Raw genomic sequence first — 40,417 nt, forward strand, 5'->3', positions numbered from 1 at the left:
TGCTTGAAACAGGCACAGCCCGCTGAGCTTCAGACCTGGCCATAGCAATAAGCCCCTCATTGGCATTGAAACTGGCACGGCTATCTATGCTTGATTTAAAGCGTTCTACAAGCTGAGGAAGCCAATCATACTTGTACTCTTTGTCTACATCTACCATCATTGGATACAGATCATAATATTTTTGATAGAAAGTGGACAAACCAGCCAAACCATTGGATGGCCAAGTATTGGGCATGCAGTCCAGGTCGCCTTTGGTTAAATCATAGCCGACTGCCGGGTTACTACCGGCCACTGCGTGTCCGGCACTCTTGAACCTTTCGCCATAGTACCAACGCATATCAATACGATGTATGCCGCCCACAGAGTGGTTATCCGGTAAATCAGGCCCAATTACTTCCCAGCTGAAAGGAGTAACTTTGTCTACTCTGAATGGTTCGCGGTTAAAATATTCATGACCCTGACGGTGTTCCTGGCCCTGCATGGAGAATGCAGATTGGCCCTCATGATAAGAATTCCAGTAACTGCCGGCGGCAGCCACTGATAACCCGGCCGCCCCTACTCCTGCGGCCTTGAGGAAATCTCTACGATTTACTTCTGCCATGATTCCTCTCACTTTTTGTTAATCATTTGTCTTCCCAAATACCACTCAGTCTTTCCCGAGTGTCAACGTTTCATTTCCACCTCTCTTTGGGAATGAACAGCCGTTATATACTTTAGTATCCCTATATCGTATACGAAATACATCGTATACGATACTTATCATGTACGATACACTAAACTATCTGTAAATACATCGTCCAAATGGCGTAGTACTTTATGCTGATTTTTTTGACGATTCAACTACAAGTTGATATTATTTGAGGTATTAAAGAAGTATCGGGAAGAGACTATGGAATTTAGCGACTTTTATAAATGGGATCCAAATGATGCAGCAGGACTGTTACTAATGCGCACCCGCCGGGCTATATATAAAGAACTGGAAAGGGCTTATTACCAAATCGGTATTTCCCCTGAACAGGCGGGAGTTTTTGACCAGATTGCTACTAAAGGCAAGGCTACCATAAATGACATCACCAGGCGTTTACTGAGAGAACCTCATACCATTCTCGGACTTATCAACAGGATGGAAGCCAATGGCCTGATTTATAAAGAAAAAGACCCGGATAACCATAGCATGATAACTATATCCCTGACCGAAAAAGGCTATAATACTTACCGGCAAATGCTGGATATCCGCAAAACTATGGTTAAATCTACGGCGGTTTTGACAGATGATGAACGCGGGCAACTGGAGAAGCTTCTGAAGAAAATACTGGATGCTACCCTGAAACGCTTAGATAAAAAAGGATAGGATAATTTGGCGGCGGATTGTATATAACTGGAACAATGAAACAGCAACAACTTCCCCGGCTAATCTAAATTTCTCTTCTGCGGGTGTATATCCATAATCTTCAAATCAAGTCGGTCCTATTTCCTCAAAATTCAGTGCGTTATTATGAGAAAATAGTTTTAAGCCGCGATACGGACATGTTCTGGTAAAGTCAAAATCCATCTTCTTTTGAAATACGCCCTAGATTCCGGTGATTAATTCTAATCTTCAGAATGGTTTATCCCGATAATCATCTGCTTTAGGAACAGAATATTTGTGCCGCTGGCCAGTGTACATGCAAAGAAGCTTAGCGGTTTTCACATATAGTTATCGTCTTAAATAATAGTATTTTCAAATATCACTCAGAGATTATGGGCAGAGTAAATTTTACAGTTTCTCCCGGGTGATTAGTCGCATCAACCCGGATATTCCTGCCATCAAAAGTTATTATCAATTTGCTAAAGTATAAACCCAACCCAAGGCCATCTGATTTATTCGTATAGTATCAACCTTGAAGGTTTTTTTTAAGTTTTATTGCTTTTTCATGACAGGCGCTTACACAATTACCGCAACCTTCACAGCGTTCCGGGTGTATTAATCTGGCTTGTTTGCTGCCATGAGCAGATACCTTAAGTCTGGATATAAAGGGCAGCTGGTTTTTCTCAAGGGCGGATAATTGGTATATCTCAAATACGCCGTTGGGGCAAACCAAGACGCATTCTCCATCCCCCTCACATTTTGACGTGTTTATTACCGGTGCAAAATCACCGGGAGTGTGTTTATGGGCTTGTTCTTGCTGGTTATTTGACTTCATGTTCTACCTTTTTAAATTAAAATAGATTCATATAAATATCATTAGCCTTACTACATAACTGCAGATATTTGTTATATATCAAGAAAGCATCAAGCATTAGTTATTTTCTATCAGCCCTGATTCAAATTGGCTGTTATATAGCGAAGCGTAAAAACCGTTAGCCTCCAGCAGTTCTTTATGGTTGCCCTGTTCTACAATCGCTCCGTCTTTCATCACCAGTATGATATCTGCATTACGGATGGTGGATAAACGGTGGGCAATTATAAATGCCGTGCGGCCTTGCATCAGGTTTTCCATAGCCTGCTGTATCAGCATTTCGGTTCTGGTATCCACCGAGCTTGTAGCCTCGTCTAAAATCAAAATCTTGGGGTTGGCCAAAACGGCTCTGGCAATGGTCAGCAACTGTTTTTGACCCTGTGAGATGTTGCTGGATTCCTCGTTCATTACCATTTCATAACCATTTGGCAGGGTATGTATAAAATGGTCTATGTAGGCCGTCTTGGCCGCTGTGTAAACCTCATCATCGGTTGCATCCAGCTTGCCAAAGCGGATATTATCCATAATGCTGCCGTTAAACAGCCAGGTATCCTGAAGTACCATACCGAAGGCACTGCGGTACTCCTGTCTCTTGATATCCTGTATATTTACCCCGTCTACCAGAATAGCCCCGCTGTTTACGTCATAAAAGCGCATCAGTAGCTTAACCATAGTGGTTTTTCCGGCACCCGTAGGGCCGACAATGGCTACCCGCTGGCCGGGCTTTATGTCTGCGTTGAAATTTTTGATTATAACTTTGGTCGGGCTATAACCAAAAGACACATCTTTAAAGCTGACAGCCCCTGAAATATCCTTCAGGCTGACAGGATTAGCCGGTTCGGGGACTTCTTCGCCTTCTCCCAGAAATTCAAAAATACGCTCGGCTGCCGCAGCGGTAGACTGGAGTATATTTACAATGTTAGCGGTTTGGGCCAGCGGCTGAGTGAATGACCTGACATACTGGACGAAAGCCAGTATGTCGCCTACCTGAATGGTTTTCTGTATGGCCAGAAAGCCGCCCAGAATACATACAACCACATAGCTCAGGTTGCCTATGAAGTTCATCATGGGCATCATAATGCTGGAGAGGAACTGGGATTTCCATGATGCGCCGTACAGCTCTTCGTTCAACCCTTCAAATTTGGTTATGGATTTTTCCTCGCCGTTGAAAGCTTTCATAACATTGTGGGCGGAATACATTTCTTCAACGTGACCGTTTATATGCCCCAGATAGTCCTGTTGTTTGCGGAAATATTTTTGTGACCGGCCGACTATCAGGGAAATCAGGCCTATAGAAACGGGGACTATTATCAGCGAAGCAAGTGCCATAATCCAGTTGATAGTGAACATCATCACCAGCACACCCAGTATGGTAACTACAGAGGTAACCATCTGGGACATGCTTTGGGTTAGGGTATTGGATATTAAATCAACATCGTTGGTAACATGGCTTAAAACTTCGCCATAGGTCTTGTTGTCAAAGAATTTCATTGGCAGTCGGTTTATTTTTTCTGCTATCTGCTTGCGAAGGTCATAAGTAACCTTGATGGATACGCCGGTCATTATATAACCCATAATATAGCTGCATATGGCACTGACTGCATACAGCCCGACCAGAATCAGTACTATATTGCCTATATAAGTAAAGTCAATTCCGGCCCCCGGAGCGTTCATGACTTTACTTACCAGACCTTCAAAAAGTTTGGTGGTTGCATTACCCAGAAGCTTCGGGCCGATGATGGTAAAGACCGTACCGAAAATGGCTAATACCAGTGCAATGATAAGCGTAAAGCGATAAGGTGTCAGGTATTTTAAAAGGCTGGTCATGGTGTCCTTAAAATTTCTGGCCTTTTCACCTGAGTGTGCCATACGCATTCCGCCCATTGGGCCGCCCATGTGCATGCCGCCACCCATAGGGCCGCCGCTCACCGGCATCCGGGATTGGGGGTTATTTCTGTTCTGGCTCATGCTGATAACTCCTCCCTGGACAGCTGTGACAGGGCCAATTCGCAGTATACTATGCAGTTTTCCATCAGCTCTTTGTGGGTGCCTTTCCCGACAATCATTCCATTTTCCAGCACGATAATCTGCTCGGCATTCATAACCGTATTTATCCTTTGAGCTACAATCAATACCGTAGCATTGTGAGTCTCTTTCTTCAGGGCTTTTCTCAGAGTGGCATCGGTCTTGAAGTCAATGGCGGAAAAGCTGTCATCAAAGATATATATTTCAGGTTGCTTGGCTACTGCTCTGGCAATAGCCATTCTTTGTTTCTGCCCGCCGGAGATATTTGCCCCTCCCTGGGATATGGGTGTATTGAAACCGTTTTCGGTGGTGTCAATATATTCTGTCAGCTGGGCAATCCGGGCGGCTTTCTTTAATGTGTCTGCATCGGCATTTTCGTTTCCATAAGCGATATTGCTCTCTATAGTGCCGGAGAACAAGCTGGTTTTCTGGGGAATATACCCGATTTTATCCCGCAGGTCATGCTGGGTGACATTACGGATATTGGTATTGTCTATCAAAATCTGGCCTTCTGTTATATCGTAAAAACGGGGAATAAGGTTGACCAGAGTTGATTTACCGCTTCCGGTACCGCCTACAATAGCGGTGGTTTGCCCGAGCTTGGTAGCAAACGAAATATCTTTCAGAACATAGTCATCTGCACCGGGGTATTTGAAGCCCACATTTTGAAATTCTACTTTGCCCCTGATATTTGTATCAAAGCTGACAGGTTTCTTTGGGTCTTCAATACCGGGTTCAGTTTCCAGCACTTCGGCAATGCGTTGGGCAGAGACTGTAGCCCTGGGCATCATGACGAATACCATGGAGACCATAAGGAAGGCCATAATAATCTGCATGGAGTATTGCATGAAAGCCATCATATTGCCTACCTGCATGGCACCCGCATCTATCTGATGCGCACCCACCCAGATAATCAGCACCCCGACCCCGTTCATTATCAGCATCATGGCCGGCATCATAAAGACCATAACCCGGTTGATAAACAGAGTGGTTTTGGTCAGGTCTACATTGGCTTTTTCAAATTTATTTTCTTCCAGTTGCTGCTTGTTGAATGCCCTGACTACCATTAGGCCGCTCAGCATTTCGCGGGTAACCAGGTTTAATTTATCAACAAACTTCTGGATTATCCTGAATTTGGGGATTGCCACTACGAAAATCACACCTATCATGGCCAGTATGGCTATTACGGCTGAGGCAATAATCCATGACATGGAGACATCTTGCCCCAGAGCCTTGATTATGCCTCCTACACCCATAATGGGGGCGTAGAACACAATCCGCAGCAGCATTACCAGTATCATTTGTATTTGCTGGATATCATTGGTAGAGCGGGTTATAAGCGAAGCCGTAGAAAATTTGTCAAATTCGCTGTTGGAATAGCTCTCTACCTTGGTAAAAACCTTACGGCGGGTATCCCGTCCGAATCCGGCAGCCACCCGGGCGGCCAGAAAACCTACGGCAACCGAAAAAGTAACACTGACCAGTGTCAGCAGCAGCATCAACCCGCCGATTTTGACCATGTAATTCATCTGCATCTGGTTGAGATCCATGCCGATAGCTTGGTATTCTGTAGCCAGGTAGCTTACATCTGATTGGGCAACCATACTTTCGGGTATGGCGGACAGGTGGCTTGCGGCACTTTGAATAATGGCATCAAGCTGTTCCTGAGGCAAACTTGCCAGTACGGAAAATATATCTGCTCCATCAGGCAGGTCAAACTGGCTGCCCAAAATATCAGTAGCCGCTCCGCTTTCGATATACGATACCATTAGTATGGGAACAGACAGGATGGAGTTTAGGCGGTTTGCGGCATTTTCATCGTTAGTGTTTAGCTTGTATATTGATTCATTTGCCAACCCAGGATAGGATTCTATGTATTGGTTATAATCAGCTGGAGATAGCAAATCTTTATCCAGTAGTGTGTAGTATCCGGTTACCGATGCCTTGTCAGCACTATCCACAAACAGGAGTATCCGGTTCATTTCACTGGAACGTATGGCGCTAGGGGTTGCATTTTCAATGCCCTGCTGTTGTATGCCTACGTTTATTATCCGTGACATCAGGTCCGGCAAAGACAAGTCACTCATAGCCTGCCCAAGCAGCAGGGTAAAAATAAGGATGATAGACCAGGTAAATGGTTTGAGAGACTTAATTAGTTTCCACAAGGGATATCTCCTCCTGAATAAGCGTAATCTATCCGGTATTTGGCTACGGCATATCTTCTTTGGTAACGGGTTCAGGACTGACCTTGGTGATCAGGCTGACTAGCTCTTTCAGCTCATCAGTACTCAGGACATTAAATTTTTCGGCTATGGAGCTGAAGAAATCTTTTCTGAACTGATGTATTTCTTTTCTGGCCGCAGAGGTCAGTTTCAACTTTATGCTGCGCCTGTCAGCCGTGTCTGTTTCCCGCGTTATCAGTTTTTTGTCAATCAGGGCATCTATTAACTGGGTGATTGCGCCCGGTGTAACCGATGTTAGGCGGGCTAATTCCTTGACGGATATTCCCGAATCATCATATTTGTTAATTATAAAAACCAGCCTGGCTTGGGGGTGGCTGAGAGAGGGTTTTATAACCGAAACATCTCGCTGAACATGCCTCATCAAAGAAAACATACGTTCAAGAAGCTGCTGTAACAGTTCGTCTCTCCCGGTGTCTGCTTCATTCTGAAATTGTTGCTCTGCCATCTGCCTTTATAACCTGTCCACAATAGTTTAGTTGCTATATAATTTAGTAGCTTAACAGATATTTGTCAAATGAATGACTGGTTGCCTTAAGCAAGTTTATTATCAAGGATAACCTCGCGTAGCAGGTCAACTTTGTGTGTATTCTAAAGATTGTTCAGGGCCTTTTATATTTGGCTTTGGGGAAAACGGTTTATTTTTCCCGATATACTATTTCCATTTCCTCCAGGGTTTTATCCAAAATATTGTTGACCCTGATAATTTTGGCAGGGTCATTGTGAACGGCTATGTGCCCCATAAGTTCCCTGATTTCATCCAGATAGTTCATGGTTGTACGAATGTTTTGCAGGTACTCCTGATTCTTGGCGTTTCCCCAGCCCCATAGCCGCTCCTTGATTTTTTGGGTGGCTTCTTCCTGTTCATGCAGAAACTTTTTACCGCCATCGGTAATCGTATATATTTTTTTCCCCTCGACTTCACTTGACGTTACGTATTCCATGTCCTCCAGTAACTGTAATACCGGGTAGACGCTGCCGGTGCTGGGGGAATAAAGGCCGTGAAAACGTTCCTCTAGAGACTGAGTTACCTCGTAGCCGTGAGCTGGCTTATCTTTCAGCAAGTCTAAAATAACAAATTTCATATCGCCCCTTTTAAACATGCGGGAGCGTTTTTCAAATGAATGAGAGAATCTGTCAAAAGGATGAGAATGCCTTTCAAAGTTATGAAATGGTGAGCCAAACATATTTATTCACCTCTATAATAAGCTATAACTATATATCGTTATATATAGTTATACTCCTCAATATTTTCGTTGTCAACAGAAGAAGTTAAATATTATTGAAGCGAAATTGACAGGGTTATTTGGTTTTAGTCCCGATAATGTTAATATTTTGTATGAGTGTTTTGACCGACCGATTTGTTCTTCACGGTAAGCCGCCATACAATTTGGTATTTTTACATGGCGGACCGGGAGCAGGCGGTGAACTGGCCGGTTTGGCAGAGGACATAAGCTCCGCCAAGGGGGTTATTGAGCCTCGCCTTTACAGTCTTGGCATCAAGGAACAGCTGGAATATCTCTCTGGCATTATTACCCGGTTTGGAGACCAAAAAGTAGTTTTAGCGGGTTATTCTTGGGGGGCGTGGCTGGGTATTATGCTGGCCGGTACTTACCCTCAGCTTATTTCAAAATTGATATTGGTGTCCTGCCCGCTGTTTCAATCGGCAGAGGCAAAGAACATTATGGATACACGCCTGAGGCGGATGGATGAAGGTCAGAAAAATAAATTGGCAACATTAACCCGGTTTCTGGCTGAAGCTGAAAATGATGCTATGGCTGATGAGTCTTTGGCCGAAATAGGCAAACTTGTTTTACAGGTGGATGCATACTCACCCTTATACTTGCCTGATGCGTTTTTAGAGTGCAGTTACAAAACTTATAAATCCATCTGGCAGGAAGCACTCAAATTAAGGCTGGAAAACAAGTTTGAAGAATATCTGTCTGCGGTGAAATGCCCGGTAGTTGCCATACATGGGGATTACGACCCTCATCCGGCCCGGCCTGTTTTAGATTATTTGGCAAACCATCTGGAAAGATTTTCGGCAGTTTTGCTTAAGCGTTGCGGGCATTGCCCATGGCAGGAGAAATATGCACGGGAAGAATTTATAGCTTGTCTCCAAAAAGAGATCTGATATGATTGCGAATGCTGTAAATTGACGGTTAATCTGATGGGTTTGTGCTAGGGAAAGACCTTTAAATATGGCAGAATAACTGCCGGGTTATTCTTGACTTATGCCGGATGCTTGTTATAATGCAACTAGGTAGAACTAAGATGAGTTGTCTAAATACCATAAAGCAATCCGGCTACAAACTTACTCTCCAGCGCAAGCTGGTGGTTGATGTTATCCATTCTGTTTCTGCCCATTTGACTGCCGAAGAGATAATAAACAAGGTTCAGGAAAAATTTCCGGATATTAACCGCTCAACAGTCTACCGCACTCTGGATTTGCTGGAGAGTATTGGTTGTGTGGTTAAAAGCAAGATAGACGACCAAACTATCTATCACCATTCTGATGAAGGGCATCATCATCACCTGATATGCAGCCGGTGTGGGCAGCGGATAGAATGCAGTGACGATATGTTGGCTAAACTCCGCAAGGATATTCAGGCCAAATACAGTTTTTCCCCGAACCTGAGCCACATGGTTATAAACGGTATTTGCGCTGATTGCCGCAAATAAACTCTGACTGGACTGAGATATCCATTTAGATTCGCAGGGATATATTTTTAAGCTTAATAAAGAAGGGGCGGAAAGCTTGTTTTCCGCCCCTTTAATTTATTTGATTTTGCCAAAGGTTACTCTTTGGGCATTACCAGCGTAAGGTCATGGTGAATGCGTTTTAATTTACCTGTTTTTACCATCCCCTGGCTGGCGGGGCTATACCCAGATTTAGCTGGATAAAATAGCTCTGGCCGGGGTTCATGGAAGTACCACGGGTGTCTATGCGGTAGTAAATATTTTCTATAAGGTTGGAGGGGCTGGCCGGAAGCAGCCCGTTTGAACTGCTGGAAAGGGCTACCCAGATATTGGTAATATCGCTGCTGGTATTAGTGAAGCCTGACCCGTCACCGGCGCCGTTATTGGAATAGTCAGCGCAGACATGTACCCCTTGGCTGGGAGTTGCCATACTTCCCCAATCAGTGTAGACCCCGTCTGTTACCGAGAGCTGGCTTGATGCGGCGAAGGTATTGGCGGAGAGTGTACTGACGGGAGAAATAACCAACAGGGTGGGGAATAACAGGGCAAAAGTGAGCGCTAAACGGCTAAATAGTTTCAGGCCTTGCTTCAAAATCATAGCTCATACTCCTTATCATGGTTAGGCTGAAATATTTACTTTTAAATTAACAGTAGTCACAAATAGACTTGTCTAAACATATTTCCATTATATGGCTATCTTCATTGTATTGCCAGAGGCAAGGTAAAGATACAGGCAATATGTTTGAAGCGGAAAAAATCCGGTATCATTTCCCGTTAAGGTGCTTGAAAGGTATACGGGTTGGTCAAGGGTGCAATTCCCCTGCGGCGGGGATTATTTTCTCAAATTTGCGGCAGATAACTCTGACATTCAGGTATAAAATTTGAAAAATGACTTAGAATATTTAAATAACTGCCTGCAAACTTTGAAAAGTGAGTCTGGGTCATGGTATTCTATTGCACATTGGCGCTGGGCAGAAAAATACCGTGGGGGAAGTTTTTCTATTTTTCCCGTGACAATCTTCCCTGAGCGGACTTATCAGCCTCTTTGCCCACAAGTAATTTACTAGAGGAGAAACGTGGACAAAATCAAGCTATTTTTCAACCCTAAGAGTGTAGCTCTGGTAGGCGCAACAGACAAGGAAGGTTCTACCGGCAAAATCATCCTTCAGAATCTTATAAAAGGTAAAGACCGAAGGGCTGTTTATCCGGTAAACCCGAACCGTGAATCTGTACTGGAACAGAAGTGCTATCCTACTCTGAAAGACTTGCCCGAAGTACCTGATTTGGTGCTGGTGGTGGTCCCTGCCAAGTTTGTACCCCAAGTTATTGAAGACGCCGGCAAAGTGGGTACCAAGTCTGTTATCATTATTTCGGCTGGTTTCAAAGAGGTTGGGTCTGAGGGCAAAGCCCTTGAAGAAAAGATAGCCGAGATTGCCAAGCAGTACGGTATCCGCATTATTGGCCCCAACTGTATGGGTACCATGAGCCCCGCAAGCGGTTTCAATGCCACTTTCGCCCGCATGGAAATGCCCAAAACCGGCAATGTGGCCTTCCTGTCACAGAGCGGCGCTTTGGGTTCAGCTGTGCTTGACTGGGCTATTGCCCGAAATGTAGGTTTTTCCGGATTTGCTTCCATCGGCTCTATGATGGATGTGAACTTCGGTGACCTTATTGACTACTTCGGTACTGACGAAAATACCAAGAGTATTATTGTATATCTGGAAACCATGGGCGAAGCCAAGAAATTCATGAGTGCCGCCCGCGGTTTTGCCCGCACCAAACCCATTATCGTTATCAAGCCCGGCCGTTTTGAAGAGAGTGCTCAGGCCGCCAAATCCCACACCGGCTCAATGGTGGGGAATGCCATGTTTGTAGACGCTATTTTCCAGCGTGCAGGCGTGGTTCGGGTGGACAATATCGGTGACCTTTTCAGCTGTGCCGCTATATTAAATACCTCAAATCTGCCCAAGGGGGCAAATCTGGCCATTGTAACCAACGCCGGCGGTCCTGCCGTATTGGCTACGGACTCGCTGATGGAACAAAAAGGCAAATTGGCTCACATATCTGACGAGACTGTTACCGCCTTGAATCCGGTTCTGCCTCCTTCGTGGAGCAAAGGCAACCCCATGGATATTCTGGGAGATGCCGATCCTGAAAGGTATGCCGTCACCCTTGAAGCCGCCATCAAAGACCCCGGTGTGGATGGTGTAGTGGTTATTTATACCCCTCAGGGTGCGGCTAATCCTCTGGATATTGCCAAGACTATTGTCAAAATTGCCAAGAAGAGCAAAAAACCGGTGCTTACCTCATGGATGGGTGATGCCAACGTGGCCGAAGCCAGAAAGCTGTTTTATCAGCACAATATACCCAGTTTTGAATTTCCCGAAGAGGCGGTTAAGGGCTATATCTTCATGTACCGCTATGCCCGCGGCCTTGAAAATCTGTATGAAACCCCTGAAGAACTGGCGGTGGATGTAGACCCGTCCAAGGAATATATACGAACCATTCTCAAGAAGGTAGCCAGCGAAGGTCGCACCCTTCTTTCCGAAACCGAGTCTAAAAAGTTTCTTCAGGCTTATGGCATTGATGCTACGGTGCCGTTCTTGGCACGTGATGCCAAAGATGCTGCCCAGATTGCTTCCGCCCTGCGTTTCCCGGTGGTTATGAAGATTGCCTCGCCGGATATTTCCCATAAGTCAGATGTGGGCGGGGTTATCCTTGGTCTTAAAACCGAGGCCGAGGTGGAAAAAGCCTTTGCCACCATGATGGAAAACGTGAAAGCTGCCTGTCCTGCGGCCAATATTGAGGGTGTAACCCTGCAGCGCATGGTAGACAAATATGACTACGAGCTGATTATCGGCTCAAAGAAAGACCCTGTGTTCGGGCCGGTTATCCTATTTGGTTCCGGCGGTATTGAAGCCGAATTCCAGAAGGATGTGGCGGTAGGTCTGCCGCCCCTCAATCAGGTGCTTGCCAGACGGGTAATGGAAGGCACCAAAATATACGAGATGCTTTACAAGGGCTTCCGCACCAAACCCCCGGCAAACCTGCGTTTGCTTGAAGAAACTCTGGTGAAGTTCTCCAATTTGCTGGTGGATTTCCCTGAAATTATGGAAATTGATATTAACCCGCTGGCACTGCTTGGTTCAGAGGCCATTGCTCTGGATGCCCGTATAATAATAGATGAAGAATATATAAACAACCCGACTGGTGACCATAACCACCTTATCATTACCCCGTATCCGGCCAAATATATCAAGCCCTGGCATACCAAGGACGGGCGTGATGTTATCCTGCGGCCTATCCGCCCTGAAGATGAGCCTATGGAAAAAGCCCTGCTGGAAGGTCTGTCAGAAGAATCTTCCCGTATGCGCTTCTTCCATATACTCAAGGATATCAACCATGCCTTGCTGGTGCGTTTCTGCAATATAGACTATGACCGTGAAATGGCCATTATTGCCGAATATAACGACAAGGGCAAAAAACGCAACGTGGGTGTAGGCCGTCTGATTATAGACAACAACGGTCTGAGCGGTGAATTCTCAATACTGGTGGCTGATGATTTCCAGCACCATGAACTGGGGGCTAAACTGCTGGATATGCTGATTGGCATTGCCCGCGAAAAGGGTTTGAAGAATTTCTACGGTGTGGTACTGGCTGAAAACGTGGTTATGCTGAACCTGTGCAAGGATTTCGGTTTTAACGTTAAGAAAGATAAATCCACCGAGTACAAGGTTAATCTGGAACTCTAAGACCAAAACCAGGCAATTATTGTTTGAAGGCGGCTCCGGTATCCGGAGCCGCCTTCTTGGTTTCATTTGATAATAGAGGAATAGCTGTTTTAGATAAAGTCAGGTCTTTTATTCTGAACCTATGCGTAGTATGATGTAAAATACTTGGGTTGCATGGATACAGATTGTATTTTTATCTTTGCATATATCTGAAAACGTAAGGGATGGCCGTGGACAAAATAATCATGAAACCCAACAAATCCTCTCCCAAGATAGGGCATTGCACTTCTCCAGTCAGGATATTTTTGGCGGATGACCACCAAGTTGCCAGAGAAGGGCTGCGAAAGGTACTCTGTTCCGAAGCAGATATTGAAATAGTGGGGGAGGCTGATAACGCTTCAGATGTACTTAGGCTAGTAGAAGAACTAAAACCGCAAGTTGTGTTAACGGATATCAAAATATCCGGCCTTGACAGTTGTGAGCTGAGCCATAAGCTAAAAGGGGTATATCCTCCGGTCAAGGTTGTATTCCTGACCGGCTACGAAGCGGAACCATATGTGACTGAAGCTTTGTATAACGGCATAAATGGCTTTTTGACCAAGGACTGTCCGCTTGAACTTCTATCCAATGCTATTAGGGTAGTAGCTTGCGGCGGCAGCGTCTGGCAGGGGGATTTGCTTGAAAGTGCCTCTAAAAATTTTATCAAATTTGTAAATGCCAAGGCTGAGGGCCGAAGTCCTGCCGGTGAATATTCGTCAGCTACTATCAATGTTATACCTCAGGATGTACTTTCTCCGCGTGAACTTGAGATACTTATTATGGTGGCACGCGGTTATACCAATAAGGAAATCAGCGTTAATTTGGATTATGCTGAAATTACAATCAAGAAATATGTAAAAGGTATTATGACCAAGCTTAATGTCTCTAACCGGACTCTGGCAGGCATTGCGGCTGCCAAATTTGGTCTTGTTTAGCTGTTTTTATCTGGGTAATTGAAGTTTAGGTTTATTAGTAAAAGGGGGAAGCAAATTTGCTTCCCCCTTGGTATATAAGTTCAAATGGTGGTTATGGAGTGGCTATAGAGATATATTTGTGACCGACCATATTGAATACTGCTTTGCCATTTACCATAGTAATGGAGTTTACCGAAAGTCCGGGTATATGGTTAATGATACCATCGGTCAGGGTGATAAGTTTGCTGGTAAGTTCATCCAAAGCTGCCTGGGGTATAGAAAACCTGCCCAGTTCAAACTTTTCCACCTGTAAAGGCAGGTGATTATTGGTCATGGAGGGTGTGCATTTGACATAAAAAGCCGGATTAGACAAGAAGTAACGGCTATATTTATCCCAATATTGGGAAATTTCAGAGTTGCCGCTGCTGGCGGTAATAAAATCTTGGATTACTTTTATATCAAAAATGCCTGAACATTCTACAGTCCCGTCACTGTTTATTCTTACCTGAAAGTTCTTTACCGGTTTGTATTTGTAATCTGTTTGGTTAACGAAAGCGGTTAATTCCTCTGAAGTGTAAAAGGTATTAACTACGCGGGAACCCGAAAAAGTAAGGCTGTCTGCCGGAAGGGTGTCAGACGGCAAAGCACCCACGGTGACGCCGCTTTTGGTAACCATGGTTTGATAGTCCTGGCTGGTGGCGGTTATGCCCAGATCACGCGGTTTGTCGGAACCCATCAGGCTGGAAACACCCGGCATTATACCCAGATAACCCATAACCAGTACTGCGGCGACAAGTAAAAGTACTATAAATGTTATAACAGCAGTGATAATACCTTTTACCATCTATTAACCCTCCTGTTCGTTATAATCTTTAAAGACGAAGGGATTATACGTGTTCCCGTTTGGTTATTCAATAGGCAGAGCGGATATTTATATTTTAGCCACACGGGTGATTGAAGGCGCGGCTTTTTGATGTTAGGCTTATACTGACGGATATGAGTTATCTGAAGAATATTAAAATATACCTGACAACCTACCGCTGGACTTGGGTACTGATAGGCGGGCTGGGTTTGTTTCTGGGTGCGGAACAGCTTATAAAACTGACGCATGGGACTAATTTTTTGCCGTTACTGGTAGTTCTGGGTGCATTCATCATGCCGGTGACTTTTGTGGTGTTTATTTATGAACGTCTACCTCTGGCTAACATAACCATCCGTTGGGTGCTGGCCAGTTTTTTTGTCGGCGGTATGATTGGGCTTTTAATGGCAGGTATGCTGGAATATGCAACTGGCTCCAGCCTGAGCCCAGCCGGACTACTCCGGGTAGGAGTTATAGAAGAAGCTGCCAAGCTGATATTCCCTTTGCTGCTTTTTTGGGGCGGCGGTTTTAGGGCTGAGGCGAACGGGGTTCTGTTTGGAGTAGCAGCCGGCATGGGTTTTGCAGCGTTGGAAACTATGGGTTACGGGGTGGTCAGCCTTATCCAGAGTCAGGGGGATATAAACCTGTTGGAACAGGTGCTTCTTTTCAGAGGGCTGTTATCTCCTGCCGGGCATGCCGCCTGGACTGGCATAGTCTGTGCTATCCTGTGGAGACAGCGCGCCGAATATGGCAGAGGGCCTGTAAATATGGCGGTTATAGGGGCTTTTATATTGGCAGTGGGCCTGCATATTGTCTGGGATATAGCCAGTGGATTGAATCTGCCCGTTGTTTGGGCGGTAATCGTATTATTAACGGTGGCCGTTTTAAGCTTGCTTTTACTTATCCGGGCTATACGTCATGCCCGATACCAGTTGCAGAGGGGTAATTCAACTGTTTAAATTGGTGGCGGTGTTTTCTTTTTTTTATTTTTCAGGCGGCTTACGATTTGCTGGACAACGAATGTACCTATATAAAGAACTGTTAATCCGCCCGTGAAGATAATTACCATTTGGACTGAATTCAGGGTGAATACCTTGCCTACAACTGCCCCGAAGATAACATACAGGGCATCGTAAAAAATACCGGATATCAATACCCCCAACATAAGTACCTTGGTTTTGCGTTTGGCTCCCATAAGCAGGGTCAGCGGTATTCGGAGCCACATAAATCTGCCTACAGCTATTGCAAAGGGTGAATACAGGTTTACCTTCTGCAGAGCCGGTGATTCAGATATTTTCTTAAGAGGGGTTCGGGTACGAAGGAAGGTAATAAACCTTTCAATAGGGCCGCTGCCCACCCTCCCCAAACGTGACAGAGCCAAAGCTCCTATTTGGCGGCCAGCCTGAGCCACCAGTATCAGCAGGATAAGAAGCCATATGGAAAGTTCTCCACTGGCTACCTGATAGCCGCCCATCAGCCAGACTGTTTCTAAAAGATATGGCACAGTGAGGCCCACTGTTTCACTGATAAAACAAATGCCAAAAAGAATCAGCAAAACCACCAGATTGAATTCGGAGAGCATGGCAACACCCTGGGTAATTAGCGCTTCAAAATCCATCAATAATCCCTAAGAGTAAGCATCCAGCCCAAGCAATTCGGGTACAGTTACAAATTTGTAGCCCTGCTGGAGCAGGTTTGATATCAGGCTGTCCAGGACTTTGATAGTCAGCTGGCAGTCAGATTGGAGGCTATTGGCGTCTATACCGTAACCATCATGGAATAATAGTATGCAGCCGGGGCCGCTTTTATCAAGTATTTTGGAGATGGCATTGTCAGTTTCGGCCAGGCTTTTGCCCTCCACTGCATATCCCCAGCTGACAGTTGTTACATTCATTTCATTGGCGGCCGCTAGTTCCCAGGGAGACCGTTTTCCGTATGGCGGGCGGTAAAGACAGGGGGTAACACCGGTATATTTACAGATAGTTTCGGCACACCTTAGCATATCTTTTGCCCCGAAATCAGACAGGGCATGGTTGGCGTCATGGCTGTACGAATGATTGCCCAGTATATGCCCACGCTCAAGTATTTCCCGGGTTAGCTCAGGGTAAGTCTCTACGTTTTTGCCCACCACAAAAAAGGTGGCTTTTATACCATATTTATCCAGTATAGCCAGTATTTCGGGGGTGTACTCGGGATTGGGGCCGTCATCAAAGGTCAGGGAGATAGTTTTGCTCTCACCTTCCCCTTCAAAATAAACCTTGCCGAACAGTTGCGAAGATGGGCTGGCGTATCCCCAGAACAGTATGCCCACTAAACCGAATATCGGCAAAGTATTTTTGACTGAACGGAAGAACAGGGGACTGCGGTATAAACGGCGGAAAAACTGGTTTATATACTGTAATACCCAGCCGGTTACCATGGCTATATTTTTAAATACGTCACGCAGTATCCTGAGGAATGGTTTTTTTACTCTTCGGGCAGAGGTGACGGCTATAAGGCTGCGGTCAAGAAGTACTTTGCCTTGTCTACTCAGGCGGGTGGATATATCATATTGGTCTGCCGAAAAGGCAGTGACATGGTAGCCGCCGATTCTTTCAAATACATGGCGTTTAAAGGCAAAGTTAGCCCCTGAGATAAGCATGGGGCGGCTATGGAATAGGCAGGTATAAGCGTTACATACCAGACGCAGTAAATATTCCAGAAATGCCCACCATGGAGGGTCTGCATACCGGTAAATACCGGCCACTGCTACTGCAGAAGGTTGATGTTTGAAATCTGCATATATGCGGGAGAGCCAGTCCGGGGGGTAAATGGTATCGGCGTCTGCCTGAACGATTATTTCGCCTGAGGCGGCTGCCGCACCTATCTGCCGGGCATAAAAGGCGCTGTGCTTTTCGCAGTGCAGTATTTTTACGGGGTATTTGCGGGCAACCAGTGCGGTTTTGTCTATGCTGCCGTTGACTACTACGATGATTTCATAGCTGTCAAAGTCCTGTCGGCAGATACTGTCGAGACAACGGGGAAGAAACTTCTCCTCATTGCAAGCAGGCAATACAACGCTAATCATACGGTGTTATTATAGCCTATATGTCAAAATATGTCATAGCTGAGGGATGTCAAGAATTGTAAAAGACTGGCTCGCGGTCTTTCGGGTGGCAGTATTAAAATCAAAAATGAGAATGGCGGGTTTTTCCCCGAAGTAAACCAGTTTTTCATGCCCGTCTTCAACTACCACGCTTCTGGCCTGAGTGAAATCCACCTGCTGTTCCCGGCCGGTGCGGTTGCAGACCCAGAGCGGCAGTCCTGTTTCGGTGGAACGTTTCTTCCAGCGTTCTTCCGGCGGGTATTTATTTCCCCAGGCGGCGGCCGCAATAAGAAGTTCGGCACCTTGTTCGGCCAGCACTTTAGTATGTTCACTGTCATAGGTATCTGCACAGATAAGCATACCCAGTTTGCACCCGTCCATTTCAAAGACTGAAAGACTGCTGCCGGGGCTTGACCAACCTTCTTCGGCACCGGGGTGTATTTCTATTTTGCAGTGTTTGCCGGCCAGTTCACCCTTTCGGTTTACAGCAAACAGGCAGTTATAACATTTGCCGCTTGACAGGTCTTTTTCAGGGTAGGAAAGGAATAATCCTATGTCTAAGGTTTTACATAACTCCATTATCTCTTTAAGCCACCGGTCAGGTTGAGGGGATATCCATTTTGTACCTATGGTTTCTTCAAAAAAATAGCCCGAAACGGCCATTTCCGGAGTCAGCACCCACTTTGCCCCAGCCTGAGCGGCTTTGCGGAGGGAACGTGAGATTAAGATACGATTGGCTTCAATATCTGCGGTTTTTGGTTCAATATGCAGCATGGCTACTTTGAAAATGCTCGCCATTAGTAGTCTATTCCTTGTCTTGCATCCACCCCTTTTTCAAAAGGATGTTTGCGGTTAACCAGTTCGGTTACCTGATCCGCCAGCACTACCAGACGGGTATCCGCATGGCGTCCGGTCAGTATCAGCTCCACTTTTTGGGGTTTGGATTTTACCAGTTCGACCACATCTTCAATATCTATAAGTTTCCAGGCGGAGGCGGTGTTTATTTCGTCCAGCATGACCACATCGTATTCACCACTGGAAATTACCCGTTTTGCCTCGGTAAGGGCTTGTTGGGCGTAATCCAAATCTGTCTGAGTGGTATACTGGGGGCCCATAAAATCACTGCGGCCGAAAATAGCGTAATCTATACCCGGCAGACGCTTGAGTGAGTTATATTCGCCGCCTTCGTGAATACCCTTCAGAAAAAAGACTATATAAGACTTTAGCCCATATCCGGATGCCCGCATGACTGTCCCCAGTGCCGCCGAAGTTTTGCCGCGGCCGTCTCCGGTAAATATCTGGACAAGCCCGGTATTATATTTATTGATCTGTTGGGTACTGTTCACTTTTTAACTCCTGCAAATATTCGGGTGGGTATTATTTACATCCAGACAATGGCTATGCATATGCCTGCCCAGATAAACATACCGGTTTTATATAGCCTGGCCGCTCCAGTCAGGCATAAGGTGCTGAGCGGGCGGAGAGATTTACCCATAGTGTAGCATCTGGACTTTTCCAGCGAAACATCTAGAGCCCCTGCCATGGCGGCCATTGGCCAGCCTGCATTGGGGGAGGTGGTATTGGCGTGGTCCGAGATAGCAGACCGAAGTGCCTGTTTGTAGTTTTGATGAAGAATAAACGCCCCGATTACAAAAAGCAGGGCGGTCAGGCGGGCTGGAACAAAATTTGCCACATCATCCAGCCTGGCGGCAAATTTGCCCAGATATTCGTACTTTCCATGATAACCTATCATGCTGTCCAGCGTATTTATAGCCCGGTAGGCAAATGCTCCCGGTACCCCTAGGAATATAAAGTAAAACAGAGGTGCAACAAAAAAATCGCTGGCATTTTCCGAGATAGAGCGTATGGAAGCTGAAATAACATCTTCACGGCTGGGCCCGTCTTCGGCGTGGGGGACTGTGCCTAGCAGGGTTTCCAGTTCTTTAGGGGGTGCGCCGCTGCGGTTTTTTTCCAGCAGTTTCTTTATTTTCAAAGCTATTACCCACTGCTCACGCAGGCAAAAGGCGGGTTTAAGTATCAGTCCTCCCGCAAGTACATAGAGTGCGGTGTTAAATTCTTTGAGGTAACCCAGAATAAAAAATACAGCGGTAAAAGTTACACTCACGGTTAGTATGCTTAAAAATGCCCCGTAAGTAAACTGGATTTTAGGGTTACGGGACGGGCTGAAACGGTCCAGTAACGAGATAAATTTGCCAAGCCAAACTACCGGGTGAAGGGGCGCAGGGTATTCACCCAGTACAAGGTCTAAGGCAAGTGCAAGCACAATTATATATACAGTTTCCACAGTTATCTAAAATCTATACCTGATTAACATTTTAAAGATGGGTTGTTTGCTTAGAATAGCCTTTTTACCTCAAAGAAGAGGTCTTTTTTATCCAGATTGTCAGTGGTTTGCTGGGTGCAGGTAACGGTATTGAGGTATTTTTTAGCCAGAGCCACTGCCTGGCTCATTTCTTCCGGGGTGGCTCTTCGCCATGTATTGTCACCGCATTCAAAATAGGCATCTATCCTGAGTGGGATATTCGGGCTGAGTCGGGCAATATGCCTGGCAATGGCTTCTGTTTCAGCCATGTCTATATAACCGGGTATGAATACCATTTCGGCCCTTAGCTTTTTACCCGAACGGAAAATAGCCTCAAAGTTTTTCAGCATTTTGGTATTGGGTACTTCAGTGTAATCCAGATAAAGTTCCGGAGTAACTGCTTTCAGACTGAAAACCACCTCGTCCACATTGGCAAGGTCAGGCAATTTCAGTCCGTTGGTATTCAGGGTGATATAGACGCCAAACTCTGATTTGAGGCGGCGGCATATCTCCTCAAAATGGGGGTCGATGGTGGCTTCCTGCCCTTCAAACAGAACCTCTTTGAGCTCTACTTTACGCAGGGTTTCCATAATGCCATCCAGACTCAGGAACGATTCAGGACCACGGGGCGGGGCTAAATGGGGGTCACGGGCAACCACGTCCAGATTTTCTTCCAGAGCCAGGCAGTTGATTTCTTTTTTGCAAAGGCAACCGCGGCACTTCAGGTTGCAGTTCCAGTGGAACAGGTAGGCTTTTTTGATGCCCGGTGCATAGGCTATATGATAGACGTTGGTCATATCCGGGTTGGTTTGACGGTCAGGCATAATACGCGGGGTATGAGAATTTGCAGTCATAAATGTAATATTCCTATAAAAAATTATCTAACATTATAACACAATATTTCCCCGAAACGGTTTAGAAATTTTGGATTTGCTTAATTTAAAAATGTTTTTTCAGGCTTGTAGTGCTGAAGTATTGGCAAAAAGGCAAGGGGTTGTTATTATGAATGAATAATATATAGATGAGGTGTCCGGTGGAAGAAAAAATCCTGGGTGTAGTGCCTAATTTCAAGAAGTCCAAGTCATGGGGCAGGTGGGATACATACTCTCTGGTGGTTACTGACCAGAGCTTTATATTTGCTATGATGACCAGCCAGATGGTGAAAGATGCAGCGGCGGAAGCCCAGAAAAGCGGCAAGGAGTCCGGCAAGGGTTTTTTTGCCCGCTGGGGTGACCAGATAAAAAGCGGATTTATTCTTTATAAAAAGTATTATAACATGCCCGCCGAAGCTATACTGGATGAGAATAAAGACAACTTTCAGTTGCTTATTGCCAATATTTCACGGGTAACTATCAGGAAGAAGACCGGTGATGAGAATCAGTCGGATACTACCGAGATAAAGATAGAGGCTGTAAGCGGCAAGCAGGAATACTTTATTGATGGCAGTAGCAAGGAAATGATAGGTTTGTTTGAAGCTGTACTGGGAGATAGACTGGATGTAAAGAAGGGGATTTTTGGTCTGGGTTAACGTTATCTATCCAAACCGGTTTAATGCGTTGAAGGGGGATTAAAGCCCCCTTCAATTGTCTAGCAATATATACACATATTTATATAGGTAAAGATGCTCCTAGTCACCCAGAGGCAGGCTGGACAGATACCGTTCGCCGCTGTCCGGCATGATGGCGACGATAAGCTTGCCTGAGTTTTCTGCTTGTTTGGCTGTTTCCAGTGCCGCCCAAAGTGCCGCTCCGGAAGAAATACCAGCCATAATGCCTTCTTCGCGTGCCAACCGGAGAGCCATGTTGACGGCTTCTTTTCCGGGTACCCTGATAACTTTATCTATCAGTTCCAGAGAGAGTATGCGGGGTATAAAGCCTGCCCCTATGCCTTGAATAAGGTGAGGCTGAGGTTCGCCACCAGAAATTACGGGTGACTCAGCCGGCTCTACCGCTATTATCCGTATAGATGGTTTGGCTGCCTTTAGCCCTCTGGCGATACCACTTATGGTACCGCCGGTGCCTACGCCTGCCACCAGTATATCCACTTTGCCATCTGTATCCCGCCAGATTTCTTCGGCAGTAGTTTTATAATGGCTTTCAGGATTAGCTGGATTTTCAAACTGGTTCGGTATAAAGGCTTGGGGCAGTTTAGCCTTAAGTTCGGCCGTCTTTTCTATAGCCCCCTGCATGCCCAGTTCTGCCGGAGTGAGCACCAGCTCTGCTCCCAGCAGACGGAGTAAACGCCTGCGTTCCACCGAAAAGTTTTCAGGCATGGTTAGCATCAACCGGTAACCTTTGGCAGCGCAAACGGCAGCCAGAGCTATGCCGGTATTGCCGCTGGTTGACTCTATTACGATACTGCTGGGTATAAGCTTGCCTTCCTGCTCGGCCTTTTTTATCATATACAGAGCCGGACGGTCTTTGGCACTGTGGGTGGGGTTAAACGATTCCAGTTTGAGTATAATTTCGGCCTTTAGCCCGCTGCCTATCTTATTTAAACGTACCAGCGGAGTATTGCCTATAAGTTCTGTAATGTTTGACGCAATGCCGCGTCCATTATGGATATTATATTTAGATGTTCTATTTTCCATACCAGAATCCCTTCAGCTTGATATTCGAAAACTCGGTATAAATAGGATTGTCGGGCATGGCCGCGGGTTTGTCAAGAATGTTTTAAAAATAGCATAATGCGTGTTATACTACTACTTTATTATGAGTTTATTGTCGGTAATATTTATCGCTCTGGGACTTTCGGCAGACTGTTTTGCCGTATCAATCGGCATAGCATGTACCCATGCAAGCATTAAAAGCCGAGTTATATGGCGGGTGGCCGGTACTTTCGGTTTATTTCAAGCGGGTATGGTTGTTATCGGTTTTTTTGCCGGCCTGAGTGTCATAGATATTATTTCTGCTTTTGACCACTGGATTGCTTTTGGCCTGCTGTTATTTATCGGTGTTCGCATGATATACGAAGCTCTGCAAGGAGAAGATGACCAGGAGCTGGTAAAACTTGACCTTACCCGGGGGTTTGGTTTGCTGGGAGTAGCGGTAGCTACTTCTATAGATGCATTGGCAGTTGGCTTGGCATTTGCTGTGGAAGAAACCAATATCGGGCTTGCAGCTTTGCTGATAGGTTTGGTTTCACTGACTGTAAGTTTTCTGGGTTTTAAACTGGGCAATCGCATTAGCTTTATGGCTAGCCGCTGGGTTGGTGTAGCAGGCGGGCTGGTACTGGTTTTTATAGGTCTAAAAATACTGGCAGAACATACCCTGGGTTGGGACATATTACTGTAATGCAGGCGAAATGATTGCGAAATAATAATGGTTTATTTTGTCTGATTTAGCTTGCGCAGTATTTGACAAGCGATTATCTAAGTGCTAATTTATATAAATACGGAAGTTATATACCGTATGTAGGGGTAAGTATGAAAAGGGTACAGATTAAAGAAGAACTTTGTATGGGCTGCGGCCTGTGTCGCGTAGCCTGCCAGACCGAACACTCGGTCTCTCATGACGTTATTAAGGCCGTCAAAAAGGAAAATCAGAAGCCCAGAATACGGGTGGAACGCAAGGGAGAGATAAGTTTCTCTGTACCCTGCCGCCACTGTGACGAACCATGGTGCGCTTATTCCTGTATCAGCGGTGCTATGACCCGTGACCCCATAACTGGAATTGTTTCCAGTGATCCTGAAAGATGTATCGGCTGTTGGACATGCATTGTGGCCTGCCCGAACAGCGCCCTTATAAAAGACAAGGCAAACCATGTGATTCTCAAGTGCGATCTGTGCGGCGGTAAAGAAATACCTGCCTGCGTGGCTAACTGCCCGAATGAAGCCTTGGAACTGATTGACGGCTAAAGAGTTAGTTAAACGATGATTGCGCTTGTTGATTACGGAGGGGGTAACCTGAAGAGTGTGGCGAATGCCATACACGCTTTGGGATATGAGTTTACCCTGACTTCAGACCCGAAAGAGATTCTTTCAGCCCATGCGGTTATCCTGCCCGGAGTAGGTGCAGCCGCTGACACGGTAGCCGGTCTGCGGGCAAAAGGGTTGGATGAGGCTATAAAAGAGCTGGTAAAGAGGGATATTCCCCTGCTGGCTATATGTGTGGGTATGCAGGTGCTTTTTGACTCCACTGAAGAGGGCGGTCAGACTAAGTGCCTTGGTATTTTGGCGGGTGAAGTAAAACGCCTGCCTGATGGGGTAAAGATACCCCAAATGGGCTGGAATCAGCTGAAGCAAAGGGTTTCCCACCCTTTATTTGAAGGTATTCCTGACGGGACAGATTTTTATTTTGTTCACAGTTATTATGCCAGCCCTGCAGACCGGAATATTATAGGGGCAACCACAGACTATGGAGTGGATTTTTGCAGTCTGGTTATCAATAAACGCCTAATCGCTACCCAGTTTCATCCGGAAAAGAGCGGTAGCTACGGCTTAAAGTTATATCAAAACTTTTTTAAGATGGCTCTGGGAGATAAAAAATGAAAGCCGATTATTTAATTGTAGGATGTTCTGCCGGCGGTATAGGCGCGGCAGAGGCTATTCGTGAAGTAGACCGTGACGGTTCTATTGTCATAGTGGGGGAAGAGCCTTATCTGGCATATTCACGCCCCATGATAGCCAAGTATCTTTCCGGACAGAAAACCGTGGAAAAAATACTTTTCCGCCGCCCGGAGTTTTATGCTAACAACAACATTACCTGTCTGACTGATACCAAAGTGGAAGCAGTGAATACAGCCACCCATGAAGTCAGCCTTTCAAACGGAGAAAAGATTAGTTACGGCAAACTCCTGCTTGCCCCCGGCGGCAAACCCATTGTTCCGCCTATTGACGGGTCAAACAAGGCGGGTGTTTTTAACTTTATTAATATGAAAGACGCTGTTTTGATAGACGGCTATGTAAAGGCCGAGAATGTAAAGAAAGCGGTGATTATCGGCGGCGGGCTTATAGGCATGAGTGCCGCAGATGCCTTGACCAAGCTGGGTATAGAAGTAGACATAATTGAGCTTAAAGGTCATATCCTGAATACTATTCTGGATGAAGCAGCCGGTAAGATAGCCGCTCAGACAGTCACTTCTTACGGTGTGAAATTAAATACCGGGCGGACCGTCAGTAAAGTGCTGGGTCTGCACAAAGTTGCCGGAGTTGAGCTGGATAACGGCCACCAGATAGAAAGCCAGATGCTGGTAATAGCTATCGGTGTTATTCCCCGGACAGAGCTTTTTAAAGCCGCCGGATTGGAAGTAAACCGCGGGGTGGTGGTAAATGATAATATGCGCACCAGCAACCCTGACGTATATGCCTGCGGCGATGCCTGCGAATCTTTTGACTTTATTTATAACAGCCGAAGGGTTACCCCTATTTGGCCGAATGCCTATATAGGCGGGCGGATAGCCGGTTACAATATGGCCGGCATGGATACCACCTATCACGGCGGTACAGTAATGAACTCGCTAAACTACTTTGGCATGGATATTGCCACTGCCGGTATGTCAGTATTGCCGCCGGACGCCAGCGGTCTTGAGGTTCTTTCAACTCTGACTGCCAACGGCTACAAGAAGCTGGTTTTAAATGCCGAAGGCAAGATTGTGGGCATGTTGACTCTGGGTGAAACAGATACTGCCGGCATTATCTTCGGCCTCATGCGTGACCGGAGTGATGTACGCCCCATTAAAGATAATATACTTAATGAAAATTTTGGTCTGGCCTATCTGTCGGCTGACAGCCGTGAAGAACATCTTCATGGCAACACTTCGGGCAGGGTAGCCCCGGCAGATTTCAAGCATTAGCAGGAGATTTCCATGAGAGACTTAACTAGAGTAAGCAATAGCCATTCGGACAGCAAGGTTATAGATGCCTGTTCGCTTTTTGGGGTGATGGATACCTCCGGAGGGCGTTTTTCCGGGGAAGATTTGATTATTGCTATCGGCAGTATGCATGATCGCGGAAACGGACTGGGCGGCGGTTTTGCCGCTTATGGCATCTACCCTGATTTTGCAGATGATTATGCTTTTCATATCATGTTCCTTAGCCAGAAAGCTAAAACCGAGACGGAGTGTTTTCTGGAAAAATTCCTGAATGTTAAACACAAAGAAGAAGTTCCTACCCGTGACCAGAAGGGGATTGTTAACCCTCCCATTGTCTGGAGATACTTTGTTTCTATCAGTGCTGAAAAGCGCGGGCAGTTTAGCGAAGAAGATTATGTGGTAGACCGGGTAATGTATATAAACACCTGTATAGATGATGCTTTCGTCTTTTCCAGCGGCAAAAACATGGGTGTTTTCAAAGGTGTGGGTTATCCTGAGGATATCGGCCGGTTCTTCCGTCTGGAGGAATACGAAGGCTATCTGTGGACTTCCCACGGCCGCTTTCCTACCAATACCAAGGGATGGTGGGGCGGTGCTCACCCTTTCAGCTTGCTGGATTGGACGGTGGTGCATAACGGTGAAATTTCTTCCTATGGTATAAACAAGCGTTTTCTGGAGCAATACGGCTACCAGTGTACTATGGAAACCGATACTGAGGTAATAGCTTATGGAGTAGACCTGCTGATGCGCAAGCACGGCCTGTCTGTTGAGATGGCTGCCAAGGTATTCTCCGCCCCTCTTTGGAGCCAGATTGCCCGTATGCCGGAAGCCGAACGGAAGATTATGATTACTCTTCGTCAGATTTATGGCGGTTTGCTCTTGAACGGACCATTTACCGTTATCATAGCTCATACCGGCGAAATGATAGGTATGACTGACCGTATCCGCCTGCGTCCTATGGTAGTTGGTGAATACCGATCCAAACTGTTTATTTCATCTGAAGAGTCTGCTATCAGGCTGGTACAACCTGAACTGGATAAGGTCTGGTTGCCCGTTGGGGGCGTGCCGGTGATTGGCAGTTTGAAGAATCCCATTAAAGCTCAGAAGGAAGCTACTACATGCTGAATAAGCGGGTTATTCCATGTTTAGATGTGAATAACGGACGGGTAGTCAAAGGCACCAGTTTTGTAAATCTGCGTGATGCCGGTGACCCGGTGGAACTGGCGGCCCGTTACTACCGTGAAGGTGCTGACGAGCTGGTATTTCTGGATATTTCCGCCACTACCGAAGAACGCAAGACTATGGCTGAGGTGGTGGAAAAAGTATCCAAAGAGGTTTTTATACCACTGTGTGTGGGGGGCGGTCTGCGGAGCATTGCTGATATGACTACGCTGCTCAGGGCAGGTGCTGACAAAGTTTCTGTAAATTCGGCAGCAGTATCTGACCCTGATCTGATAAGCCGTGGGGCTGAAAAATTTGGCCGCCAGTGTATCGTGGTAGCCATTGATGCCAAAAGGGAAGGCAATAGTTGGCAGGTTTATACCCATAGCGGAAAGAAACCCACCGGTCTGGATGCGGTGGAGTGGGCGATGAAAGCAGAGCAGTTGGGTGCGGGGGAAATACTCCTGACCAGTATTGATGCCGACGGTAAAAATACCGGATATGACAACGAACTTAATCGGGAAGTAAGTTCCCGCTTAAATATACCTGTTATCGCCTCCGGCGGAGCAGGTAGCCCGGAAGACCTGTATAACGCCCTGGATAAGGGGCAGGCAGATGCGGTGCTGGCGGCTAGCATTTTCCATTACGGGCGGTATAGCATAGCCGAAGTAAAAAAGTATCTTAAGAGCAAGGGTTTGCCGGTAAGGCTGGAGAACTAAAATGAAGACATTTTTACCTTCTAAATTTATAGTAGACAGAATTGAAGATCGTTGTATCAAGTGCAAGGTCTGCATAACCCAGTGCAGCTTTGATACCCACTATTATGACGCGGATGACGATCAGATAAAGGTTCGCAACCAGAACTGTGTGGGTTGTCACCGCTGTGTGACTTTCTGCCCCACCGGTGCGCTGGTAGTTCGGAATAATCCTCTGGAATACCGCCAGAATGCCAACTGGACGCCTGAAATGATAGAAGATATTTTCAAGCAGGCTGAAACAGGCGGTGTTCTACTTACCGGCATGGGGATGGACAAGGCCAAGCCCATTTACTGGGATAAACTGCTTATAAATGCTTCACAGGTTACCAACCCCTCCATAGACCCTTTGCGTGAGCCTATGGAACTGACCACCTATTTGGGACGCAAACCTGAAAAAGCCACTTTTGATAAATACGGCAATATAGAAGAGAATGTTGCTCCACAGGTAAAGATTGACGTACCGCTGATGTTCTCTGCCATGTCATACGGCGCTATAAGCCTGAATGTCCACCGTTCTCTGGCTCAGGCCGCCAAAAACATGGGCACTATGTGGAATACCGGTGAAGGCGGTCTTCACTCCAGCCTGATGGAATTTAAGGATAATACCATTGTGCAGGTAGCTTCCGGCCGTTATGGTGTCCAGAATGATTACCTGAACTCCGGCCGAATAGTAGAAATCAAAATAGGCCAGGGTGCCAAACCCGGCATTGGCGGACATTTGCCCGGTGAAAAGGTGAGTGCAGATGTTTCCCTTACCCGCATGATACCCATGGGGACAGATGCTATTTCTCCCGCCCCCCAGCACGATATTTACTCTATTGAAGACCTTTCACAGCTTATATATGGCCTTAAAGAAGCCACCCGGTATCGCGTGCCCATTTCAGTAAAAATTGCAGCGGTACATAACGTGGCAGCTATTGCCAGCGGTATTGTCCGGGCGGGTGCGGATATTGTGACCATTGACGGTATGCGGGGTGCTACCGGTGCTGCTCCCAAGGTTATCCGTGATAACGTGGGTATACCTATTGAACTGGCTCTGGCGGCGGTTGATTCACGACTGCGTGAAGAAGGTATCCGTAATCAGGCTTCGCTGGTGATTTCAGGCGGTATCCGCAACAGCGGTGATGTTTTCAAGGCTATTGCTTTGGGTGCTGACGCTGTCAATATCGGCACAGCCGCTCTGGTAGCTTTAGGCTGTCATCTCTGCCAGCAATGCCATACCGGCAAATGCTCTTGGGGTATTTGTACCTCAGATTTGGCTCTGACCAAGAGGATCAACCCTGAAATAGGAGCCAAGCGCCTTTCCAATCTGCTTCGCGGTTGGAGTTTGGAGATTAAGGATATGCTGGGCGGCTTGGGCGTAAATGCTATTGAAAGTCTCAGAGGTAACCGCCTCCATCTGCGGGGTGTGGGTCTATCCGCTGAAGAGCTGAAAATACTGGGAGTAAGGGCGGCAGGTGAATAAATGACTAGCATTGAAGTAAAACAAAATCAGGATAATGCCTGTGTTAATTTACACGGTGTTTACTACCGTGATCTGAATACCCGTTTGTGTGAGCTGGTAAATGAAGGCACCCGTTCCTTGGAGCTCAATAATGCCTGCGGTCAACGGTATATAGGTACCAGCCTTAAAGGGGATGTGAAAATAACCATAAATGGCACACCCGGTAATGACCTGGGGGCTTTTATGGATGGTCCGAGCATAACTGTTAACGGGAATGTACAGGATTGCTGCGGCAATACTCTAAATAACGGACGTATAGTGGTGCACGGGCACGGAGGAGACATATTTGGCATGTCTGCCCGCGGCGGCAAACTCTTTGTGCGTGATTATGTGGGTTACCGGGCCGGTATACATATGAAAGCCTATCAGGATAAAAAACCCTCACTGGTTATAGGCAGTACCGCTCAGGACTTTTTGGGTGAGTACATGGCCGGAGGCGTGCTGGTTGTGCTGGGTTTGGGTCTTGAAGAAAATGAAACCCACAAGGCCAACTTTATAGGCACAGGCATGCATGGCGGTGTAATATATATGAGCGGCAAGGTAGAAGACCACCAGCTGGGCAAAGAAGTGGCTAAGGCCGAGTTGGATGAATCGGACTGGCAAGTATTGCGCCCCTTGATTGATGAATTTGCCCTGTACTTTGGTTATAATGCAGAGGAGATAGCTGCTAGGCCTTTCTACAAGCTCTATCCTAAGTATCTCAGGCCTTATGGCAGGATGTACGCTTATTAGGAAATACTTAAGGCGGGTCAGTTGTTAAAACTGTTTATTGTCACTGCTGATGCTAAAAAAAATGGTAATTTGCTGAAGGAACTGGAGGCTGACCGGTTTGAGATAAAACAGGCGGTCTCTTGTGTTTTAGCCTATCCCTCTTTGTTCGAATTTGCACCTGACATTATTCTGTTGGATTATCTCAGTCTTAAAGCTGAACAATCCGAATGGGGAATACCGGAAGATGTTCTGTTGGACAAAAACCCTCTGGTTATGGGTTTATTACCGGCTGATGATTATGAAGATATAGCCCTTAAACCGGGGCTGGATGATTTTATTCGCTGGCCCGGTTCGGTAAATGAACTCAAAGTCCGCTTGGCGCGTTTGGCTGAAAAATGGGGCATGGGTGAGCCGGGTATTATTAAGGCCGGTGACCTTATAATAGATACCCTTGGTTGCGAGGTTACTCTGGCAGGGCAATTGCTTGAGCTGACATTCCGTGAATTTGAGCTTTTAAAATTTTTAGCCCAAAACAGGGGACGGGTTTTTTCACGCGAGGCTTTGCTTAACAAGGTGTGGGGATATGACTATTACGGCGGTGACCGCACTGTAGATGTCCACATTACCCGTTTGCGTGGCAAAATAGAGGATTCAACTCATACATTTGTTGAGACGGTACGTAACATTGGCTACCGCTTTAAACGCCGTTTTTAGCGTTTTTCAATTCCGGTTTTCTTTCCGCTGTAACATCCCCGAAACTTAAAATTAATTTGATTGCAATACAGGCTTAATCTGTTTTTAACCTGCCATAGCTAAACTGTATATATAAAGATACAGGAGGAGGGTTTAGTTATGGACAGCGGCGATACGACTTGGTTACTTGTCTCCACCGCTTTGGTCATGCTAATGACCCCGGGCGTGGCTCTGTTTTATGGAGGCATGGTTCGGCGCAAAAATCTGGTTTCCACTCTTATGATGAGCTTTGGGGCAATGGCTCTGGGTGGTGTACTCTGGGTCTTGATCGGTTACAGCCTTGGTTTCGGCAACGATATAAACGGGTTGGTAGGCGGTCTGAACTTCTTTGGCTTAAGTGGTGTGGGGCAGGATCCGTCTGATACTTATGCCACCACAGTACCTCATCTGGCCTTCATGATGTTCCAGGGTATGTTTGCTATTATCTCTCTGGCACTTATTACCGGTGCAGTAGTAGAGAGAATCCGTTTTAGCGCTTTGCTCATGTTTGGAGCACTCTGGCTTTGCCTTATATATTCACCTATTGCCCACTGGGTTTGGGGCGATGGTGGTTGGCTTTTTAATCTGGGTGTTCTGGACTTTGCCGGTGGTACGGTTGTGCATATCAATGCCGGTGTTTCTGCTATGGCTCTGGTTTTGGCACTTGGTGCCCGACGCGGTTTCCTTAAAGAACAGATGGAGCCCAACAACCTGCCCATGGTTATGCTGGGTGCGGCTTTACTCTGGTTTGGTTGGTTCGGTTTCAACGGCGGCAGTGCCTTGACCGCCGGTGGTTTAGCTTCAAACGCTTTCGTTACTACCAACACTGCGGCTGCCAGTGCAGCTCTTTGCTGGATATTCCTTAGTTGGCGGCATCGCCGGCCGTCCTTGCTGGGTGCAGTTACCGGTGCGGTTGCCGGACTGGTAGCTATTACTCCTGCGGCTGGTTTTGTAACACCTATGGCGGCTATTGCCATCGGTGCAGTGGCGGCTCTGGTTTGCTACGGTGCTATGATATTCAAGATGAAACGCGGGTTTGACGATTCACTGGATGTTATGGCGGTACACGGTGTAGGCGGTATCTGGGGTGCTTTGGCAACAGGTATCTTCGCCAGTCTGGCGGTCAACTCTGCCGGTGCAGACGGACTTCTTTCCGGAAACGTGGAATTATTCCTTAAGCAAGCCCTGGGTGTGGCTGTTACAGGAGGATTTGCTTTCGTAGGTAGCTTCATAATAGCCAAAGTTGTAGATAAGGTGGTCGGACTGAGGGTAAAAGAACCCGAAGAACTCATAGGTCTTGATATTGCCCAGCACGCTGAACGGGCTTACGGGGGGAGCGTCAGATGAAAAAGATAGAAGCTATTATCCGTGAAGAAAGATTGGAACCTGTAAGAAAAGCATTGGAACTGGTGGGTTTTGCAGGGCTGACTGTCTCAGAGGTTAGCGGACGCGGAAAACAAAAGGGTGTTCCTTTACAATGGAGAGTGGGTGAATATCGGGTTGAATTTTTACCCAAACTCAAATTGGAGGTTATTTGCCACGACGATGACTGCCAGATTGCAGTTGATGCCATTATCAAAGCTGCCCGGACCGGGCGTATAGGTGATGGCAAGATATTCATCCTGCCGGTTGAACAAGTTATACGGATTCGTACCGGTGAAACAGGAAACGATGCAGTTTAGGGCTATGGCGGTTGCCGTAACATATCGGAAACAATTGCGAAATAAAAGCGAAACAAATAACTGGTAAACTGTTAACTAAAATAGGGAAAGATATTTCCCTAGCAATAAAAGGAGATACGTTAGAAATGACGAGAGCAGAATCCGTAGAGTACGTTCTTAAAACGGCCAAAGATCATAATGTTCGGTTTATTCGCCTATGGTTTACTGACATTTTGGGTTCACTGAAAAGTTTTTCCATTGCTTATAACGAGCTTGAAAGAGCGTTGGAAGACGGTATGGGTTTTGATGGTTCATCTATCGAAGGTTATGCCCGCATAGACGAATCCGATATGGTAGCCTTGCCCGATCCGGATACCTTCAAGATTATACCTTGGTCCAATGGTGATTATCAGGTTGGGCGCATGTTTTGCGATATCAAGAAACCGTCAGGCGAACAGTTTGAGGGTGACCCCCGCTATGTCCTTAAGCGCAATCTTAAAAAAGCGGCTGAGATGGGTTTTACCTTCTATATTGGTCCTGAACTGGAGTATTTTTATTTCAAAAATGACCATTCAACCGAATTTCTGGATGAAGGCGGCTACTTTGACCTGACTCCCCGTGATTTGGCTACTGACCTTCGGCGTGAAACCATTGTGGCTTTGCAAGATATGGGCATCATCGTTGAATATGCTCACCATGAAGTTGCTCCCAGCCAACATGAAATAGATATCCGCTATACTGATGCTCTGACCATGGCGGACAATGTTATGACCTATCGCTTGCTGGTTAAAGAAGTGGCCATGCGGCATGGTCTGCATGCTAGCTTTATGCCCAAGCCCGTCGGTTCCGTAAATGGTTCCGGCATGCATACTCATCAGAGCCTTTTCAAGGGTGACAGGAACGCTTTCTTTGATGCCAAAGATTCATATTACTTGTCCACCATGGCCAAGCAATATATTGCAGGCATACTCAAATATGCACCCGAATTTACTTCAGTTACCAACCAGTGGATAAACTCATACAAGCGTCTTGTACCCGGTTTTGAAGCTCCTGTATATCTTTCTTGGGCTCGCCGTAACCGGGCTGACCTGGTAAGAGTTCCTGAGTACAAACCGGGACATGAAAAGTCCACCCGTATTGAGCTTCGCTCTGCTGATCCGGGCTGTAACCCCTACTTGGCTTTCAGCGTTATGCTGGCCGCCGGTCTCAAGGGTATCGAGGAAAAGCTGACACCTCCTGCTCCTATAGAAGAGAATGTTTACGAAATGAACGAGATTGAACGTGCCAAGCGCGGTATCGGGACTTTGCCCGGCAGTTTGCTGGAAGCCCTGAAGCTGACTGAAGGCAGTTCAGTAGTGCGTGAAGCTCTGGGTGACCATGTTTTTGATGCATTTGTGGCTAACAAGAAAATAGAATGGAGCCAGTACAGCATAGCTGTTACTGACTGGGAACTTAAGAGATATCTGCCCGTTCTATAACCTTTACTGAATAAATTGGCACAGGGTCTGGCAAATAGGTTACAATAGCCTATACCAGACCCTGTTTTTATATATGAGGGCAATATGGGAAGACTGCGTTTAGCCATGGCGCAAATTGATAGTGTGGTGGGTGACTTGGCAGGTAACACCGCCTGCATTGTCAGTCATGTTCAAAAAGCCCGTTCACTTGGAGCAGATGTTATAGCCTTTCCCGAATTGGCTATCTGTGGTTATCCCCCTGAAGATTTACTGCATAAGCCCCGTTTTGTTGAAGAAAACTTGCAGGCGCTGGATGCTGTAATAAAAGCATCACAAGGCATCACGGTGATTGTGGGTTATGTAGATTCCCATGATGGTCTTCGTAACGCTGCCGCCATTATCCATAATGGCAGTCTGATTGATAGCTATCACAAGATATTTTTACCTAATTATGGCGTTTTTGATGAAAACCGCTATTTTCTGCCGGGTAACCGCTGTCCCGTTTATACTATCTGCGGGTTTCAGGTGGGGGTGAATATTTGTGAAGATATTTGGTTTACCTCAGGCCCGTCTACCGCTCAGGCAAATAAAGGGGCGGAACTGATTATCAATATAAGTGCTTCGCCGTATCATTTCGGCAAGAGAAACCAGCGTGAAAAAATGTTGTCTGACCGTGCCCGGGAAAACCGGGTGTATATTGCCTATACCAATATGGTGGGTGGTCAGGATGAGCTGGTATTTGACGGTGCCAGTGATGTATTTGATTATAACGGCAACCTGCTAATCAGAGGCAAGCAGTTTCAGGAAGACCTGGTGGTACTGGATCTGGATATACCGGTCTTGCCCAGACAGGCGGATACAAATGCGAATGTCCCGGACTCTATTTTTGTTTCGTCTGCCGGGTTTGAAACCCTTAAGCCGCCTATTGAAAATATTGCCTTTACTCCTTTGGAAGCAGATGCAGAGGTATATCAGGCACTGTTACTGGGTACCAGAGATTACATAAATAAAAACGGTTTTAAGAAAGTGGTCATCGGCCTTTCCGGCGGAATAGATTCCAGTTTGGTGGCTACTATTGCCGCTGATGCATTAGGCCCTGATAATGTGGTGGGGGTTATCATGCCTTCCCGTTATTCCTCTGCGGGCAGTATTTCAGACAGCCTGCATCTGGCGGGAAATCTGGGCATAAAAACCCTTCAGATTCCCATAGACCCGCTTTTTCAGTCATTTCTAAATACACTTTCCGATGTATTTGCCGGAACTGAAGCTAATACTACCGAAGAAAACATTCAGGCACGCATTCGGGGTAATCTGCTTATGGCGCTGTCAAACAAATTCCACTGGCTGGTGCTTAATACCAGTAATAAAAGCGAAACGGCTATAGGCTACAGCACCCTTTATGGCGACATGGCAGGCGGTTTTGCCATTATCAAAGATGTTCCCAAGGTGCTGGTTTACCGTCTGGCTCACAATCGCAACAAATTGGCTGGTTTTGACTTGATACCGGACAATGTACTGACCAAACCCCCGTCTGCCGAACTCAAACCTAACCAGCTTGATACCGATTCCTTGCCCCCTTATGAGGTGCTTGATCCTATTCTGGAAGCTTATGTGGAGCAGGATAAAAGCATAGACCAGATTGTGGCATTGGGGTTTGCAGCGGATATTGTAAAGCGGGTGGTCAAAATGGTAGACCGCAGTGAGTATAAACGCCGTCAGGCGCCTCCGGGTATAAAAATCACCCCCAAAGCTTTTGGGCGTGACCGTCGCCTGCCGATTACCAACCGCTATAATCACGCAAACTAAACAGATAATTGGGGTGGGGTAAATAATATGAAAATGCCGGAAACACTCAATCCCCAAATGCTTGCCCCCTGCGGCATAAACTGCCTGGCGTGTCGGGCTCACCTTATGCAAAAGAAAGTCTGTCCGGGATGTTTTACCGATAGTATTACCAAATCAGAAAGCTGCCGGAATTGCCGGATAAAGGCATGTGCCGCAGAACATGGGGTGAATGCCTGTGCCGAGTGCGGGGCATTTCCATGCTCCCTGATTGGCCATATAGATAAAAGATACAGGCTGCGTTACGGGCTGAGTCTGATTGAAAACGGGCTGTTTTTAAAGCAGAATGGTTTTGAGGTTTTTTCAGCCAGAGAAAAGGAATGCTGGACCTGCCTCGAATGTGAAGGGATAGTTTGCCTTCATAACCGCACCTGTAGCAGTTGCCTTAAAACATACCCGATAAATCACCCTGTCTAGTCGGCTGTATGCTATGGGGTTTAGCCGCAGGAAAGGCTGGCAGGCTAACGTAAACGGGATATTTCGGTGCGATATATACGGCAGAGGGTGCAATCCCCCTCAGGTTTCCAGTTGCGGGCAAGCTTTGGGTTGAAACCCATTTCGTTTATCAACCGCACTAAAGTACAGGCCGGCAAACCGACTACGTTCAGGTAGCACCCTTGTATATTCTCCGCCGGATTAAATTCCTTGTCCTGTATGCCATATGCACCGGCTTTGTCCATGGGAAGGCCGCTGTCTACATATCTTTGAGCTTCTGCCTGAGTATATGGGCGCATAGTCAAGGTGCTTTGGCAGGTGGCAGAGCGAATCTGGCCGTTTTCGGCATTTAGTAAACAAACACTGCTTATAACCGTATGGGGTTTGCCGCCCAGCCTTGACAGATAGTTTAAGGCTACTTTTTTGGAAGAGGGCTTGCCCAGTATGCCGAAATCATCTACTACTATGGTATCTGCGGCTATTATCAGCCCGTTGCTATATTTGCTGGCAATATCTTTGGCTTTGATTTGAGCATTTAAAACGGCAAATTCGGCAGGTGCAACCGAACCGTCAGGGTATAATTCAGCCTGTGAGGGGCAGACTGAAAACACAAAGCCCATCTCACTTAGTATCTGGCGTCGGCGGGGTGAGGCTGAAGCCAGTATTATTTCAGGTAGTGTGCCAGTTGGATTATCAGGCATATCTGTTTGCTTTCGTACAGGGTATTTTAATCTAAAATCAGGCTGAGCAGGTTATCATCAAGACTATAATAGAGTGGCACAACCATTATACCGGGGTATTTATCCGCCAGGCGTTTGGCCTCTGCAACCACAAACTCAGCTTCATTGTCAATTTCAAACATCGGGGCGTAGTTCATGAAATGCTCTTCAGCTCTTTCCCTGCTCCAGCCGGCATTTTTGCAAAGCCCCTGTATAAACTGGGCTTTCTTTGAAGCTAAATTTACCATACCACAGTTATTATGGGCGATAAGGGCTATATGTTTGACTTCGCCGATAGCTATTGCATACGAGACCTTGAATTCGCTGTTTCGCAAGTTTGCTCCGCCGGTTCGGAGTATATAGGCAAAGTTTTCAGGTATGCGCAGCTGTTTTCGGTTATCCATGCACATACCTATTAGAAGGTGGGCAGAATGGCAGGTATGTAATTCCTTGCCCAGATTCTGATACTCTATCAGTTCGGCAATAGGGGTGTCGGTGCATTCAGACGGTATCTGGCTGGCATCAGTTATTTTTACAATTTTCATAAAAGCCCACCTTACGGTTGATTAACGGTGAAAAGCTAAAGTTTGCATTTTAATAAAGCTAGTGTCTCAACGTGGTAAGTTTGAGGGAACATATCTACCGGTATTACACTTGAGAGTTCAAACGGGCCGGCAAGCAGGATTTTAAGGTCTCTGGCCAGAGAAGATGGGTCACAAGCCACATACACCAGATTTCTGGGTGGATTTTGGCATATAGTGGCTAAGACAGACGGGTGGGCGCCACTGCGCGACGGGTCAAGTATGAGTGCGTCCATTTGCCCTTCAAACTGGTTTATAACGTCCTCTGTCTTGGACTGGATGAGTTCAATATTGTCTATGCCCGAAATATTCAAACAGGCATCCTTGACGGCGGCGGCAGATTCCTCAATGGCTATCACCCGTTTGCAGTCCGGGCTGAGAAGTACCGCAAATGTACCCACTCCGGCATAGGCATCTACCAGCGTTTCACTGCCGCTAAGATTCAGATGGTTTTTTATGAGGTTGGCCATTTTTTCAGCCTGAGGGTTGTTTACCTGAAAAAACGAAGCGGCAGATATGCAGAAATCATGTCCCAGCAAAATATCATGGTATTCTTTTTGTCCGCTTTCAATATCTACATTGGCTTTTACCAGCTTTGGTTGGATAAGGTAGCTGTCTTTATTGCTTCCGTAGCGGATGGAAATCTGGCGGGTTTCCCCGCATTTGCCTTGCAGTCCGGCCAGTACCTTGTTTATGCCGGGGTTCATTATCCGGCAATGGTCTATTTGTATATGGCGGCGTGAAAAGCGGTTTACAAAGCCCAGATTGGCATGGTAAATGGAAAGGCGGGCATGATTGCGGTAGCCGCTTTCCTCGTCCGAAGGGACTACCGGTGATATATCAATGCCGAAAAGCTCGGCTTTTTCGAATTCGGCGGTTACTATTCTGTGTTTTAGCTGTAGCTGGTGAATATAGTTTATATGCTGGAAAGTACAGCCGGTGCAATCACCGAAATACGGGCAGGAAGGAATGACCCTTTCGCTTGAAGGGGTGTGTGCTTTTATTACTTGGGCATAACCCCGCCCGGCCTTGTGTGCGAAAAGACGGATATCCACTGTTTCACCTTGAATACCTCCAAAAACCTCAAGGGTACGGTTTGGCAGACTGGCTGAAGTAAGTCCGAAGTTCAGGCCTTCTTCAAGACGGACATTTTCAATTATCTCAGGTGCAGTTTCGTTCATATGCAGGGGGCATTGTAGCATAAATATAGGTTTTGCGTTTAATTTTGACAGGATATAGCTTGGGTTAAAAATATGTCTTGTTACCAGTTTACTTATAGCCTAAAATTAAGACAATTGGTTCTCCGGGGGGATTATGCGTAAAATTCGCAAAACCAATGCCAGGCTGGATGCAGAACTTGAAGACCTGCAAGGTAACTACGATAAATTGCTTTTAAACCAAACCGCTCTTCATTTTTCCGGAAGGGCATCTCCGTTTGCGCCTTCTCAGATTTTAAAAAATGCTCCCGAAGCAGCTTCTGATGAGATTCGTCAACAAAATACACCAGATGCCAAAGAAATTTGCCGACGTATTATAGAAACTGCCTATGAGGGTGTGATACTCACCGATGCCAACGGCCGGATAACACTGGTCAATCCCTGTGTCAGCCAGATAACCGGCTATTCCTCTGAGGTACTCCATGGGAAAACGATATTTGAGATGGTCAGTAAAGCCCATTTGGCAACTGCACTTGCCCAGTGGGAAAAACATAAAAAAGGTACTTCAGCCCGGTATGAACTCCAGCTGAAAAAGAGTAACGGGCGGCTGGTATGGGTGGTTTTCAGTGTTTCGGTGCCATTTGGGCAGGATACAGAGTTTAACGGTATATTAGCTACGGTTACAGATATAAGCAAGTATAAAAATGGTATCAGCGAACGCAAAAAACTGTTTAAGCAGGCTGCTCTGCATGATAAAAAAATAGCCGAAATGGTCAGCACCCTGGAACGTGACAAGCAGTCTTTTCAATCTATTATGGATAATACAACCACCCAGCTGGCTTTTTTGGATAGAGATTTCAACTTCATAAAAGTTAACCAGGCTTATATGAAAAATTGCGGTCATACTGAAGCTGAATTGATAGGTGCAAATCATTTTGCCCTTTTCCCCAGTGCTGAAAATGAAGCTATTTTTAGACGGGTGATCAAAACAGGCAAGCCAGTGGAATTTTGTGACAAACCCTTTGAGTACCCTGACCAACCTTGGAGAGGTATTACCTACTGGGATTGGAGTCTGGTACCCATTAAAAATTCCCGAGGAAGAGTACAGGGGCTGGTATTTTCCCTTATAGAAACCACTGTTCGCAAGCAAATGGAAATAGCCCTGAAATTTTCGCTGGAAGAAACCCGCCGGCGTACCCGTGAAACAGCGGCATTGCTGGATGCATCACGTGCCATACTGGAACATTCCGGTTTTAAAGAAGCTGCTATGGCTGTGTATTCTTCCTGCAAGAAAATCACCTCTTGCCAGAGTGGTTTTGTGGGGCATGTAGAAGGCGGTGTTTGCCGTATCATTTACTTTGACAGTACTAAAGAACAGCCGAAACTTCCCCTTTCCATACCTCTGGCAGGTTTGGCTTTGCAGGCCAGTCAAGGCGGAAAAACTGTACTGGAAAATGATTTCAAGGCTGATGATTATTATGCGTTTTTGCCGGCTAATTACTTAAAAGCAGAAAATGCCCTTTTTGCCCCGGTACGTCTTGGCGGGCGAAGTGTGGGCTTGCTGGCTCTTTTTAATAAAGCGGGTGGGTTTGGAGCATCCGATATCAGGGTGGCTTCTTCTTTCGGTGCTCTGGCGGCCATTGCTTTCAAGAGTAACAGGACTCGCCAAATGCTGGAGGAGAGTGAAAAACGCTATCGGTTTTTATTTAATGGTTCAGGTGATGCGGTTTTTGTACATTACATAACTCCAGAC

The 40,417-nt window shown here is 46.3% G+C and carries 40 protein-coding genes; 22 read left to right on the forward strand and 18 right to left on the reverse strand.

All coding sequences use genetic code 11. The features are described 5' to 3' along the window. Window positions 1-601: twin-arginine translocation signal domain-containing protein (locus WC259_RS01645; protein WP_372642904.1), on the reverse strand; the 601-nt coding region annotated here is incomplete at its 3' end. Between the two features lie 288 nt (window positions 602-889). Between WC259_RS01645 and WC259_RS01650 the strand changes: the two genes are divergently transcribed. Then, window positions 890-1,351: a MarR family winged helix-turn-helix transcriptional regulator gene (locus WC259_RS01650; protein WP_011309541.1), complete on the forward strand. Its 462-nt coding sequence runs from the start codon at window positions 890-892 to the stop codon at window positions 1,349-1,351. Between the two features lie 523 nt (window positions 1,352-1,874). On the opposite strand, the gene WC259_RS01655 is transcribed toward WC259_RS01650, so the two are convergent. The 5 genes from WC259_RS01655 to WC259_RS01675 form a co-directional block, all read right to left on the reverse strand. Next, complete coding sequence (locus WC259_RS01655) at window positions 1,875-2,183, reverse strand: ferredoxin family protein (RefSeq protein ID WP_011929235.1); 309 nt, start codon at window positions 2,181-2,183, stop codon at window positions 1,875-1,877. Window positions 2,184-2,279: 96 nt separating this feature from the next. Continuing rightward, entirely contained in the window at window positions 2,280-4,187 is a 1,908-nt protein-coding gene (locus WC259_RS01660; RefSeq protein ID WP_015407125.1) for an ABC transporter ATP-binding protein, read from the reverse strand. Further along, window positions 4,184-6,409: an ABC transporter ATP-binding protein gene (locus WC259_RS01665; RefSeq protein WP_059280154.1), complete on the reverse strand. Its 2,226-nt coding sequence runs from the start codon at window positions 6,407-6,409 to the stop codon at window positions 4,184-4,186. Before WC259_RS01665 ends, WC259_RS01660 begins: the two co-directional genes overlap by 4 nt. A 43-nt stretch (window positions 6,410-6,452) precedes the next feature. Next, on the reverse strand, window positions 6,453-6,932 hold the full coding sequence (locus tag WC259_RS01670) for a MarR family winged helix-turn-helix transcriptional regulator (protein WP_011309536.1): 480 nt from the start codon (window positions 6,930-6,932) through the stop codon (window positions 6,453-6,455). Between the two features lie 190 nt (window positions 6,933-7,122). Continuing rightward, window positions 7,123-7,569, reverse strand: coding sequence for a PadR family transcriptional regulator (locus tag WC259_RS01675; protein WP_372642909.1), 447 nt, complete (start codon window positions 7,567-7,569; stop codon window positions 7,123-7,125). A 254-nt stretch (window positions 7,570-7,823) separates the two neighbouring features. On the opposite strand from WC259_RS01675, the gene WC259_RS01680 reads away from it, so the two are divergent. After that, complete coding sequence (locus WC259_RS01680; protein ID WP_372642912.1) at window positions 7,824-8,618, forward strand: alpha/beta fold hydrolase; 795 nt, start codon at window positions 7,824-7,826, stop codon at window positions 8,616-8,618. A 140-nt stretch (window positions 8,619-8,758) separates the two neighbouring features. Next, window positions 8,759-9,166 carry a Fur family transcriptional regulator gene (locus tag WC259_RS01685; protein ID WP_078986947.1) on the forward strand — a complete coding sequence of 136 codons (408 nt, stop codon included), beginning with the start codon at window positions 8,759-8,761 and terminating at the stop codon, window positions 9,164-9,166. A 175-nt stretch (window positions 9,167-9,341) separates the two neighbouring features. Here WC259_RS01685 and WC259_RS01690 read toward each other — a convergent pair whose 3' ends face one another. Next, a complete protein-coding gene (locus WC259_RS01690) occupies window positions 9,342-9,782 on the reverse strand; it encodes a hypothetical protein (RefSeq protein ID WP_079398690.1) in 441 nt (146 codons plus the stop codon). Window positions 9,783-10,260: 478 nt separating this feature from the next. Here WC259_RS01690 and WC259_RS01695 point away from each other — a divergent pair, with 478 nt between their 5' ends. After that, window positions 10,261-12,936, forward strand: coding sequence for a bifunctional acetate--CoA ligase family protein/GNAT family N-acetyltransferase (locus WC259_RS01695; RefSeq protein WP_015407120.1), 2,676 nt, complete (start codon window positions 10,261-10,263; stop codon window positions 12,934-12,936). 203 nt (window positions 12,937-13,139) lie between these two features. Then, window positions 13,140-13,889, forward strand: coding sequence for a response regulator (locus WC259_RS01700; RefSeq protein ID WP_372642917.1), 750 nt, complete (start codon window positions 13,140-13,142; stop codon window positions 13,887-13,889). A 91-nt stretch (window positions 13,890-13,980) separates the two neighbouring features. Here WC259_RS01700 and WC259_RS01705 read toward each other — a convergent pair whose 3' ends face one another. Beyond that, window positions 13,981-14,712, reverse strand: a complete 732-nt coding sequence (locus WC259_RS01705; RefSeq protein ID WP_015407118.1) for a hypothetical protein — start codon at window positions 14,710-14,712, stop codon at window positions 13,981-13,983. Between the two features lie 152 nt (window positions 14,713-14,864). Between WC259_RS01705 and WC259_RS01710 the strand changes: the two genes are divergently transcribed. Continuing rightward, window positions 14,865-15,686 (forward strand): PrsW family intramembrane metalloprotease, encoded by an 822-nt coding sequence (locus tag WC259_RS01710; RefSeq protein WP_372642947.1) that lies wholly within the window; start codon window positions 14,865-14,867, stop codon window positions 15,684-15,686. Here WC259_RS01710 and WC259_RS01715 read toward each other — a convergent pair. From WC259_RS01715 to WC259_RS01740, 6 genes are read right to left on the reverse strand one after another with little or no spacing between them, the layout of a single operon-like run. Beyond that, window positions 15,683-16,345: a hypothetical protein gene (locus WC259_RS01715; protein WP_372642920.1), complete on the reverse strand. Its 663-nt coding sequence runs from the start codon at window positions 16,343-16,345 to the stop codon at window positions 15,683-15,685. The genes WC259_RS01710 and WC259_RS01715 overlap by 4 nt on opposite strands. Before the next feature lie 9 nt (window positions 16,346-16,354). Continuing rightward, window positions 16,355-17,794, reverse strand: coding sequence for a polysaccharide deacetylase family protein (locus tag WC259_RS01720; RefSeq protein WP_119215528.1), 1,440 nt, complete (start codon window positions 17,792-17,794; stop codon window positions 16,355-16,357). A gap of 33 nt (window positions 17,795-17,827) precedes the next feature. Continuing rightward, entirely contained in the window at window positions 17,828-18,610 is a 783-nt protein-coding gene (locus tag WC259_RS01725; protein WP_011309523.1) for a carbon-nitrogen hydrolase family protein, read from the reverse strand. Further along, entirely contained in the window at window positions 18,610-19,158 is a 549-nt protein-coding gene (locus tag WC259_RS01730) for a cob(I)yrinic acid a,c-diamide adenosyltransferase (protein WP_061977332.1), read from the reverse strand. Before WC259_RS01730 ends, WC259_RS01725 begins: the two co-directional genes overlap by 1 nt. A 35-nt stretch (window positions 19,159-19,193) precedes the next feature. Beyond that, window positions 19,194-20,117, reverse strand: coding sequence for an adenosylcobinamide-phosphate synthase CbiB (gene cbiB, locus WC259_RS01735; RefSeq protein WP_011309521.1), 924 nt, complete (start codon window positions 20,115-20,117; stop codon window positions 19,194-19,196). A gap of 50 nt (window positions 20,118-20,167) precedes the next feature. Further along, window positions 20,168-20,989, reverse strand: coding sequence for a radical SAM protein (locus WC259_RS01740; RefSeq protein ID WP_372642924.1), 822 nt, complete (start codon window positions 20,987-20,989; stop codon window positions 20,168-20,170). 179 nt (window positions 20,990-21,168) lie between these two features. On the opposite strand from WC259_RS01740, the gene WC259_RS01745 reads away from it, so the two are divergent. Then, window positions 21,169-21,663, forward strand: a complete 495-nt coding sequence (locus WC259_RS01745) for a hypothetical protein (protein WP_228384424.1) — start codon at window positions 21,169-21,171, stop codon at window positions 21,661-21,663. A 99-nt stretch (window positions 21,664-21,762) separates the two neighbouring features. Here the strand turns inward: WC259_RS01745 and cysK are convergent, their stop codons facing one another. Beyond that, window positions 21,763-22,725, reverse strand: a complete 963-nt coding sequence (gene cysK / locus WC259_RS01750; protein ID WP_015407113.1) for a cysteine synthase A — start codon at window positions 22,723-22,725, stop codon at window positions 21,763-21,765. Between the two features lie 121 nt (window positions 22,726-22,846). Here cysK and WC259_RS01755 point away from each other — a divergent pair, with 121 nt between their 5' ends. From WC259_RS01755 to WC259_RS01820, 14 genes are all read left to right on the forward strand, one after another. Then, the gene (locus WC259_RS01755) at window positions 22,847-23,428 is read left to right on the forward strand and encodes a manganese efflux pump MntP family protein (protein WP_012984388.1); all 582 of its coding nucleotides are present in this window, start codon (window positions 22,847-22,849) and stop codon (window positions 23,426-23,428) included. A gap of 131 nt (window positions 23,429-23,559) precedes the next feature. Continuing rightward, window positions 23,560-23,991, forward strand: coding sequence for a 4Fe-4S dicluster domain-containing protein (locus WC259_RS01760; protein WP_011309516.1), 432 nt, complete (start codon window positions 23,560-23,562; stop codon window positions 23,989-23,991). Window positions 23,992-24,006: 15 nt separating this feature from the next. Further along, entirely contained in the window at window positions 24,007-24,624 is a 618-nt protein-coding gene (gene hisH, locus WC259_RS01765) for an imidazole glycerol phosphate synthase subunit HisH (protein ID WP_015407112.1), read from the forward strand. Further along, window positions 24,621-25,928: an NAD(P)/FAD-dependent oxidoreductase gene (locus WC259_RS01770; RefSeq protein WP_011309514.1), complete on the forward strand. Its 1,308-nt coding sequence runs from the start codon at window positions 24,621-24,623 to the stop codon at window positions 25,926-25,928. Before hisH ends, WC259_RS01770 begins: the two co-directional genes overlap by 4 nt. Window positions 25,929-25,940: 12 nt before the next feature. Continuing rightward, window positions 25,941-27,071 carry a hypothetical protein gene (locus WC259_RS01775; RefSeq protein ID WP_011309513.1) on the forward strand — a complete coding sequence of 377 codons (1,131 nt, stop codon included), beginning with the start codon at window positions 25,941-25,943 and terminating at the stop codon, window positions 27,069-27,071. After that, window positions 27,065-27,826, forward strand: a complete 762-nt coding sequence (gene hisF / locus WC259_RS01780) for an imidazole glycerol phosphate synthase subunit HisF (protein WP_011929213.1) — start codon at window positions 27,065-27,067, stop codon at window positions 27,824-27,826. Before WC259_RS01775 ends, hisF begins: the two co-directional genes overlap by 7 nt. A gap of 1 nt (window position 27,827) precedes the next feature. Next, complete coding sequence (locus WC259_RS01785; protein ID WP_372642930.1) at window positions 27,828-29,330, forward strand: glutamate synthase-related protein; 1,503 nt, start codon at window positions 27,828-27,830, stop codon at window positions 29,328-29,330. After that, window positions 29,331-30,101 carry a hypothetical protein gene (locus WC259_RS01790; RefSeq protein ID WP_012984384.1) on the forward strand — a complete coding sequence of 257 codons (771 nt, stop codon included), beginning with the start codon at window positions 29,331-29,333 and terminating at the stop codon, window positions 30,099-30,101. 21 nt (window positions 30,102-30,122) lie between these two features. Further along, window positions 30,123-30,794 (forward strand): DNA-binding response regulator, encoded by a 672-nt coding sequence (locus WC259_RS01795; RefSeq protein ID WP_372642934.1) that lies wholly within the window; start codon window positions 30,123-30,125, stop codon window positions 30,792-30,794. Between the two features lie 138 nt (window positions 30,795-30,932). After that, window positions 30,933-32,159: an ammonium transporter gene (locus WC259_RS01800; protein WP_015407111.1), complete on the forward strand. Its 1,227-nt coding sequence runs from the start codon at window positions 30,933-30,935 to the stop codon at window positions 32,157-32,159. Further along, a complete protein-coding gene (locus WC259_RS01805) occupies window positions 32,156-32,494 on the forward strand; it encodes a P-II family nitrogen regulator (RefSeq protein ID WP_011309507.1) in 339 nt (112 codons plus the stop codon). The genes WC259_RS01800 and WC259_RS01805 overlap by 4 nt, the downstream gene beginning before the upstream one ends. 125 nt (window positions 32,495-32,619) lie before the next feature. Beyond that, window positions 32,620-33,951: a glutamine synthetase family protein gene (locus WC259_RS01810; protein WP_015407110.1), complete on the forward strand. Its 1,332-nt coding sequence runs from the start codon at window positions 32,620-32,622 to the stop codon at window positions 33,949-33,951. A gap of 84 nt (window positions 33,952-34,035) precedes the next feature. After that, window positions 34,036-35,736 (forward strand): NAD+ synthase, encoded by a 1,701-nt coding sequence (locus WC259_RS01815; protein ID WP_372642939.1) that lies wholly within the window; start codon window positions 34,036-34,038, stop codon window positions 35,734-35,736. Between the two features lie 27 nt (window positions 35,737-35,763). Next, complete coding sequence (locus tag WC259_RS01820) at window positions 35,764-36,189, forward strand: DUF3795 domain-containing protein (RefSeq protein WP_015407108.1); 426 nt, start codon at window positions 35,764-35,766, stop codon at window positions 36,187-36,189. A 44-nt stretch (window positions 36,190-36,233) separates the two neighbouring features. Here WC259_RS01820 and WC259_RS01825 read toward each other — a convergent pair whose 3' ends face one another. The 3 genes from WC259_RS01825 to WC259_RS01835 are packed head-to-tail and all read right to left on the reverse strand — an operon-like array spanning window position 36,234 to window position 38,688. Next, window positions 36,234-36,908: a nucleoside triphosphate pyrophosphatase gene (locus WC259_RS01825; RefSeq protein WP_011309503.1), complete on the reverse strand. Its 675-nt coding sequence runs from the start codon at window positions 36,906-36,908 to the stop codon at window positions 36,234-36,236. Window positions 36,909-36,934: 26 nt separating this feature from the next. Further along, window positions 36,935-37,471 (reverse strand): carbonic anhydrase, encoded by a 537-nt coding sequence (locus WC259_RS01830; RefSeq protein ID WP_372642942.1) that lies wholly within the window; start codon window positions 37,469-37,471, stop codon window positions 36,935-36,937. A 35-nt stretch (window positions 37,472-37,506) separates the two neighbouring features. Further along, window positions 37,507-38,688, reverse strand: coding sequence for a class I SAM-dependent RNA methyltransferase (locus tag WC259_RS01835; RefSeq protein WP_011929204.1), 1,182 nt, complete (start codon window positions 38,686-38,688; stop codon window positions 37,507-37,509). A gap of 133 nt (window positions 38,689-38,821) precedes the next feature. On the opposite strand from WC259_RS01835, the gene WC259_RS01840 reads away from it, so the two are divergent. Beyond that, window positions 38,822-40,417, forward strand: a 1,596-nt coding sequence (locus tag WC259_RS01840) for a PAS domain S-box protein (protein ID WP_372642945.1), incomplete at its 3' end; no start/stop codon positions are given.

It is taken from the genome of Dehalococcoides sp. (genome assembly GCF_041654235.1).
In the GTDB taxonomy this organism is placed as follows: Bacteria; Chloroflexota; Dehalococcoidia; order Dehalococcoidales; family Dehalococcoidaceae; genus Dehalococcoides; species Dehalococcoides mccartyi_B.

Bases quoted from the DNA above. Each gene is read 5' to 3' on its own strand.
- WC259_RS01650 (WP_011309541.1), top strand. From the start codon at position 890: ATGGAATTTAGCGACTTTTATAAATGGGATCCAAATGATGCAGCAGGA.
- WC259_RS01655 (WP_011929235.1), bottom strand. From the start codon at position 2,183: ATGAAGTCAAATAACCAGCAAGAACAAGCCCATAAACACACTCCCGGT.
- WC259_RS01660 (WP_015407125.1), bottom strand. From the start codon at position 4,187: ATGAGCCAGAACAGAAATAACCCCCAATCCCGGATGCCGGTGAGCGGC.
- WC259_RS01670 (WP_011309536.1), bottom strand. From the start codon at position 6,932: ATGGCAGAGCAACAATTTCAGAATGAAGCAGACACCGGGAGAGACGAA.
- WC259_RS01675 (WP_372642909.1), bottom strand. From the start codon at position 7,569: ATGAAATTTGTTATTTTAGACTTGCTGAAAGATAAGCCAGCTCACGGC.
- WC259_RS01680 (WP_372642912.1), top strand. From the start codon at position 7,824: ATGAGTGTTTTGACCGACCGATTTGTTCTTCACGGTAAGCCGCCATAC.
- WC259_RS01685 (WP_078986947.1), top strand. From the start codon at position 8,759: ATGAGTTGTCTAAATACCATAAAGCAATCCGGCTACAAACTTACTCTC.
- WC259_RS01690 (WP_079398690.1), bottom strand. From the start codon at position 9,782: ATGATTTTGAAGCAAGGCCTGAAACTATTTAGCCGTTTAGCGCTCACT.
- WC259_RS01700 (WP_372642917.1), top strand. From the start codon at position 13,140: ATGGCCGTGGACAAAATAATCATGAAACCCAACAAATCCTCTCCCAAG.
- WC259_RS01705 (WP_015407118.1), bottom strand. From the start codon at position 14,712: ATGGTAAAAGGTATTATCACTGCTGTTATAACATTTATAGTACTTTTA.
- WC259_RS01710 (WP_372642947.1), top strand. From the start codon at position 14,865: ATGAGTTATCTGAAGAATATTAAAATATACCTGACAACCTACCGCTGG.
- WC259_RS01715 (WP_372642920.1), bottom strand. From the start codon at position 16,345: ATGGATTTTGAAGCGCTAATTACCCAGGGTGTTGCCATGCTCTCCGAA.
- WC259_RS01720 (WP_119215528.1), bottom strand. From the start codon at position 17,794: ATGATTAGCGTTGTATTGCCTGCTTGCAATGAGGAGAAGTTTCTTCCC.
- WC259_RS01725 (WP_011309523.1), bottom strand. From the start codon at position 18,610: ATGGCGAGCATTTTCAAAGTAGCCATGCTGCATATTGAACCAAAAACC.
- WC259_RS01740 (WP_372642924.1), bottom strand. From the start codon at position 20,989: ATGACTGCAAATTCTCATACCCCGCGTATTATGCCTGACCGTCAAACC.
- cysK (WP_015407113.1), bottom strand. From the start codon at position 22,725: ATGGAAAATAGAACATCTAAATATAATATCCATAATGGACGCGGCATT.
- WC259_RS01755 (WP_012984388.1), top strand. From the start codon at position 22,847: ATGAGTTTATTGTCGGTAATATTTATCGCTCTGGGACTTTCGGCAGAC.
- WC259_RS01760 (WP_011309516.1), top strand. From the start codon at position 23,560: ATGAAAAGGGTACAGATTAAAGAAGAACTTTGTATGGGCTGCGGCCTG.
- hisH (WP_015407112.1), top strand. From the start codon at position 24,007: ATGATTGCGCTTGTTGATTACGGAGGGGGTAACCTGAAGAGTGTGGCG.
- WC259_RS01770 (WP_011309514.1), top strand. From the start codon at position 24,621: ATGAAAGCCGATTATTTAATTGTAGGATGTTCTGCCGGCGGTATAGGC.
- WC259_RS01775 (WP_011309513.1), top strand. From the start codon at position 25,941: ATGAGAGACTTAACTAGAGTAAGCAATAGCCATTCGGACAGCAAGGTT.
- hisF (WP_011929213.1), top strand. From the start codon at position 27,065: ATGCTGAATAAGCGGGTTATTCCATGTTTAGATGTGAATAACGGACGG.
- WC259_RS01785 (WP_372642930.1), top strand. From the start codon at position 27,828: ATGAAGACATTTTTACCTTCTAAATTTATAGTAGACAGAATTGAAGAT.
- WC259_RS01790 (WP_012984384.1), top strand. From the start codon at position 29,331: ATGACTAGCATTGAAGTAAAACAAAATCAGGATAATGCCTGTGTTAAT.
- WC259_RS01800 (WP_015407111.1), top strand. From the start codon at position 30,933: ATGGACAGCGGCGATACGACTTGGTTACTTGTCTCCACCGCTTTGGTC.
- WC259_RS01805 (WP_011309507.1), top strand. From the start codon at position 32,156: ATGAAAAAGATAGAAGCTATTATCCGTGAAGAAAGATTGGAACCTGTA.
- WC259_RS01810 (WP_015407110.1), top strand. From the start codon at position 32,620: ATGACGAGAGCAGAATCCGTAGAGTACGTTCTTAAAACGGCCAAAGAT.
- WC259_RS01815 (WP_372642939.1), top strand. From the start codon at position 34,036: ATGGGAAGACTGCGTTTAGCCATGGCGCAAATTGATAGTGTGGTGGGT.
- WC259_RS01820 (WP_015407108.1), top strand. From the start codon at position 35,764: ATGAAAATGCCGGAAACACTCAATCCCCAAATGCTTGCCCCCTGCGGC.
- WC259_RS01825 (WP_011309503.1), bottom strand. From the start codon at position 36,908: ATGCCTGATAATCCAACTGGCACACTACCTGAAATAATACTGGCTTCA.
- WC259_RS01830 (WP_372642942.1), bottom strand. From the start codon at position 37,471: ATGAAAATTGTAAAAATAACTGATGCCAGCCAGATACCGTCTGAATGC.
- WC259_RS01835 (WP_011929204.1), bottom strand. From the start codon at position 38,688: ATGAACGAAACTGCACCTGAGATAATTGAAAATGTCCGTCTTGAAGAA.